The organism is Streptomyces sp. NPDC047853 (assembly GCF_043204535.1).
Lineage (GTDB): Bacteria > Actinomycetota > Actinomycetes > Streptomycetales > Streptomycetaceae > Streptomyces.
The window spans coordinates 1-57,671 of record NZ_JBIDCI010000026.1; the positions used below are offsets into that span (position 1 = coordinate 1).

The 57,671-nt window shown below is 69.6% G+C and carries 41 protein-coding genes and 7 pseudogenes (1 of these 48 running past the window's edge); 25 read left to right on the top strand and 23 right to left on the bottom strand.

What is annotated here, in order from left to right:
* Positions 1-91: 91 nt before the first annotated feature.
* Positions 92-499 (bottom strand): STAS domain-containing protein, encoded by a 408-nt coding sequence (locus tag ACGF5T_RS32280; RefSeq protein WP_366767954.1) that lies wholly within the window; start codon positions 497-499, stop codon positions 92-94.
* 296 nt (positions 500-795) lie between these two features.
* The gene (locus ACGF5T_RS32285) at positions 796-1,326 is read right to left on the bottom strand and encodes a MarR family transcriptional regulator (protein WP_366767955.1); all 531 of its coding nucleotides are present in this window, start codon (positions 1,324-1,326) and stop codon (positions 796-798) included.
* A 216-nt stretch (positions 1,327-1,542) separates the two neighbouring features.
* On the opposite strand from ACGF5T_RS32285, the pseudogene ACGF5T_RS32290 reads away from it, so the two are divergent.
* Positions 1,543-2,074, top strand: a pseudogene (locus ACGF5T_RS32290) (helix-turn-helix domain-containing protein); the annotation flags it as partial.
* A 387-nt stretch (positions 2,075-2,461) separates the two neighbouring features.
* Positions 2,462-3,982 carry an alanine/glycine:cation symporter family protein gene (locus ACGF5T_RS32295; protein ID WP_366767956.1) on the top strand — a complete coding sequence of 507 codons (1,521 nt, stop codon included), beginning with the start codon at positions 2,462-2,464 and terminating at the stop codon, positions 3,980-3,982.
* A gap of 599 nt (positions 3,983-4,581) precedes the next feature.
* On the opposite strand, the gene ACGF5T_RS32300 is transcribed toward ACGF5T_RS32295, so the two are convergent.
* The 3 genes from ACGF5T_RS32300 to ACGF5T_RS32310 form a co-directional block, all read right to left on the bottom strand.
* Positions 4,582-5,829: a cation:proton antiporter gene (locus ACGF5T_RS32300; RefSeq protein WP_366767957.1), complete on the bottom strand. Its 1,248-nt coding sequence runs from the start codon at positions 5,827-5,829 to the stop codon at positions 4,582-4,584.
* Between the two features lie 175 nt (positions 5,830-6,004).
* A complete protein-coding gene (locus ACGF5T_RS32305; protein ID WP_366767958.1) occupies positions 6,005-10,882 on the bottom strand; it encodes a DNA repair ATPase in 4,878 nt (1,625 codons plus the stop codon).
* A 78-nt stretch (positions 10,883-10,960) separates the two neighbouring features.
* Positions 10,961-12,997: a flotillin family protein gene (locus ACGF5T_RS32310; RefSeq protein ID WP_366767959.1), complete on the bottom strand. Its 2,037-nt coding sequence runs from the start codon at positions 12,995-12,997 to the stop codon at positions 10,961-10,963.
* Between the two features lie 725 nt (positions 12,998-13,722).
* On the opposite strand from ACGF5T_RS32310, the gene ACGF5T_RS32315 reads away from it, so the two are divergent.
* A complete protein-coding gene (locus ACGF5T_RS32315; protein ID WP_366768008.1) occupies positions 13,723-14,736 on the top strand; it encodes a helix-turn-helix domain-containing protein in 1,014 nt (337 codons plus the stop codon).
* A 424-nt stretch (positions 14,737-15,160) separates the two neighbouring features.
* Here ACGF5T_RS32315 and ACGF5T_RS32320 read toward each other — a convergent pair whose 3' ends face one another.
* The 3 genes and pseudogenes from ACGF5T_RS32320 to ACGF5T_RS32330 form a co-directional block, all read right to left on the bottom strand.
* Positions 15,161-15,592 carry a hypothetical protein gene (locus tag ACGF5T_RS32320; RefSeq protein WP_366767960.1) on the bottom strand — a complete coding sequence of 144 codons (432 nt, stop codon included), beginning with the start codon at positions 15,590-15,592 and terminating at the stop codon, positions 15,161-15,163.
* Between the two features lie 32 nt (positions 15,593-15,624).
* A pseudogene (nhaA, locus tag ACGF5T_RS32325) lies at positions 15,625-16,943 on the bottom strand (Na+/H+ antiporter NhaA).
* A 1,521-nt stretch (positions 16,944-18,464) separates the two neighbouring features.
* Positions 18,465-18,842 (bottom strand): DUF1330 domain-containing protein, encoded by a 378-nt coding sequence (locus ACGF5T_RS32330; protein WP_366767961.1) that lies wholly within the window; start codon positions 18,840-18,842, stop codon positions 18,465-18,467.
* A gap of 251 nt (positions 18,843-19,093) precedes the next feature.
* On the opposite strand from ACGF5T_RS32330, the gene ACGF5T_RS32335 reads away from it, so the two are divergent.
* Positions 19,094-19,654 carry a DM13 domain-containing protein gene (locus ACGF5T_RS32335; protein WP_366767962.1) on the top strand — a complete coding sequence of 187 codons (561 nt, stop codon included), beginning with the start codon at positions 19,094-19,096 and terminating at the stop codon, positions 19,652-19,654.
* A 269-nt stretch (positions 19,655-19,923) separates the two neighbouring features.
* Here the strand turns inward: ACGF5T_RS32335 and ACGF5T_RS32340 are convergent, their stop codons facing one another.
* From ACGF5T_RS32340 to ACGF5T_RS32355, 4 genes are all read right to left on the bottom strand, one after another.
* Entirely contained in the window at positions 19,924-20,169 is a 246-nt protein-coding gene (locus tag ACGF5T_RS32340; protein ID WP_392890104.1) for a pentapeptide repeat-containing protein, read from the bottom strand.
* On the bottom strand, positions 20,138-20,314 hold the full coding sequence (locus ACGF5T_RS32345; RefSeq protein ID WP_392890106.1) for a hypothetical protein: 177 nt from the start codon (positions 20,312-20,314) through the stop codon (positions 20,138-20,140). Before ACGF5T_RS32345 ends, ACGF5T_RS32340 begins: the two co-directional genes overlap by 32 nt.
* Positions 20,315-20,436: 122 nt before the next feature.
* Positions 20,437-21,465 carry a hemolysin family protein gene (locus ACGF5T_RS32350; protein ID WP_366767963.1) on the bottom strand — a complete coding sequence of 343 codons (1,029 nt, stop codon included), beginning with the start codon at positions 21,463-21,465 and terminating at the stop codon, positions 20,437-20,439.
* A complete protein-coding gene (locus ACGF5T_RS32355) occupies positions 21,462-22,799 on the bottom strand; it encodes a hemolysin family protein (RefSeq protein WP_366767964.1) in 1,338 nt (445 codons plus the stop codon). The genes ACGF5T_RS32350 and ACGF5T_RS32355 overlap by 4 nt, the downstream gene beginning before the upstream one ends.
* Before the next feature lie 369 nt (positions 22,800-23,168).
* Between ACGF5T_RS32355 and ACGF5T_RS32360 the strand changes: the two genes are divergently transcribed.
* Positions 23,169-23,567 carry a BlaI/MecI/CopY family transcriptional regulator gene (locus ACGF5T_RS32360; protein ID WP_392890107.1) on the top strand — a complete coding sequence of 133 codons (399 nt, stop codon included), beginning with the start codon at positions 23,169-23,171 and terminating at the stop codon, positions 23,565-23,567.
* Positions 23,568-23,573: 6 nt separating this feature from the next.
* Positions 23,574-24,508 (top strand): annotated as a pseudogene (locus ACGF5T_RS32365) (M56 family metallopeptidase).
* 87 nt (positions 24,509-24,595) lie between these two features.
* Here the strand turns inward: ACGF5T_RS32365 and ACGF5T_RS32370 are convergent.
* The 3 genes from ACGF5T_RS32370 to ACGF5T_RS32380 form a co-directional block, all read right to left on the bottom strand.
* On the bottom strand, positions 24,596-25,051 hold the full coding sequence (locus ACGF5T_RS32370; protein WP_366767966.1) for a TerB family tellurite resistance protein: 456 nt from the start codon (positions 25,049-25,051) through the stop codon (positions 24,596-24,598).
* Between the two features lie 132 nt (positions 25,052-25,183).
* Positions 25,184-26,191, bottom strand: a complete 1,008-nt coding sequence (locus tag ACGF5T_RS32375) for a sporulation protein (RefSeq protein WP_366767967.1) — start codon at positions 26,189-26,191, stop codon at positions 25,184-25,186.
* Positions 26,192-26,774: 583 nt separating this feature from the next.
* On the bottom strand, positions 26,775-30,392 hold the full coding sequence (locus tag ACGF5T_RS32380; RefSeq protein ID WP_392890110.1) for a LamG-like jellyroll fold domain-containing protein: 3,618 nt from the start codon (positions 30,390-30,392) through the stop codon (positions 26,775-26,777).
* A gap of 458 nt (positions 30,393-30,850) precedes the next feature.
* Between ACGF5T_RS32380 and ACGF5T_RS32385 the strand changes: the two genes are divergently transcribed.
* The 5 genes from ACGF5T_RS32385 to ACGF5T_RS32405 all read left to right on the top strand — a co-directional run bounded on the left by ACGF5T_RS32385 (position 30,851) and on the right by ACGF5T_RS32405 (position 36,974).
* A complete protein-coding gene (locus ACGF5T_RS32385; protein ID WP_361017397.1) occupies positions 30,851-31,894 on the top strand; it encodes a LacI family DNA-binding transcriptional regulator in 1,044 nt (347 codons plus the stop codon).
* A gap of 123 nt (positions 31,895-32,017) precedes the next feature.
* Positions 32,018-33,259, top strand: a complete 1,242-nt coding sequence (locus ACGF5T_RS32390) for an extracellular solute-binding protein (protein ID WP_366767969.1) — start codon at positions 32,018-32,020, stop codon at positions 33,257-33,259.
* Between the two features lie 20 nt (positions 33,260-33,279).
* Positions 33,280-34,245: a carbohydrate ABC transporter permease gene (locus ACGF5T_RS32395; protein ID WP_392890112.1), complete on the top strand. Its 966-nt coding sequence runs from the start codon at positions 33,280-33,282 to the stop codon at positions 34,243-34,245.
* Between the two features lie 2 nt (positions 34,246-34,247).
* Positions 34,248-35,114, top strand: a complete 867-nt coding sequence (locus ACGF5T_RS32400) for a carbohydrate ABC transporter permease (RefSeq protein ID WP_392890114.1) — start codon at positions 34,248-34,250, stop codon at positions 35,112-35,114.
* 87 nt (positions 35,115-35,201) lie between these two features.
* Positions 35,202-36,974: a trehalase family glycosidase gene (locus ACGF5T_RS32405; RefSeq protein WP_366767970.1), complete on the top strand. Its 1,773-nt coding sequence runs from the start codon at positions 35,202-35,204 to the stop codon at positions 36,972-36,974.
* 771 nt (positions 36,975-37,745) lie between these two features.
* On the opposite strand, the gene ACGF5T_RS32410 is transcribed toward ACGF5T_RS32405, so the two are convergent.
* From ACGF5T_RS32410 to ACGF5T_RS32425, 4 genes are all read right to left on the bottom strand, one after another.
* Positions 37,746-37,889 carry a hypothetical protein gene (locus tag ACGF5T_RS32410; protein ID WP_366768013.1) on the bottom strand — a complete coding sequence of 48 codons (144 nt, stop codon included), beginning with the start codon at positions 37,887-37,889 and terminating at the stop codon, positions 37,746-37,748.
* Positions 37,890-37,980: 91 nt separating this feature from the next.
* A complete protein-coding gene (locus ACGF5T_RS32415; RefSeq protein ID WP_366768014.1) occupies positions 37,981-38,181 on the bottom strand; it encodes a hypothetical protein in 201 nt (66 codons plus the stop codon).
* A gap of 405 nt (positions 38,182-38,586) precedes the next feature.
* A complete protein-coding gene (locus tag ACGF5T_RS32420; protein ID WP_366767971.1) occupies positions 38,587-38,964 on the bottom strand; it encodes a fic family toxin-antitoxin system, toxin component in 378 nt (125 codons plus the stop codon).
* Positions 38,964-39,203, bottom strand: coding sequence for a hypothetical protein (locus tag ACGF5T_RS32425; protein ID WP_336542613.1), 240 nt, complete (start codon positions 39,201-39,203; stop codon positions 38,964-38,966). The genes ACGF5T_RS32420 and ACGF5T_RS32425 overlap by 1 nt, the downstream gene beginning before the upstream one ends.
* Positions 39,204-40,141: 938 nt before the next feature.
* Here ACGF5T_RS32425 and ACGF5T_RS32430 point away from each other — a divergent pair.
* The 6 genes and pseudogenes from ACGF5T_RS32430 to ACGF5T_RS32455 all read left to right on the top strand — a co-directional run.
* Positions 40,142-40,474 (top strand): hypothetical protein, encoded by a 333-nt coding sequence (locus tag ACGF5T_RS32430; RefSeq protein ID WP_366767972.1) that lies wholly within the window; start codon positions 40,142-40,144, stop codon positions 40,472-40,474.
* 46 nt (positions 40,475-40,520) lie between these two features.
* Positions 40,521-40,982 (top strand): annotated as a pseudogene (locus tag ACGF5T_RS32435) (NACHT domain-containing protein); the annotation flags it as partial.
* 556 nt (positions 40,983-41,538) lie between these two features.
* The gene (locus tag ACGF5T_RS32440; RefSeq protein ID WP_366767973.1) at positions 41,539-42,546 is read left to right on the top strand and encodes a hypothetical protein; all 1,008 of its coding nucleotides are present in this window, start codon (positions 41,539-41,541) and stop codon (positions 42,544-42,546) included.
* 245 nt (positions 42,547-42,791) lie between these two features.
* Positions 42,792-43,565 carry an SDR family oxidoreductase gene (locus tag ACGF5T_RS32445; protein ID WP_366767974.1) on the top strand — a complete coding sequence of 258 codons (774 nt, stop codon included), beginning with the start codon at positions 42,792-42,794 and terminating at the stop codon, positions 43,563-43,565.
* A 32-nt stretch (positions 43,566-43,597) separates the two neighbouring features.
* The gene (locus ACGF5T_RS32450; protein WP_366767975.1) at positions 43,598-43,966 is read left to right on the top strand and encodes a VOC family protein; all 369 of its coding nucleotides are present in this window, start codon (positions 43,598-43,600) and stop codon (positions 43,964-43,966) included.
* A 611-nt stretch (positions 43,967-44,577) separates the two neighbouring features.
* Positions 44,578-45,339: pseudogene (locus tag ACGF5T_RS32455) on the top strand (transposase); the annotation flags it as partial.
* Here the strand turns inward: ACGF5T_RS32455 and ACGF5T_RS32460 are convergent.
* The gene (locus ACGF5T_RS32460; protein WP_366767976.1) at positions 45,332-45,817 is read right to left on the bottom strand and encodes a hypothetical protein; all 486 of its coding nucleotides are present in this window, start codon (positions 45,815-45,817) and stop codon (positions 45,332-45,334) included. The pseudogene ACGF5T_RS32455 and the gene ACGF5T_RS32460 sit on opposite strands and share 8 nt — an antisense overlap.
* 285 nt (positions 45,818-46,102) lie before the next feature.
* Positions 46,103-46,933, bottom strand: coding sequence for a class I SAM-dependent methyltransferase (locus ACGF5T_RS32465; RefSeq protein ID WP_366767977.1), 831 nt, complete (start codon positions 46,931-46,933; stop codon positions 46,103-46,105).
* A 73-nt stretch (positions 46,934-47,006) separates the two neighbouring features.
* Here ACGF5T_RS32465 and ACGF5T_RS32470 point away from each other — a divergent pair, with 73 nt between their 5' ends.
* From ACGF5T_RS32470 to ACGF5T_RS32500, 7 genes and pseudogenes are all read left to right on the top strand, one after another.
* Complete coding sequence (locus tag ACGF5T_RS32470; protein WP_366767978.1) at positions 47,007-47,594, top strand: TetR/AcrR family transcriptional regulator; 588 nt, start codon at positions 47,007-47,009, stop codon at positions 47,592-47,594.
* A 264-nt stretch (positions 47,595-47,858) separates the two neighbouring features.
* Complete coding sequence (locus ACGF5T_RS32475; RefSeq protein WP_366767979.1) at positions 47,859-48,752, top strand: hypothetical protein; 894 nt, start codon at positions 47,859-47,861, stop codon at positions 48,750-48,752.
* Between the two features lie 109 nt (positions 48,753-48,861).
* Positions 48,862-49,962: pseudogene (locus tag ACGF5T_RS32480) on the top strand (transposase); the annotation flags it as partial.
* Between the two features lie 405 nt (positions 49,963-50,367).
* Positions 50,368-51,027: pseudogene (locus ACGF5T_RS32485) on the top strand (ABC transporter ATP-binding protein); the annotation flags it as partial.
* Between the two features lie 438 nt (positions 51,028-51,465).
* Entirely contained in the window at positions 51,466-52,419 is a 954-nt protein-coding gene (locus tag ACGF5T_RS32490; protein ID WP_366767980.1) for a M15 family metallopeptidase, read from the top strand.
* 29 nt (positions 52,420-52,448) lie between these two features.
* Positions 52,449-54,767 carry a methyltransferase, FxLD system gene (fxlM, locus tag ACGF5T_RS32495; RefSeq protein WP_366767981.1) on the top strand — a complete coding sequence of 773 codons (2,319 nt, stop codon included), beginning with the start codon at positions 52,449-52,451 and terminating at the stop codon, positions 54,765-54,767.
* Complete coding sequence (locus ACGF5T_RS32500) at positions 54,760-55,566, top strand: PIG-L deacetylase family protein (RefSeq protein ID WP_366767982.1); 807 nt, start codon at positions 54,760-54,762, stop codon at positions 55,564-55,566. The genes fxlM and ACGF5T_RS32500 overlap by 8 nt, the downstream gene beginning before the upstream one ends.
* A 254-nt stretch (positions 55,567-55,820) precedes the next feature.
* On the opposite strand, the gene ACGF5T_RS32505 is transcribed toward ACGF5T_RS32500, so the two are convergent.
* Together ACGF5T_RS32505 and ACGF5T_RS32510 are read right to left on the bottom strand one after the other, a co-directional pair.
* Entirely contained in the window at positions 55,821-56,207 is a 387-nt protein-coding gene (locus ACGF5T_RS32505; RefSeq protein WP_366767983.1) for a hypothetical protein, read from the bottom strand.
* Entirely contained in the window at positions 56,204-56,476 is a 273-nt protein-coding gene (locus ACGF5T_RS32510; RefSeq protein ID WP_366767984.1) for a hypothetical protein, read from the bottom strand. The genes ACGF5T_RS32505 and ACGF5T_RS32510 overlap by 4 nt, the downstream gene beginning before the upstream one ends.
* A gap of 908 nt (positions 56,477-57,384) precedes the next feature.
* Here ACGF5T_RS32510 and ACGF5T_RS32515 point away from each other — a divergent pair.
* Positions 57,385-57,671 carry the 5' end (the start) of a hypothetical protein gene (locus ACGF5T_RS32515; RefSeq protein ID WP_366767985.1) on the top strand. Its footprint extends 490 nt past the window's final position, so the window shows 287 of its 777 coding nt (coding positions 1-287); it begins with the start codon at positions 57,385-57,387; its stop codon lies off the right edge, out of view.

The window sequence follows — 57,671 nt, forward strand, 5'->3', positions numbered from 1 at the left end:
ATCAACACCCGGCAGCAGCGGTGCTATCCGCTCCCACGCCGCATCCGTCAGCTCACCACGACCCACCACAAGATCAATTATCAGACAGGTCCTAGTCCAGGCCCAGGTCAGCGGTCGCTCCCGCCCTTCGCGCGGCGGTCCGGACGGCAGCGCTGGGCTCGACGAGCCGCACGTCGACGCCGACCAGCGGCAAGGTCTGGCAAATGCCTCGGAGGGTGTACAGACTCGCCAAATCGCAGAAGGTGACACCGGACAGGTTGAGCACTAGCGAAGCAGCGCTCGAACGCGCGGCAAGGACAGCCAGGTCATCCCGCAGTGCGGCAGCGGTGTCCACGTCGAGCTCCCCGTCGAGAAGCAGGTGCCGCACGCGTGAAGGGCCGCGACCGGTCTCGAAACGGACACGGAGTCTCGTCGCACACCTCGTTCGGGACAACGCTTCCCGAGGGGGCGGGACACCGTCGGCTGCCTCGTCGCGCGGCACGGGATGGGACGGTGGCATAGCTGGTCCTCCGGACGGGTCGCCTCAGCAGACGCCGACCAGACTTCCCGGCACTCCAGGCAAGGTCGCCAGCCCCTGCCATCCCCATAGTCTTGCATAGAGCAAGAAATATTTCATCGGGGCCCTGACGGCGGGAGCTCTCAGGACGACGGCGATGGCCTGGGGGCCAGCTCAATCTCGGAAGCGTGCCGCGCCGTTGTTAGCTCAGCAGTCCCGGACCGCGTGGGCGCGCACCGGGAATGGCCAGCACGGGGATACGTGCCTCCCTGCTTCAAATGTCAGGCTTTTCGCCCGCTTCACAGGGCGCCGGGCATTTCACCGGTCCACCCCAGCGGATGCGCCTGCGTGCCCTGGGGGGTCGACGCCAGGGGCTCCGCCCCGGCCTTGTTGAAGGCGTTGAGCGCCTCGACCAAGGCCAGCCGCTGCACCGGAGTGAGCCTTTCAACGATGGCGGCGATCTCGGTCCGCCGACGAGCCGTGACGCTCTCGACCGTGCGCCGCCCCTCGGCGGTGAGCTGCAGCAGCGTCTCCCGACGACTGTGAGGATTGGCGTGCCGGTCCGCCAGACCGGCCGCGATCAAGCGATCGATCATGCGCATGGCGGTGGACGGCGCCACCTGGAGCTGCTCAGCCAGCGTGACGAGCTTGGTGGCTCCCCTCGTGGCCAGCACCACCAGCATCCGGAACTGCGGCAACGTCACCCGCTCCTCGACCTCGGCGAGGGAACGCGCGGACACCGCAACCAGCAGGCGTGAGGCGGTCAGCACCGCTTGGGTCACGGCATCCACATCATCCATCGCCCTCGCAGGGCTCTCACTCTCGCGCATGACTCCTTTCTACCGCCCCACGATCGCCGGGAGCCCAACGGCCAAGACCTGGCCTGGCCCACCACCGCGGTCACGACTCGATCCCCGAGGGCCGCCTCCATGTTCGGGACCGTATAGCTGACCCTCGTCGACGGGCGCCGCTATCCCGTCAGAGCCGCCCCACCGACGCCCCCCTCACCGCCGCCCACCTCCACAAAGGCGCCGTCCTCACCTCCCGAGGACGGCCGACTCCCGTGCATCTCGCCGACAACGAGGACGAGGTGCTGCCCTACTTCGCCAAGCTGACGCACGCCTCCACCGACGGCGGCCAAGCGGCCATCGGCCGCTCGCGTCCTGGTCCCGGCGCAGTCATCCAGTCCTACGAAGAAGCGCTCAATGCATGGGACCTGGCCAAGCGGCTGGGACTCATGGACCCGGCGCTGCGCGCCGCCGTCTGCTCGTCTACCCCCTTCAGGCCCACGGCCGCCAGGTCACGGCCGACTTGGTCCACGACACGCTCGGTCCGCTGATCACCGCCCGCGGCGGCGCCCGCCCACTCCTGGGCACCAGGACCGCGTACTTTCGACTCGGGCTGCGTCGCTGCAGCGGCGGCGCGCCGCCTCTCGCTGAGCGTGCGGGTTCTCAGATACCGGCTGGAGCGCATCCACCAACTCACCGATGCGGACCCCACGGACTTGTCTCACCGCTACATGTGCAGACCGCCACCATCGGGGCAAGACTCCTGGACTGGCCCGCAGAAGAAGGCTGAGTGCCCTCCAGAACGCGCTTGTCGACTCGGCAGGCGCCCCCGTCCGCCCCCACCCAGGCGACGCGTAGGTGCAGACAGCACGCTTCCGGTAGCCGGGTTACGGTCTGGTCTCACCAACTGGGACTTTCCTCGGTCACCAGCCGTAATGTGATCTACATCACTAAATATTTGGCAAAGACATGGTAGAACTGCGCAACTCCGCAGGTGGATCGACTGATGGCCGTGCTGCGGAGGGTCAGCCTGTACGCGCACCACAGCCCGGGACGATCACGGTCCGAGATCGGTCCGTGCGCACGGGTTCGATCACCGGACAACGACGTTCGCTCACAGACCGCTCACCCGGCGAGAATCCCCAGCCCGCCAGCCCCGCGTCATCGAGGTAACCAAGTGTCACTCGAATCCGTCACCGAGTCCGTCGACGAAGCCGTCAGCGGCTTCTTCGAACCCATAGCCAAGTGGCTGGGAGAGGTCGTCTTCTACGCCGTGCCTGTCGGCGGCACCGACCTTCCTCTCATCGTCGCCTGGCTCGTCGTCGCCGGCCTGGTCTTCACCGGTTGGTTCGGGTTCGTCCAGCTCCGCAAGTTCCGGCTCGCCGTCGACGTGGTGCGGGGGAAGTACGACGAGAAGGGCTCGACCGGCGAGGTCAACCACTTCCAGGCCCTGACCGCCGCCGTCTCCGGCACGGTCGGCCTCGGCAACATCGCTGGTGTGGCCGTCGCCGTCTCCATCGGCGGCCCGGGCGCCACGTTTTGGATGATCCTGTGCGGCCTGCTTGGCATGGCCACCAAGTTCGTCGAGGTCACCCTTGGCGTGAAGTACCGCGAGGTGCACCCCGACGGCACCGTCTCCGGCGGCCCGATGCACTACCTGCCCAAGGGTCTCGCCGAGCGCTTCGGCAAGAACGGCAGGACCCTCGGCAAGGTCCTCGCGGTCCTCGCTTCCTTCATGATCCTGTTCTTCGGCCTCTTCGGCGGCAACCTCTTCCAGGTCAACCAGTCCTACGCGCAGCTGGTCTCCGTCACCGGCGGCGAGGACGGTACCGTCGGCTCCTCCGCCGGCGCGCTGCTCTTTGGCATCCTGGTCGCCGCGATCGTCGGCATCGTCCTCCTCGGCGGCATCCGCTCCATCGCCAACGTCACCAGCAGGCTCGTGCCCGCCATGGCCGGCATCTACATCGTGGCCTGCCTGGTCGTAATCCTGGTCAACGTGACCGCCGTCCCGGACGCCGTCGCGTCGATCGTCGAGGGCGCCTTCAACCCCGAGGGTGTCGCCGGCGGTGTGCTCGGTGCACTGATCATCGGTTTCAAGCGGGCCGCCTTCTCCAACGAGGCGGGCCTGGGTTCTGCCCCGATCGCCCACTCCGCGGTGAAGACCAAGCACCCCGCGAGCGAGGGCCTGGTCGCCCTGCTGGAGCCGTTCATCGACACCGTCGTCATCTGCACCATGACCGCGCTGACCATCGTCATCGCCAACCCGGCCAGTCTCGGCGAGGACATCGGCGGCGTCACCATCACTTCCGACGCCTTCGAGACGGTGCTGCCCTGGTTCCCGTACATCCTGACCGTCGCGGTGATGCTCTTCGCCATCTCCACCGTGCTGACCTGGGGCTACTACGGCCTCAAGGCGTGGACGTACCTCTTCGGCCGCAGCCGGACCAGCGAGATCATCTACAAGGTTCTCTACACCGTCTTCGCCATCGCCGGATCGCTGCTGACACTGCAGACCCTGATCGACCTGGCCGACGCGGTCCTCTTCTCGCTGGCCGTCATCAACATCATCGGCCTCTACCTCCTCGCCCCGGTCGTCAAGCGCGAACTCAACTCGTTCCTCGAGTACGTCCGCGCCCGCAACGCCGGACACGGCACCGGGGGCGACGAAGACCAGGAGTCGGTGAGGACCACCGTCTGACCGCCTCACGCGGACCGGCTCCTGAACGGGCCCGTACTCACCTCGCGCCTTGGTGAGCACGGGCCCGTTCGCCCTACCCACCCTGGTGGTACGCCTGACCAACGTCCCGGGGATCACAGGTGATCGGGCAACTGACCCATGTCATGCGCATCCCCTACGCGAAGCCGCTCATGCCTTCACTGCGTAGCTGACGAGCAGAACGCCGCAGAGCTCAGTCACCGCCATCGCCGCGTATGCGGCACATGCCGGGCTCGATGTCCGCGCCGCGAAGAACACTGCGCCAGGCTGCGGGTCGGCCGGCGCTCCTCCGGCGAGACGCTCGACGAACGCCGGGAACCACAGGCATGGTCCCGCGGCGGCCACGCGGGCCGGCCATCCCGCCCGCCACACCTGCGGCTCCGCGTGCCCCGCGGCGTCATCTCCACCTCCGTCCGAGGATCCACAAAGCCGCCCCGCCGAGGAAGAGCAACCCTCCCGTGGCCAACAAGGGCAGGCCGGGGCCCGGCAGCACGTACATCGCGCTACCGGCCACCGCAGCCAGGGCGCCCACGCCGGTCAGCCATCCCGCAGGCCCTCGACCCGGTCGGCGCCCGCCGTGCTCATGGCCGGCGGCCATGTCCGTCCTCCTCGCGCGCGACCGGCGTCTGCGCATCGCTCGCCGGCTCGGGAATGCCGGCCAGGTCCTCGACAGCGAAGATCCTCGCGATAGGCACGTCGGTGCTGCTGTGGGCGACGATCGAGAAGGCGATGCAGACAGCGATGAGCGTGTACGCCTGCTCCCCCTGCGGAATGCCGGCCTGCAGCACAAGGAGCCCGTAGACCACCGACGCGAACCCCTTGGGGCCGAACCACGCGGCCACCAGCTTCTCCCGTCGGTCGAACTGCGTACCGACGAGAGAGATCATCACCGAGGCCGGGCGCACCAGCATGATCGCCAGGAAGACGGCCACGTAACCGGTCCAGGTCAGGTCGGCGAAGAGCTGGGGCGTCAGCAGGGCACCGAAGACCAGCAGCGCGGCGAACTTCGCCAGTTCCGCGAGCGCCTCACCGAGCGGTTCGAAGGCCGTCTTCGCCTCGGACGACACGGAGGTGAGAACGGCGCCCGCGGAGAAGGCGGCCAGGTAAGGATTCGCATGAGTCAGGTGGCACGCGGCGTACAGGATGATCCCGGTGGCCAGTGGCAGCAACGGCTGCAGCTTGGGCTCTGCGCCCAACAGCCGGAACCGAACAAGACCGTTGACCAGGAGCGGCAGCACCACGCCGAAGGCAAGTCCCAGCCCGAGCTCCAGAGCAATCATCCCCAGGGATGACTCCGCGTGGCCACTGGTCGGCCCGGCGGCGGCGATGAGCACAAGCACCACCGGCAGGGCCAGCCCGTCGTTGATGCCACTCTCCACGTTGAGCAACTGCCTCAGTTTGGGCGGAACTTCCTTGCGCCCCACGATCGCCGAGGCGAAGACCGGGTCGGTGGGGGCCAGGACGGCGCCCACGAGGAAAGAGGTCGTCCAGTCCAGCCCGACCAGGTAGTGGGTGATCAGCGCCATGCCGACGAAGGCCAAGGGCATACCGAGACCGAGAGCGCGGGCCGGGTTCTTCCAGTTCTCCCTGAGCTTCGGGAAGGACACGTGCATGCCGTCGGTGAACAGCACCGCGAACAGTGCCAGATCGGCGGTGACGGCGACGATGTCGCTGTCCGGGGTGATGTGGATCAGCCCGAGGAAGCCGTCGCTGACGAGTGCGCCGCCGACCAGGAAGAGGAAGGAGGTGGACAGCACGGTCCGGGCCGCGAGTCCGGAAAGAAGAACCGCAATGAGCAGAGCGGCGCCGAAGACGGCGACGAGCACCACGAAGACCAACCCCGATCGACGAAGACAGCTGTTCCCTGTCGCCGACCAGACTTCCCGGCACTCCGCGACGGACTTTACACGCTCCTTACGCGTCCCTGACAGGTGCCTGACGGGCAGCGCCGCCCACCGGACGCTGCCGTGTTCCGGCAAGACGCCATGCGCTGGGTGGTCCTTCTCATTCCTCCCCAGGCCCGGACGCCGGGCGGGCGGCGTGCCGGGCTGTCGGGCTGGCGATGAGGGGGCGCGGGTCGACGGCGCGGTTGATGGCCGACTCGACGGCCGCGACCCGGTCGGCCAGCAGTCCGAGGGCGGCGACAGCTCGGGTGAGGGGATCGCTCTCAGGCCCGCCGAGGGTCTGGGTGCGGACGTACACGGCCTTCAGCTTCGCCCAGCGCCCGACCTGAGCGGCAGTCAGCGTGCCCCGTAGCTCGGCCAGCTTCAGCAGGTTGACCTCGGCCCCGGTGGTCAGGGTCTGGGCTTCGGCCGTGTAGTGGTCGTCGACCAGGGCGGACAGCTCAGCGTCGTTCATGACCGGCTGGATACGCTGGACGATCTTGTTCATGTTGCGATAGGAACCCTGGAGCCGGAAGGGCGGCTCGGTCCGGGTGGCGTCGGTCTGGGCGGCCGAGGCGATGTACGCGGCGTTGACCGCGAGGACGGTCTCGCGGGCCGTGAGCAGATGGCGCAGAACGGCGGTGATCCGGTCCAGTTCGGCGGGTGCGTACGGGTGGGTCAACCGGTCGGCGCGCGCGGCCGGGTCGCCCCCGGCCAGCCGGAGCAGCAGCTCCAGGTCGTCGCGGTCGCGGCCGGCGAGCGGGGCGAGGACCGGGTGCGCGGTAAGTGCGTTCTCGACGAAACTGAGGGCGAAGGCGTCCTGCTTGCCGGTGAGGACCTCGCCGAGGTTCCATACGTCGGCGCGGTTGGCGAGCATGTCGGGGACCTGGAAGCGGCTGCCGGTCTCGGTGTACGGGTTGCCCGCCATGCACACCGCGAAGCGCTTGCCGCGCAGGTCGTAGGTACGCGGCTCTCCCTCGCGTACGCCCTCGATGCGGCGGGTGGCGTCGCACAGCGGGATGAACTTCTGCAGCAGCTCGGGCGAGGTGTGCTGGATGTCGTCGAGGTAGAGGAGGGTGTTGTTGCCCGCCTCCAGGGCGAAGTTGATCTTTTCGATCTCCTGCCGGGCCGTGGCGTTCGGGGCCTCGGCGGGGTCGAGCGAGGTCACCGTGTGGCCCAGTGCCGGGCCGTTGACCTTCACCAGCAGCAGGCCGAGCCGGTCGGCGACGTACTCCACGAGGGTCGTCTTGCCGTAGCCCGGCGGGGAGATGAGCAGCAGCAGGCCGCCGGTGTCGGTGCGCTTGGTGTCGCCCGTGGTGCCGAGCTGCTTGGCGAGGCTGTCGCCGATCAGGGGGAGGTAGACCTCGTCGATGAGCCTGCTGCGCACGAACGCGGACATCACGCGCGGCCGGTACTCGTCCAGGCGCAGACGGCTGCGCTCGGCGGAGACCAGTGCCGCGCGTCGGCGCTGGTAGGCCCGGTGGGCGGGAACCTCACGGGCGCGGAACTCCCGCGCGCGGGCCATGAGCTCGTCGACCCGGACGGTCAGGGTCCGGTCGTGGACGCGCGGGTGGGTGCCGAGCAGCCCTTCGACGGTCTCGGTCACGGGGGCGTCCGACTCGTAACGGGGCAGGTCGGGGCACAGCTCCGCGGCCACGGCCTCGGCCAGATCGCCCGGGGAGAGGTCGGCGCCGGTCGCCGTGGTGTACGAGGTCAGCCATGCCTCGACGAGTTGCCTGCGGGCGGCCGGGTCGGTGAGGGCGGTGAGGTCGTCGTCGTAGGCGCAGGCGCCGACGGTGCGGCGGAACTTGTCGAGCAGAGTCCGGGTGCCCGCGCCGAGGACGAAGCCGTCGGGGCCGGTCGTCAGCTCTTCGAAGAGGTAGGCGGCCGCCGCTCGCGTGCCGATCACGCCGGCGAGTTCGGCTTCCAGGTCGGAGATCGCGGGCGTGAGTCCGAAGGTGTCACGGGCCCGTGCCAGGGAGGCGGCGCGGCGGGTCCAGGCGTCGCGTTCCTCGGCCGTCGTGCCGTGTGCCCAGAAGAGCTGGGCGGCGGCGCGGGCGGCCGGCTCGTGGCGCAGGAGGCCCGCGCCCTCGTGCAGGCGCAGGAGGGCGGCGAGGACCAAGGCGGCGTCGTGGTCGTGGACACCGCGCTCGTAGCCCTCGTCGTAGGCCGCCTCCGCTGCCTGGCGGACCAGGGCGGGCAGGTCGTCGGCGGCTGCGAGGGCGGCCGGACCGCGCTCGTCGAGCAGGCGGGCGGCGAGGTGTTCGGCGCGGTAGGTCTCGGGCGACTCCGAGGACAGCGGGCGGTCCCAGTACGGGCGGGTCGCGGCGAATTCGGGGTCGGTGACCGGGGCGCGGTAGTCCGTGCCCGTCAGCGCGAAGACCAGGTTCTCGCCCTGGGGGACGAGGGTGAGGTCCAGCGGCTGGGTGTTGACCGCGAAGCGGTGGCCGCCCAGGCGGACGGTGCGGCCGTTGTCGGCGTACAGGTCGGTGCGGTCGCGCAGTGCGCGCAGGGCCTGCTGCCGGGCGGTCTTCAGGCGGCCGTCGAGTTCTTCCGCTCTGACCTGGTCGCCGAGTGAGCGCAACTCGTCGGCCGTGCGGCGCACCTTGGTGGGCATCGGGTCGGAGGTGAAGTACGTGGTGACGGCGTTCGCTTCGGCGAGCGAGGACGCCCGGCGGACGATCGTGGTCAGGACCCGGTCGGCCGACTCGGCCAGGCGCTCGGCCCTGCGGGCACGGGCGTCGGCGAGCGTCTGCTTGCGGGCGGAAAGGGCCTCGTGGATGTCGTCGCGCTTGTCCGCCAGTTCGGCGAGGAAGTCGTCGGACTCGGCGAACCGGGACTCCAGGTCCTCCACCCGCACGAGCAGGCGGGTGAGTTGTTCGTCGCAGTCCTCGGGGGTGCCGGCCGCCGCGAGGGCACCGGTGACCGCCTGGCCGAGCAGCGCGAACTCCGCGGTGAACTCGGCCCGGCTCTCGCGGTCCCGCAGGGCACGGCGGCGGCCGTCCAGCGTGGCGCGGGCGCGGTTGACACCTCCGAGGACCTCGGCGATCCGCTCCAGGACGGACGTGCGGACGGTGATGTCACCGACGTCCAGGCCGGAGACGACGTCGGTCACCGTGCGCAGGTTCTCGGCGTGCTCGTCGAGACGGGCCGCGACGGGCTCCGCCTCGGCCACGGTGGTGATCGCCTCGGCGTCGGCGACGAGATGCTCGATGTCGGCGCGGTGGTCGGCGAAGGCGTCCTCGTGCGCCAGGTGGGTCACGGCCCGCTGCCCGAACGAGGCGAGGTCTCGCTCGACGTCCGCGGCGAGTTCGTCGATGCGGACGGTGTCCGCGTACCGCATTTCCTTGAGAGTGAGCAGACGGCCCTGGGCCTGCCGCAGCTCGGTGAGCCCGGTCACCCAAGCCTCGGCGCCGCGCGGTGCCTCGCCGCGCAGGCGCCGTACGACGGTGGCGACGCGTGTTGTCGCCCCGGCAAGCGCGTCGGCCGCCTGGCGGGTCAGCGTCTGCACCGTCTCGAACTCGGCCAGCACCTGTCCGGCGGTGGCCCGCACCTGTGCGAGCGGCTCGTGCAGGGCACCGAGGTCCGCCTCGGCCAGCCAGTGGTGGGAGTCCGCGAACCGTGCGCAGGCCGCCAGGAGCGCCTCGTAGACCTCACCGGTCGGGGCGGTCTCGGTGACCGCGCGCGTGATGGACAGGCAGTCGGAGATGCCGCGCACGAGGTCGGCGTTGCCGATGCGGGCGAGTGGACCGGTACCGGCCGGCTGGGCGGCGGCGTGGGTGTCGGAGACGTACGGAGAGGTCCACCGCCGCACGGAGTGCACGCGCTGCGGCTCGGCGCCGGCGGCCCGCAGGGCCAGGAGGCAGCCGTCGTCGAACAGGGCCCAGCCGTGGCAGGACAGCGGGGCGGTGACCACTTTGCGGATGACGTTGTAGGACAGAAGCAGACTGCGCCCCGCGACGCGGGCGTGGAAGGCGAAGAGGACGTCCTCGCCGTTCGGGGAGCGGACCGCCCGCTCGAACTCCAGGCCTTCGGTGTCGACGCCGTCGAACGTCCGGTGGGTGCCGGTGGCCAGGCAGTAGCCGCCGGGGAAGACGATGCCCTGGTCCTCGGGCAGTCGGCGGCACGCCTGCCCGATGCCGTCGAGGCGGACGACAGTCCTGGTGAGGGTGTTGAACACCAGGTAGCGGTGGGTGTCCTCCTTGTACGGGAGGACGTCCACCAGGATCAGGGCGCCCACACGCGCGTACGCGATGTGCGCGTCGGCGAGTGACTGCAGCGGCTCGGCGACCGGCTCGGTGTACACGCCCTCGTCCGTCTCGGTGTCGTCCTCGGTCTTGACGGTGAGCGTCCCGCCCAGCGTCTCGACGAACACCTCGCCCTCGATGGAGACGTGTGGGTGCCGGCCCAGGACGTGGTCTTCGCGGGTCGTCACCGTCCACGCGAAGTCGTGCGCGGGCGGCAGGACGTGGTCCCGGTCACCGCGCGCGTCCAGGAAGGACGCCCGGCCGTCGCCGGACAGCGCCCAGCGCAGGACCCGGATGTCATCCGCCTTCTCGCCCGTTCGGAAGACGGCGAGCACCTTGTCCTCGACCCGCCGGAGCTGGAGAAGCCTGGCCTGGTGGAAGTACCGGTGGAGGGCGGCGAACTCCCGGACGAACGCGGGGTCGTCGAGCAGGCCGGGCACGGCGTCGTCGGGCAGCCTGTTCAGGGCGCGGTCGTGCAGCGCGAGCACGTCGTCCACGGCGGTTTCGGCCCCGCGGCCGGGAACGGTGTTGTACCCGAAGAGCAGGACGTCGCCGACGGACACGAGGTCACGCGGCACGCACGCCGACTCGGTGCGCAGTTGTTCGGTGCCGGCCAGCTCCAGGCGCAGAGAACCGAACTCCTCGACGCGGCGGGCGTTCAGCGCCTCGGCGCGGCGGGACAGCTCGGCCGCCTGCGCGGTGAGGCGGTCGTGCAGCACCTCGTACGTACCCGTGTCCAGGGCGGTGGTCATGAGGTCCCTCTCAGGAAGTCGAAAAGAACGGTCGTGGAGCTGCCGCCCCCCGCGCGGCAGCTCCACGTCCGCGGTCCGTCAGCCCTTGGCGGTGCCGTTCAGAGCCATCAGCCGGGTGTCGGCGAGGCCCAGCTCGCCGGCCTTGTTCAGCAACTGCTCCAGAGCCCCGGAGTCGGCGTCGCCCGTCTTCATGAGCTTCATCAGCAGCGTGGACACGGTCAGGTTCTGCACGTCGGCGGTGGAGACCGAGCCGAGGACGCGGCTGAGGTCGTCGGTGAAGCTCGACGTGCCGTCCAGCCAGGGCTTCGCCAGCGCCTGGGCGGTCTCGGAGTGCTGGACGAAGCCGTCGACGCTCTTGCCGAGCGCGATGGAGGACATCAGGCGGTCGAAGAAGACCGACTCGCCACCGACGATGTTGATGTCGGCATTCTCCAGTCCGGTCGCCAGGACGGTCGCCTGCGCCTCGGCCACCTGCCGCTGCACGTCCAGCCCGGCGAGCCGGATGTCCTTCTCGGCCTCCAGCCGCAGCCGGTACTCCTCGTGGCCCCGGGACGCCTCGTCCAGCGCGGCCATCGCCGCGGCCTTCTCGGTGAGGCCGGCCGCCTCCGCCTTCAGCTTCTCGCCGACGGCCGCGGCCTCCGCGAGTGCCTTGGCCTTGGCGCCCTCGGCCTCCGCCCGCAGCCGGGCCTCGGTGGCCTGGGCCTCCGCGCGGCCGGCCTTCTCGATGACCTCGGCCTCCTTGTCGCGGACCTGCACGGCGGCCAGCCCTTCGGCCGCGCTCTCCGCCTGGACGCCCTCGGCGAGCCGCAGCTTGGCCCGTGCGTCCAGGTCGGCGCTCTTCAGCCGCGCCTCGGCAAGCGTGAGTTCCTCGGCGGCGCGGTGGGTGGCGGCCTGCTCGGCGGCCTCGGCGGCCTTGATGTCCTTGACCAGCTTCTCCTGCGCCTCGGCTTCGGCAGCGATGATCACGGCCTGCCGCTGCCGCTCCGCCTCCTCCACGGCACGTAGCTTCTTGATGGCCTCCTCCTGCTCGGCGACCGTACGGTCCACGGCCACCCGCTCCCGGATGACGTCGGCGATCTCCCGCTTCTCCGCCTCGACCTCCTTCTCGGCGGCGATCCGCGTCAGCTGCGTCTCGCGCTCCCGGGCGATGACCTCCAGCAGGCGGTCCTTCTCGATGCGCTCGTTCTCGACGGCGATGACCCGCTCGCGGTTCTTCTGCGCGACGGCGACCTCGCGGCCCTGGTTCTCGCGCTGGATGCCGAGCTGCTCCTCGGTCTTGAGGAAGGCGGACTGCGCCCGCAGCCGCTCCTCCTCCACCACCCTCGCGGTCTCGGCCTCTTCCCTCGCGCGGACGGTCTCGATCTCCCGCCGCTGCTTGGTCTCGGCGTCGACCTGTCGGCGCTCCAGCTCCAGGATCGCCTCCCGGGCGTCGACGTTCTGGCGGGTGATCTCCTTCTCCTCGGTGCGCTGCGCCTCGTTGGTGCGTACGTGTTCCACGGCCGTCAGCTCGGTGATCTTGCGGATGCCCTGCGCGTCGAGGACGTTGGCGGGGTCGAGCTGGGTCAGCGGCGTCTGCTCCAGGTAGTCGATCGCCGCGTCCTCCAGGTGGTAGCCGCTGAGGTCGACGCCGATGACCTCGATGATTCGGTACCGAAGTTCCTCGCGCTTGGTGTAGAGGTCGGTGAAGTCCAGCTGCTTGCCGACGGTCTTCAGCGCCTCGGAGAACTTTGCGTGGAACAGCTCCTGGAGGGTGTCCCGGTCACTGGCCCGTGCGGTGCCGACCGCCTGGGCGACCTTGACGACGTCCTCGGCGGTCTTGTTCACCTTGACGAAGAACGAGATGCGGATGTCCGCGCGGATGTTGTCCCGGCAGATCAGCCCTTCCTTGCCGGCCCGGGTGATCTCGATGGTCTTCACCGAGATGTCCATCACCTCGGCCTTGTGCAGCACCGGCAGCACCACCTGCCCGGTGAAGGTCACGTCGACCTTGCGCATCTTGGAGACGATCAGAGCCTTGCCCTGCTCCACCTTGCGGAACAGCCGGGCCACGACGAACAGCACGACGGCGGCGAGCAGGAGGCAAACGAGCACGCCGATGCCCAGGGTGTAATCCATAGGAAGTCCTCGAGGTCTGCGAAGAGTTGGCGCCTCCGCGAAGAGGCGGGACGGCCGCTCGGCTTGGTGGTGGGGCACGTCCGATGTGGCGCGCGACAGCTACGGCTCAGCCGTGGATGTGGCGACTGCCGGGGTCGTACGGAGAACTGCTCGCCGCGCCCGGTCGTCGCCGCCCGCAGTATGTGTGGCCCGGCCTGGCAGGAAGGGCACCCGGCCGTGCCTCGCCCCGGGCCGACAGAAATGCCGGCGCTGCGCGGAGCCCGGCCGGCGAGGGTGTGATGCCGGGCCAGGCGAGGGGCTTTACGGCGGCGACGCCAACCCGTGCCATGTCCTCACCCCCGAACCGGACCGCTGGGCCCCCGTGCCGACGCCCGTTGCCGGGCCCTGGCATCGAGGCCACCCCCCTGTTTCTGCCACACCCATCTTGGCCCGGGCGGGCTTCGCGCCGCATTGCCGTAATACGGCAACCTTTACGTCTTGTTAATGCCGGACGGCGACGCAAGCGCGGTGCCCTTGCTCGATGGCGGTACCGCTCACCTCGGCAGGCTGATCGCCGTCGGCACCACCGGCATCGGATCGGTGCCTCCGCACATGACCTCACACAGCCGCGGTCTGGCAGTCTTGTCCGGCGGGCGTCAGGAGAACGTTCACAACGCGTCAAAATACCTGGAGGACGGGTGGCAGGGCGGGATATACCCGAGGAGTATCTGGAGGGGTACGCCCAGATGCTGGCCGAGGTGTGCGCGACTGGGCGCCGCCTCACCCGTGAGGAGTTGGAGTCCCTGCGGGCCCGTGGCGAACGCGCCGCGGAAGCGGGCTTCGGGCTGCGGGCTCTCGTACGCCGGCACGTGTCCGTGGCCCGCGACGCGTGGCCCACGCTGTCCCCCGCGTCGGGCAGCCACATACTCGCCGCCGTCGAGCAGGCGATCGACGCCTTCGCCGAGGGACACGAGCGTGCACAACTGCTCGCCGTACGGCAGGAGGAGGCGGTACGCCGCGAGTTCATCGACGATCTGCTCTACGGCCGCAGCGACCTCGGCCGCCTTTCCGAGCGGGCCGAGCGTTTCGGGCTGTTGCTCTCCCGAGCCCATGCCGTCGCCGTCGCTCAAGGCATAAGGCCGGTCGAGGACACCCACCCTGCCGCCCGGCAGGTGGAGAGCGCCGTGGTCGCCCGCTTCGGCGAGCGACGCATCCTGCTTACGACCAAGGACGGCCGACTGGTCTGCATCGCGCCCGGGGAACAGGACGACGTGCTGTCGTTCTTCGCCAAACAGGCATACGCGGCCACCGACGGGGGACAGGTCGCCATCGGGCGCCCTCACCCGGGCGCCGGCGGGGTCGTCCACTCCTACGAAGAGGCCCTCAACGCCCTCGATCTCGCCGAGCGGCTCGACATCAAGGAGCCGGTACTGCGTGCGGCCGATCTTCTCGTCTACCCGGTCCTGACGCGGGACCGCCAGGCGATGGCGGACCTCGTGGAAAGCGCCCTCGGGCCGCTGCAGGACGCGCGCGGTGGCGCTCGGCCGCTGGTTGAGACACTGACGGCGTACTTCGACGCGGGCTGCGTCGCCGCGGAGGCGGCACGGCGCCTCAGCCTGAGCGTGCGGGCCCTCACCTACCGACTGGAACGCATCCACAAACTGACCGGGGCGGACCCTGCCGACTCCGTCCACCGGTACACCCTGCAAACAGCGGTGATCGGCGCCCGTCTGCTCGGGTGGCCCGACGACGCCGTGTGAACAGGGCTGAGACCCTCTCTGACATGCGCGGAACGGTGTGAGCGCCCATCAATTGCGTGCCCCCACACCATACCGAGCACGCCGCCAGACAGATGGCTCGCAGGCATCCACGCTCCGTCGTCCCTGCGGGACGAGAAGTACAGTTCTTCAGCCATCTGGCCGTCGCCAGGTCAGTGGAGCAGCAGGACGAAGCCGAGATCATCGCGTACGCAGGTGCCGACCACGGCTACTTCTCCCCGACTTACCGGCCGGATTGGCGCATGTCGGTCCGCAGGGAGAGGCGATGTCTTGCACGTGTGAAGTGGGCAGGAACGGGTGGCCCACCATCCCACCCGGGCGCGCCGCGCACTCAGGGAGAGGACGGCCGTCACGAAGCCGTTCCACCCCAGGACTACACCGTTGCCGTGGGTCACGGGTGAGGGCTTTATCGTGGGGCGGCAAGAGTCATGACGAGGCCGATGAAGAGCAGGGTCAGGCCGGTGAGGAGTACGGGGACGCCGGGTCCGGGCAGGATGTACATCGCCACACCGGCCACGGTGAGGGGGGTGCCGATGGCTGCCAGCACCTTTCCGATCCGTCGTCCCGACATGGGCTGTTCCTTGCTCTGGCGGCTTGCGGGGGCCGGCGGGGTGTCGAGGCCGGCGAGGAAGGCGGTGAGTACTCCGATGAGCAAGGCCCAGGCGGCAGCCGTCCAGCCGTAGCGGGCTCCGCCGATCATGACGGTGGCTGCGGCGGCCGTCGCGCCCGCTGCCATCGGCCCGGGGCGGGTGGTGAACACCCACTGGCGCCGGGCGATGCCAGGGTGCCTGAGCTCAGTGAGGGCGGTGCGGATGATCAGGGCAGCGATGACAATCACGGGTGCCAGCGGTGAAGCGTCGCCACTGTCCATCACGTGTGCTTCCCGTCCGCACCTGCTGTGTCCTCGGACGACACCGCGCCGTGCTGATAGATGTCGGGGATTCCGTCGTTGTCGGCGTCGAGGTTCTCCGCCTCGTACAGGCGCCGGTACACGGTGTTACGCCGACGCAGCAGGACTGCGGCGAAAACCGCCGCGAGCAGCGAGGCCACCAGCACAGCGGCCTTGACATGCTCACCGGTCCCGGTGCCGGGGAAGGCCAGCTCACCGATCAACAGGGCGACGGTGAACCCGATCCCGGCCAGCACCGATAGACCCAGGACATCGGACCAGGCGAGGTCAGGGTTGAGCTGGGCGCGGGTGAAGCGGGCGCCAGGTAGGTTCCGGCCAAGATCCCCAGCGTCTTGCCGACCACCAAGCCGAGCACCACGCCCAGAGGCTCTGGGTCAGTGAATACCGCCCCCAGAGCCGGCCCGGAGACGGACACCCCGGCCGCGAAGAGCGCAAACAGGGGAACGGCGACCCCCGCGGAGAACGGGTGCACCATGTGCGCGACCCGCGACGCCGGCGACACCTCTTCGCCCTCGTCGCGGGTAGTGCGCAAGATAAGGCCCATGGTGACCCCGGCAATGGTGGCATGGACGCCGCCGTTGTACATCAGCGCCCAGACTGCCACACCGAGCGGCACATACCACCACCAACCGCGCACCCGCAGCCGCTGCAGCAGGTAGAAGAGCACCAGCCCCGCGACGGCTCCGCCGAGCGCCCACAGGTTGAGGTCGGACGTGAAGAACACCGCAATGATCAGAATTGCGCCCAGGTCGTCGACGACGGCGAGGGTGAGCAGGAAGGCGCGCAGCGCGGCCGGCAGATGCGTGGAAAGCACCGCCAGGATCGCGAGGGCGAACGCGATGTCGGTGGCCATCGGCACGGCCCACCCCGCACGGCTGCCGCCGCCGACCGCGGTGACGGCCAAGTAGAGGGCGGCGGGAACCACCATTCCGCACACCGCTGCGACGACGGGCAGCGCGGCGGTGGCCGGGGTGCGCAGCTCCCCGACGACCAGCTCACGCTTCAGCTCGATCCCGGCCACGAGGAAGAACACGGCCAACAGCGCATCGGCCGTCCAGTGCCCCACGGACAAATCCAGGCCCAGAGCCGGTATCCCGAAGTGGAAATCCCGTACCGCCGTATAGGCCCCGCTCCACGGGCTGTTCGCCCAGACCAACGCGAGGACCGCCGCGCCGAGAAGAACCAGGCCGCCTACCGTCTCGGTACGCAGGGCCCGGGCGATCGCCCGGCGTTCGGGAAGCGGCAGCAGACCGAGAAACGGGGAGCGGGTGGCGGCCATGGCAGTGAGCCTCCGGGAGCGTCGAGGAAGGAGGGCACACTGCCCCCAGGACGCCGACCAGACTTCCCGGCACACCGCGCGCCACTCTTGGCGCGTTCCTTACACCGTATCCACCAGGTGGCGAGCTGTCTGCCCCGTCCCCGCTATGGGTGATCACATCGGTGCCCGGTTGTGATCATCGCTGTCGGCAAGCGCGCCTCCTGAGCAGGCTCCGCCCCATGGCTAGGGAGGCCATCCGGGCGGCGATCCCGTTCTTGGCCAAGCTCGGCGCAGGTAGGTGGCGCGCAAGAGTTCGCGGGCGGCGCCGTCCAGGGCGGGGCCGTTGCCGTCCGGGCCAGGGCGGGTGGTGACCGAGTCCGGTTCCGGACCGGGGCCATCCGCTGCGCCATATATGTCACACCAAGCAAGACGGCACCGCTGCGGTCGCGGATGCGCAACAGCAGGAAGACCGCCTGGTCCTCGGTCGACAGGTCGGTCAACCCGCACACGACGGTGAAGGTCTCTGCCCGCCTGTCCTTCCCGAGATCGAAGTCGTCCTGGGAGGCCCGGTAGTAGTCCGTCGCCGTAGTCTGCAGGCACATCCGGAGCGCGTCGATGATCGCCGCGGGTGCGTTGCGCTGCTGCCCCGCGTCTACACATCACGACCACGATCGGCGGCGCCCGCGCACGGGTCACACCACGCGGAGACATCGACTACGGCACCCTGCCCCCGCTGCGCGCCGCCAGCAACGCGCTCCCGGACGAGGTGACCGACCTGCTGTGGGACCTGACCCACACGCCCTTCATGGACGTCGTCGACCTAGGAAGTGCAATAAGGCGTCCCCCGACCCGGCCCGACACGAGGGGCGCCTTGTAGTTGCGGGGCTCGCGGCGGGGGGAATGCATGCGTATGGACTTCTGGCGTCGGCGGGAACGGCGTAGAGGGCGTCGACATCGGGGAGGCTTCAGCGCCGTGGTCGGTCGGGGAAGCTTGGAGACATGGTCAGCCGTCGGCGCTCGGGCCGCTGGCGCGGGCGATGCCGTCCAACCCGCCGCGCGCCGCTTCCGACAGCGCCGGCTTCCCTCGGCCTGGGGTCGGCCGGCCGCCGGGTGCCGAACGCCAGCTACCTGGTCCGGCTGCTCGGCTGAGATCAGGTCGGAGCGGTAGTCCTCCAGGTCCTGCCGCATCACCTCGGCCAGCGTGCGGTGCTTCCGCCGCTCCAGCCAGGTGAACAGGCGCTTGAGGTCGGTGCAGACGGTGCGGATGCTGGCGATCGACAGCGGCGTCTCGCCCAGTGGCAGGCCGACAGCCGCCAGCAGGACTTGGTACGGCGTTTAGCTGCGGGCCGGAACGCCGCAGGCAGGGCCGTGAGGCCGAGCACGAAAGGCTGGGCGTCCGCGCGCGGCAGCGCGGGGCGAAGCGGCCACACGTCGTCGGTGAACACCGCGGTCTGCTCCAGGTTGGCCCCGGGGTGCAGCGGCCGACCCGCCAGCACGGTATGCCGGTCCGCAGCCCTCCCGGCGGGCGCTGTTGGGAGGGCGTCATCCGCCGGTGCGAACCGGCCAGGGGACGGTCGGCTGGAGCACGGCTTCGGCCAGCGAGCGGGACCGCAGGCCGGTAATCTCCTGATACTCCGGGTCCGCCACCATGCGGCTGAACGCTTCCCTGCTGGGGTAGCGCACGAGGAGCACTGCGTCCCACGCCTGTCCGTCCTCTGCGACCAGGGGGGAGCCGCCGTCGCCGGCGTAGAGCAACTCGGCTCCGTACCGCTTCAGGAAGCGGCCCGCCCGGCGTGAGTACTCCTCGTAAGAGGGACGACCGTCGGGAGTGAAACGCAGCAGGTTGAGCATGACGACGGGCCCTTGTAGACCCCCCTCCACCAGGCGTGCGAGATCAGCTCCTGAGGGGTCGACAGCCATGTGGCTCTCCTTCCGGTCGAGAGGCGGGGTGGAGCGGCCGGCCTGGACGGGGGCGCGGGGGAAGCAGCTTAGACGGGCACGACTCCCCATGCATACCGTCTGGTTGGTCTGGCCCGGGGTACAGATTCGCCGGGTTGCCTTGGCGGTGGCGAGGCGGCGTAAGGGTTTTGTCATTGTCCCGGGCTTCCCGCACGCGCCGTCCCTCGGGTTGAATGGGGGCCGGTGGCAGACGCTGGGGGGGAAGGGCGGACATGACGCGCGGACGCAGGGCAGCGGGCAGAGCGCTGGTCGTCGGGGTGCTGGCGTCGGCCGTCGCCGGTGCCGCCTTCGGCCTGTACTGGTTCCAGCCGTGGAAGCTGTGGCAAGACGAAACCGTGGACGAGGCCCTGCCGGGCGCGGTGGCGGCTGCACCCCCGTCTGCCGCTGCTCCCGTACCGTCGCCGGACCGGGGTGCCGGGCCGCGGACGCTGGCGGGCGGGGATCTGGTCAGCCACGAGCACACCACCTCCGGCACGGCCGAGCTGGTACGGCTCGCCGACGGCTCACACGTCATACGGCTGGCCGACCTCGACACCAGCAGCGGCCCCGATCTGCGGGTGTGGCTGACCGACGCGCCGGTGAAGGAGGGGAAGGTCGGCTGGCACGTCTTCGACGACGGCGAGTACGTCGACCTCGGCGGACTCAAGGGCAACAAGGGCAACCAGAACTACCTCGTGCCCTCCAGCGTCGATCCCACCCGATACACCAGCGTCAGCGTCTGGTGCGACCGCTTCGACGTCTCCTTCGGCGCGGCGGAACTCGTCCGTGCCTGATGCTCCCGCCGGAACCTCCTGGCCGGTGGCGGCGATGCAGCGTGCCACCCGAGGCCATAACCGCCAGCATGGGCGCACGACCAGGGATGTCAAGAAGTCATTGCGCTGAAGCCCACCGTGATACGGACACCTCCAACCGAAGCCCCGTCCAATGCGGGCCGTCGACTGGAGTCAGGCGTGTTCCCGCCTCGCACCCCCGGCTCCCGCAAGCCGCAACGTTCTGAATCACTGCACCTCTCGTGCGCTGGCCGTCGCAGACCAAGACAAGCTCAGTCGGAGGCCGTTCGTGTGTCTGTGCGCGGATAGAACCAGGACGGCAGTTCTGTCGTGCCGGCCGTGACCGCGGAACGGATGCGCTGCACGTTCAGGTGCTCCACTCCGGTGAGGGACGCTCCGCGCAGGTTCGCTTCCGTCAGGATCGTGCCGTCCAGCTCCGTCCCGTGGGGGTCGCTCCGTGCAGGAGGGCTTTTTGGACCACGGCCATCATGATCTCCAGTCCGTGCTGACCGCCGCATCGGCGGCTCGTGCCATGGGCAGGACCGAGTTCGAGTCCCACACCACCACCTCGACTGCGTCGCCGGCGATCCGCAGGTCCATCAGCACCGGACCCGGCGCGTACTTGAGGCCGTGGGTGATGAGTTTGCTGACCACCAGCTTCAAGAGTGAGGCGAAGGCGCTGAAGGAGCAGGACTCGGGGCCGTCGACGGGTGCCGGAGGTCGTGTCGTCTCCGGCACCGTCGTCGACGGCGATGTGTGGTCCTCGCGGTCCTGAATGAGGCTTGCTACGCGGTCTGCGGCTGCAGGAAGCGCGCCAGCAGATCGTCCAGGCTGACCATGCCGGTCAGCCGGCCCGAGTCGTCGCGGACCACGGCGAGCGAGGCCCTGCGTCTGCGCAGCAGCTCGATCGCGTCGGCGACCGTGTCGTCCTCGGTCAGCTCCGGTACCGGTCGGGCCAGCTCGCGGGCGCTCGTGGCACGTCGCCGGGTACGGGCGACCAACGCGTCGCGGGCGTGCACCGAGCCGAGCACGGCGCCGTCCTCGCCCTCTTCACGGACCAGCAGGCGCGTACGATCGCCGTCGGCCGCGAGACGCAGGATGTCGTCGAGCCCCGCGTCACCGTGGACCGAGGCTATCTCGTGGACCGGCACCTGGAGCTCGCTCACGGGCAGCTGGGGCTCGGTCAGCGACCGGGTGATCAGCTCCGAGTCGGTCTCGCTGATCAGGCCGAGCCGCTGCGACTCCTCGACGAGGTGTGTGAGCTGTTCCCGGTTGTGGACGGAGGCGAGTTCGTCGCGCGGGGTGACGCGGCACAGGCGTACCAGCACGTTGCTCATCTTGTTCAGGACGGTAATGAGCGGTCTTACGACCTTCACCACCCCGCGGAAGGCCGGAGAGAGCAGCATCGCCGAGCGCTCGGGGTGGGCGATGGCCCAGGACTTGGGGGCCATCTCGCCGACCACCATGTGTAGAAACACCACGACGATCATCGCGACGGCGAACGCGATGCCGTAGCTGAGACCGCTCGGCAGGCCCAGCTTGTGCAGCAGCGGATCGAGTTCGTGCGAGATCGCGGGCTTGGAGACCGACCCCAGACCCAGGGTGCACACGGTGATGCCCAGCTGGGCCCCGGCGAGCATCAGTGACAGTTCGCGCATACCGGTCAGCGCGGCCTTGGCACCGCGCTGCCCCTCGGCCACGGCCTTCTCCATCCGGTGCCGCTTGGCGGCGACCAGGGCGAACTCGGCGGCCACGAAGAACCCGCTGCCGATCAGCAGCAGCACGGTGACGAACAGCGCCATCGGGAAACTCATGTCTGCTCCACCGCCTTCTCCGTCACCCGTTGCATACGCACCCGCTCGGGCACGTGGCGGTCGAGGGCGCGGACGTCCATGACGGCGTGGTCTCCGTCGGCCAGCCTTACGGTGATCCGGTCGCCGATCGTCGGGAAGCGGCCGAGCCGGTCCACGATGAGGCCGGCCACCGTGTCGTAGTCGTCCTCCTCGGGAAGCTCGATGCCGGTGGCCTCGGCCACCTCGTCGAGACGGCGCCCGGCGTCCACAAGCCAGCCTTCCCGGTCGGCCACCGCGATCTCGGTGACGGTGTCGGTCTCGTCGGCGATGTCGCCGACCAGTTCCTCGGCGACGTCCTCGTACGTCACGATGCCCGCGACGCCGCCGTGCTCGTCGAGGACGACGGCGAACTCGTCGTCCTGCTCACGCATCTGCGTCACGGCATCGGGCAGCGGCAGTGTGTCGGGCAGCAGCAGGGGGCGCCGGGCGGCGGCACCGGCGGTCGTCATGGCGAGTCGCTCGACGGACAGGCCCATCAGCTCGCGTACGCCCAGTACGCCGGTGATGTCATCAGGGTGGTCACCGAAGACGGGGTAGTTCGAGTGGCCGTGCTTGGCGATCAGCTCGACGGCCTCGGCGGCGCTCGCGTCCTCGCGGACGAAAACGGCGTCCGCGCGCGGCACCATCACCTCGTCGAGGGTGCGCTCGGAGAACTCCAGGGCGTGATCGAGGAGGGCGGCGGTGTCCTTGGGCAGCTCACCCTGTTCGTGGGACTCGCCGATCAGCTGGCTGAGCTCCTCCAGGGTCGCGCCGTGGTGCAGCTCCTCGACCGGCTCGATGCCGACCCTGCGCAGCAGCCGGTTCGCGGCACCGTCGAAGACGCGCACGACCGGGCCGACGACCTTGAGGTACGCCAGCGTGGAGGAGGCGAGGGACTTCGCCAGGCGCTCCGGCACGGCGATCGCGAGGTTCTTCGGGGCCAGCTCGCCCAGCACCATCTGCACGACCGTGGCACCCACGAAGGCGAGTGCGACGGAGATGCCGCTGACGGCGCCGTCAGGGATGCCGGTGCCGGACAGTGCTGGCCTGAGCAGCGCGGACACGGACGGCTCGGCGATGAAACCGACGACCAGGCCCGTGACCGTGATGCCCAGCTGCGCGCCCGACAGCATGAAGGACAGCCGCTCCAGCACCTTCAGGGCGCGCGCGGCCTTCTTGTTCCCGGCCTCGGCCTCCCGTGCAAGGGCTAGCCGGTCGGCGGAGACGTAGGCGAATTCCTGGGCGACGAAATAGCCGGTGCCCGCGGTCAACACCAAGACCGCCAGCAGGCCCAGTACGGCATTCGCGGCACTCATCGAACACCACCCCGCCGCGTGCCGGGCTCAGTGAAAACCTGGCGGGATGGTCGGGGACTGTGCGCCGGGGGGTCCGTCGGTCTGGCGGACAAAGCGTGACTCCTTGTTTCGTTCTGTGAGCGGTGCAACGAGTGGGGCTGTGTCCGTGTTCCCGATCACTGTCCGCTGCGGGTCGGCGCGGTGCCAGGCGGGTTGCGGCGGTCAGGCGAACGAACGGACGGGTCTGCCCGTCTGCGGACCTGGACATAGAAATCTACAGCACTGTAGAAACTTCGTGGGGCGGGTCTGGGCCGCAGACTCGCTCGTCGCGGCGGTGGCGAAGCCTCGACCGTCTATACGATGGGCCGCTCGTGATGGCACGTCAACGGAATGCGGGCGGGCGTGTCAGACCAGTGGCAGCGCCCCCGGCGGGGGCAAGGTGAGCTGGGGGTGCTCGTCCTGTCGGCGCTGGGTGAGGCGAAGGACCCGGTGAGCGCGGGTTGGGTGCAGGAGCGCCTCGGTGGTGACCTCGCGTATACGACCGTGATCACCATCCTGACCCGGCTGCTGACCAAGAGGGCGGTCACCCGGGAGCGCGCCGGCCGCTCCTTCGCGTGGACGCCGGCGTCGGATCAGGCCGGACTGGCGGCGCACAAGATGCGCAAGGTGCTGGAGGGCGAGAGCGACCGGCAGGCGGTGCTGGCCAGCTTCGTCACGTCCCTGGATCCGGACGACGAGCGTCTCCTGCGTGAGCTGCTGGGTCGAATGGAAGCCGAAGGGGAACACTGAAGTCTCATGGGGGTGTTCGCCTTTCTGCCATGGTGCTGCCGCTGACGGCCTGGCCGATCGCCCGGCTGGCCGAGCTGCACCTACACCCGCGGACGGCCACCCGGCTGCTGACCGGGGTGGCCACGGTCATGGCCGTCTGCAGTTCCCTGTGTCTGGGGCTGCTGATGGTGGTGGGGACTGCCCAGCCGCCGGGCAACCCGCTGCCCGACGGCTGGTCGGATCCGGAGGTACGGGCGGCCGTTCCCTACGACGAGGCGGCCGGGAAGGCGGCCACCCCCGCCTTGCTCCTGGTGGTCGCGGCATGCGGGCGGGTGCTGTGGCGACACCGTCGGGTGCGCCGCCGTGCGCACCGAGCGCCGGCGGGTCTTCCGGGTACGGAGGTGGCGGTACTGCCCGACGAGGCGCCGTACGCGTATGCGCTGCCGGGTGGCGGCGCCCGTGGCAGGGTCGTCGTCACCACGGCCCTGCTGGCCGCCCTCCAACCCGCCGAGCGCCGCTCCCTGTTCGCGCACGAGCGGGCGCATCTCGCCGCCCGGCATCACCGTTTCCTGCTCGCCGCGCAGCTGGCGGCGTGCGCCAATCCGTTTCTGCTTCGGCTGCGTACGGCGGTTTCCTACACGACCGAGCGATGGGCGGACGAGGAAGCGGCGCGGATCGTCGGCAGCCGCAGGGTCGTGGCCCGCGCGATCGGCATGGCTGACCTTGTGTCCCGGGGCACGCCCGGGCTGAGGCTCGCCGGCTTCGCCGCGCCGGGTCCGGTGCCGCGCCGGGTGGCGGCCCTGCTGCGGCCGGCGCCCGCCGCGCGCAGTTGGCCGTCGGCATTCACCGCGGTGAGGATAGCGGCCTGGGCTGCCGCCGCAGGGACGACGGCGTCGGCGATGTCGTCGGCGAACTCCGCCGTGACCATGGTCCTCATCCTGCACGCGGCGACGCCGCTCTGAGCAGGGGGCGGACATCCGAGTGGATGCCCGCGTCGCCTCGGGACGGGCAGCACAGATATCTTCCGTCCGCCCGGCTCGGCGCGTGGCTCAGAGGTCGAACTCGTGCGGCGGCAGGTCCAGGGTGTAGCACGCCTCGCGGACGATGGCCTGCTCGGTCTTGTCGAAGTCGCCGTCCGCCCCGCCGATGACGATGCCGATCTGGATGACGGCTCGGGCCTCGGCGGGCTTCTTCTTCGCCTTGGCGATCTCCTGCAGCACGCTGACCTTGCCGAAGGCGGAGTCGGTGGTCAGCTTGTGCAGGTTCTCTTCGAAGCGGCGATGCAGGTCGTCGGCGTCGAAGTTCTGCAGCACCTCGTTCGTGGCGATGAGCTGGGCGACGCGCTGCCGCTCGGACGGGTCGATCGTGCCGTCGGCGGCGGCGACCAGGGCGCACATCGCCATGCTGGCATCACGGAAAGCGCCGCTCTTCAGGTCGTTCTTCCTCGCCACGAGCTGGGTCTGCATCGTCGATGCGGACTCCTTGATGCGGTCCCACAGGGCCATGAAAACTCCGTACGTCGGTCGAGGGCCCGGCCCACCTTGGTGGTGGACCGGCGCTGCATTTATTTCTACTGTATTTCTACAGCAGTGTAGAAACTAGCGGCGGAGTGGGCAGGTCCGGCTCCCCCGGCCCGTTCAGCCCTCGTCTCCCCCGTCCCCCTCGTCACCCTCGAAGAAGTCCCCAACCTCGTCGACGATTTCGGCGGCCACCATGCCGCCGACGACCCCGACCGCGAGCCCGGCCGCGCCCGCGGCGACGGCGGTGCCCATGCCGGGGCCGGAACGATGGCCGTTGTGGTGGTGCTCGCCGTGGCCGTGTCCACCGGCGTACGGGTCGCCGTGCGCGTACGCGGCCTGCGAGCCGTAGGACGTCCGGCGCTCGACCAGCTGTCGGATCCAGCTGTCCACGATCGCGTCCCAGTCCTGGTGCTCGATCCCGTCGTGGGAGACGGTGACGCGGGTGAGTGCGTCCTGGCCGGAGGAGAAGAGGCCGCCGCGCTTGTCCGCCTCAAGAATCACCTCCATGCCGTTCGGCGCGGCGAGGAAGGTCACCTCCATCTCGTTCATGGCTTGGGCGTACTGCGGGGCCGGGGTGAGTTCGAGCTCCTGATAGAAGGGGAGCTGCTGGCCGGTCCCACCGATACGGCCCAGCTCCAGGTCGGCGGACCGGAAGCCGAAGCCGAGCTGTCCGAGGGCTTCCAGGATCGCCTCCTGTACGGGCAGGGGGTGCACGGCGAGCTGGTCGAGGTCACCCTTGTCCTTCGCGCCGGCCACCGACAGCTCGGTGTGCACGCCGAGGGCGATGCCCAGGGGCTGTCCGTGGAGCTCGGTGATCGGCGTTTCCCACGCCAGTGGGACCTGGAACGGGAGGCTGCGTTCCTCTCCCTCGGCGAGCCGGAACCCGCCGCCGACGATGAACCGGTCGAAAACGACCCTGCCCTCGCTCTCTCCGTCCTCGTGCTCGGCCTCGACCCGTGCCACCAGCTCCAGGGCGATCTGCTCGATGTCGAAGTGGGCGGTGCCGCCCCTGAGGTGGACCTGGCCGGTGAGCGCGCCGCCGGGCAGGGCCGCGCCGGGGTTCAGGACCGTGTCGACCGTGGGTCCGCCCACGCCGAGCGAGCCGAGTAGCCGTTTGAACACCATCGTGGCGTCCACTCCTTCACGTGCGGGTGATTCGATCTTCTACGTGCGTGTAGAAGATTAGGGCCGGTGCGGCGGGTGGTGGCCGCGGCACTGGCCCGGTGGCGCCTGAATGTCCGAAAGCGTGCGGTTCAAGGCCGACGGATGTAGACCGACGGATGTCCGTACTCCCGTCGTCGTACGCGCACCGCGAGCCGCTGCCAGAACTTCTCGCTGCCTCGAAACGTGGAAGCGAATCACCGACGGCAGTGGTCCTGCCACCTGCCCCCTCCGTCCGCTGTAGAGCAAAGAGCCTATGGCCTGCTGTTTCTTTGGTTCTTCGAGTTTCGAGCGGGTCTGGCGGACCTGTTTCCACGAGTGCACGACGTGGAGAGCCCCACACGCCCGATGCCCAGCTCTGACCTTGGTCACCGGCACGGACACGACATCGACCAGGCCGGCGCCCGGGAGCGCCGACCGTGGCGGTCCCGGGCGCCTGCTTGCGCATCGCTGGTCGAGCGGGTGCGCCCTGCCGGACAGGGTGAGGGCATGGCGCCCCCGCTACCCGAGCACCGTGCGTGTCACCGTGCCGCAGGTGGTGACGACCTCATCGCACCTTCCGCGCGTACGGCGCGACCGTGATCCGGTCGATCAGCGGCGCGTAGCGGGAGCGAAGCAGTACGCCGGGGAAGGTGTCCGAGGCGTAGGTGGTGCCGTCGAAGTTCGGCAACTCCTCGGAGCTGAAGGAGACCGTGTTCTGTCCCTTCTTGAGGTGGACCGGGACGGTCAGCTCCCAGAAATTGTTGCGGTGGAAGCTGTGCGGAAAGCCGACGCGGCGTATCTCGTCGCCGTTGACGGTGATGTCGGCGTGGCGGGCGAGCGGGTCCGGGTTGTAGTGGGTGGCTTCGGACTGTTCGGGGTTGGAGTAGCGGACGCGCAGCGCGTACAGGCCGGCCCGGTCGGCGCCGACCGTGAACGTCGCGGTGTTGCCGTTGCCGGGCTCGCCGCCGATGCCGGTGACGGCAGTGCCGCCGGTGGCCAGGGAGAGCGGGGCGAGCGTGGCCGAGCCCGCGAGTTCGGCGTCGCCCGCCTCGTACGTACGCGTCGGAAGCGCGCCCTGGGTGGGCGTGACCGTGAGCCGGTCCACGAGCGTGCTGGACGAACCTCCGGTCACAGTTACCTTGTTGACGCCTCCCGAGAGGGAGACCGCCACGCTGTTCCTGCCCCGGGACAGGCGCAGGACATCGTGGCCGTTGACGCTGAGCCGGGCGTTCGCGCTGCGGAGAGTGTCGACCTCGAGGGTGGCCTCGCGGTCGGCGGGTGAGTGGACCCAGAACGTTGCGGTCTGGCCCCTCTTGAGCTGGACCGCGCCCGAGCCGGTGGCGGGGGCTTTGGCCTGCTTCGGCACCGTGTACGTGGGCCGTGCCCCGCCGTCCAGCCAGGCCAGCTCGCCCTCGTACACCTGGGCGGTGGCCGAAGCCCCGGGGAGGGAGAGGACGAGGCGGTCGACGATGGCATCGCCCTGGGTGGCGCGCTTGCCGTCGGCGCTCTTCGCGGCGAGCGTCAGGGTGTGCTTGCCCTTGGTGAGCTTCACCTTGGTGTCGGCGTGGTCCCACACCACCCATTTGTAGCCGAGCGGAAGGTGCAGCTCTTGCTCGCTGGCCGCCTTGCCGTCGACGCGCAGGAAGACGTTGGTGGGGCCCTGTTCCTTCACCCTGTCGAAGGTGTTGAGGGAGTTGGCGAAGACACTCAGGTCGTACGTGCCGTCCTCGGGCACGTCCACGGTGAAGTCGAGCGTGAGGTCCGAGCCGGTGCGCAGGCCCCCCACGTCGTAGCCGCCGGAGGTGTAGAACTTCGACACGTCTCGGGGTGAACCCTCCGGGCCGTTCTTCGAGTAACCGGAACCGGTGTGGGCGGCGTCCTCCGCCTCGTACGACGACTTCCAGCGCGTGGACGGTGACTGTGTGCCGGCGGCCTTCCCGGCCGGGCTGAGGATGACCTCGTACGACGAGGACTCCTTCAGCTTCGGCAGTCCGCCGTCGCCGAAGCCGACGACGACCGTGCCGTCGTCACCGACCCGCACGTCCCGCTCCGCGAGCAGCTGCGGCCCGGGGGAGTCTCCCAGCTGGCCACTCCACTCGATCTCCCGCACCCAGGCGTGCACCCGGTCGCCGAAGATCTTCTCCGGTACGTTGTCGAAGGTGATGTGGCCCTTGTCGCTGGACCCGCCGAAGAGCAGCCGGGCCTGCTTCTTCTTCTCGTCGAGCGTGGCGACGCCCTGCATGGTGTAGTTCTCGCCCGGGAACGGCGGGGTCACCTTCACCGTGTGCCCGCTCATCGAAGCGTACGAGTTGAGCAGCCACCACTGGCCGTTGCCGCGGTTGGACTGCACCGCGGAGTCGGAGAGATTGCCGTCGATGTTCCAGTACGCGATGTCGGCGTCGACCTTGGACTCCTCGATCGCGGACACCCACTGGATCATCTGGCCGGGCACGGAGGTGTGGTAGTTGAACGCGTACTCATTGATGTTGATGGGGAGTTGGGTGCCCTCCTTGGCGGTTCCCTTGAAGAGGTCCTTCTCCCACTCCCGGTACTTGGCGACGCTCTCGCGCACCGCCTCCGGGTGGCTCAGCTCGTGCCAGGTGATGACGTCGGGAAGAGTACCGGCGGCCTGGGCGTGCGTGAGGAAACCCTTCACCTGGTCGAAGAGGATGCTGGTGTTGGGACCCGCGATGCGGGCCTCGGGCATCTTGCTCCTGATGAGCTGGTGGAAGTCGTCCCAGGCGGCGAAGTAGTCGTCCGGGTCGTTCAGCCAGCTGACCTTGTTGTAGCTCCACTCGCCGGTGCCGAACATGTTGCCCTCGGGCTCGTTGAACGGCACGAAGACGACGTTGTCCTGGTACTCCTTCGGCAGCTTCAGGACCTGGTCGACCTGCTTGACGATCTTCTCCCGGTAGAGCTTGAGCTTCTGCTCGGGGGTGTCGCCCGGCCACTGGTACGGGAAGCCGCGGTGGATGTCGGTCATGTAGATGTACACGTCACCGTCGGTGGCGTCGGCCAGCGGCTTGACCACCTCCAGGGCGTCGGCGCCGGGGTGCTGCGGGCCGTCCTGCGCCTTCGTGGAGACCGTGCGCAGGCCCATGCCCTCCATGAGGTTGTTGGTGGGGACGTCCGGTCCGTACACGCCGTAGAGGGTGCCGGAGGCGCCGCCGTGGAACGCGCCGGTGTCCGATCCGAGGTCGACGGTGAGCTGACCCTCGCGGACCACGGTGACGGTCGCCCGCACCGTGCGCCCGGCTGCCGTTCCCGCCACAGTGAACGTTCCCGGCCGGGCGTACTTGTCGGCCGGTACGTCGTTCCAGGTGACCGGTGTGTCGCGGTCGTAGCCGTCGGAGAAGGAGGAGCGGATGGCGGCGGGGAGGGATGGAGCGGTCCCGGACGTCGTACGGACCTCGAAGGACGTCTTCGAGAGCTCCTTGAGGGTGGGCAGGGTTCCGACCGTGCCGGCCACCTGCTCGGCACTGAGCGCCGCGTGCCACACGGTGAAGTCGTCGATGGCCCCCTTGAACAGGGGGTCCGGATAGAAGGACTTGCCGATGTAGCCGGCTGTCGTGGCCGAAGCGCCCAGCAGGTCCTTGGCCTTGATGCTGGTCGCGGCGGAGGAGACCACCACACCATCGAGATAGGTGGTGATCCGGCCCTCCGTGGAGTCGAGGGCGACGGTGACCGTCCGCCACTCGTTCGCGGGCAGCATCGCGTACCCGCGGGTCTGCGCCTCCGCGCCTCCTCCGCCGGTGGTCACCGAGGTCTGCAGCAGGCCGCTGTTGTTGGACGGGGTGGCGAAGAGGTACTTGGTGTCGTTGCTGCCCAGATCGAAGATCCGCTGCCAGGCCGACTTGTCGCCGCCCCACTTCACGCGGGCGGACACCGTCAGGTCGTCTGCTCCGCCGACCACTTCGCGAGGAAGGCGGACGTACGCACCGTCGGAGGTGGGCGCCCCGCCCGGCAGAGCCAGCGCCTTGCCTCCGCCGGTGCCGGTGACGGACTGCGCGGTGGATCCGTTGAGCAGGCTCGCGGTCAGACCGTGGCCGGAACTGTCGCTGATCTTTCCGGAGGCGAGGTCGTCCTGGTCGAAGGTGTAGTGAGCGGCGGGCCGGGGCGCGTCGGCCGCCTGCGCCGGCGCGGCGGGTGTGGCCAGCAGGCCCGCGCCGAGAGCCAGGGCCACGGCGGCCGAGCTTCGGCGCCGGGCGGATCTGTCAGCGGATGGCATGGATTGCGTCCTCAATCCTTCAGTCAAGGGGTTCCGGGATCCGGTCGGCCCTCCCGGCCGGCAGCTCGTCCAAGTGCCGTTCCGTGCGGAGAGCCTGGGGAGGAGTACGCCGAACCCGTTCGGTCAGCTGCGCTCCAACGAGCGGAAAGGCAGTTCCAGGCTCCGGGTTCGGGTTCCGGGGTGGAGGCGGACCGGGCCCAGGGGGCTTCTTGCCCCGTCGGTTCGGCGGAGGGATCGCTTCATCGAACCGGTTCGGCGAAGCTAGCACCGGGCAAAGCGGCCAGCAATCCCCCCGACGGAGAGAATTTTCCGTTGCGCTGACGGGATCTGGTGAAGCGCGTCCCGAGTATTGACAGCCGCTCCGTTGGTTCCTACCTTCGCTCCATGCGAACCGGTTCGATGAAGGAGTCGCCGTGAACATCGGTGAGATCGCCCGCCGGGCCGGTGTCTCGCGGAGCACCGTGTCCTACGCGCTGAGCGGCAAGCGCCCAGTCTCGGAGGACACCCGAAGGAGAATCCAGCAGGTCGTGGACGAGCTGGGCTACCGACCCAGCGCCAGCGCCCGCGCCCTGGCCAACGGGCGTACCAGCACGCTCGGGCTGGTCTTCCCGCCGGCCGGAAACCATTACACGGGCATGCAACTGGACTTCATCGGCAGCGTGGTGGAGGCCGCCGCGGCCTGTGACTACGACGTACTGCTGTCCCCCAGCGGCGTGGACAGCGACCGCTCCTTCCAGCGGCTGCTGGGGGAGCGACGGGTTGACGGCGCCATTCTGATGGAAATCCGCCTCGAGGACGACCGAGTGGACCATCTGGCCGCTGTGGACTTCCCGTTCGTCGCCATCGGCCGTACCGCGCGTCCCGAGGGCGGCTGGTGGGCGGGCCTCGACCACACCGCGCTGGTGGAGGCGTGCGTGCACCATCTGGCGGATCTCGGGCACCGCCGAGTCGCCTTCGTCAACCGCCCCGAGCAACTGCTGCGCAGTGGGTACGAGTCCGCGCACCGCGGCCTGGACGGCTTCACGAAAGCCGCGGCCGAACGCGGGCTGACGGTACGGACGTACTGCTGCGGTGACGACCCCGCTTCGGGCCAGACATGTCTGGAACAGATCCTGCACGACGATCCGGCCACCACAGCCCTGGTAACCCTGAACGAGGCCGCGCTCGGCGGCCTCTACCGAGGACTGGTCGAGGCCGGCCGCCATGTGCCGCGTGACTTCTCCGTCACCGGCGTCGTGGCCAGCCGCTGGGCCCAGACGGTGACCCCGCAGCTCACCGCTGCGGACGTACCGGCAGCGGAGCTGGGCCGTCTCGCCGTCGACCTCCTGGTCGAGCGGCTCGACAACCCCGGCGCACCGCCCCGGCACCACCTCCTCGCACCACCGGTGTCCCTGCGGGCCAGCACCGGGCCGGCCGGCGCCACACCCCCGGCGGACACTGGGCCCCGTACGCCCTGATCACCCCCCTACGCATCAGACCACCGGACACCCGAACCGGTCACCCGCGCCGTTCGGCATGCCCGCGTTCTCCACCTGCTCACCGCCCTCGGCACCCGCATGCTCAAGACAAAGGAACCCGCGATGAACAGCTCCGCCAGAAAGCGCCGTCTGACGACCTCGGCAGCGACCGCCCTGGTCGTCGCCCTCAGCGCCACTGCCTGCGGTTCAGGAGGCACCGGGGCGAAGAAAGCCGACGACGGCACGTACACCGTCTGGGATCCCTACCCGCAGTTCGCCAAAGGCTCGGCCTGGGACAAGCTCCTTGATTCCTGCGGTGCCGAGGCAGACGTGCAGATCAAGCGCACCGGCTTCGACACCAGCGACCTGGCGAACAAGGCACTCCTTGCCGCGCAGCAGGACAACTCCCCGGACGTCCTCATCGTCGACAACCCGGTGGTGTCGACCCTGGCCGAGGCCGGCGTCCTCACGACCACCGACGAGAACAAGCTCGACACCTCGGGCGTGGACCCCAACCTGCTCGAAGCCGGCCAGCTGAAAGGCAAGACCTACGGCACTCCGATCGGCGCCAACACCCTCGCCCTGTACTACAACAAGGAGGTCCTGAAGGAGGCCGGGGTAGACATCGCCTCGGTCAAGGACTGGCCGACCATGACGGCGGCGCTGGCGAAGGTCAAGAAGGCGGGCAAGAAGGGCATCACCTTCTCCGCGATCGGCACGGAGGAGGGCAGCTTCCAGTTCCTTCCGTGGTTCTGGGGCTCGGGCGCGGAACTGACCGACATCGACTCCTCCGCGGCCGTCTCCGCCCTGTCCCTGTGGACGGGCTGGCTGGGCAAGGGCTACGCCCCCAACTCCGTACTCAACAACACCCAGACCACCAGCTGGCAGGAGTTCGCGACCGGCGACTACGCATTCGCCGAGAACGGCACCTGGCAGCTCGCCAACGCCAAGAAGGCGGGATTCGACTACGGCGTCCTGCCCATACCGGGCTCCGGCGGCGGCAACGCCGCTGCCCCGACCGGTGGAGAATTCGTCACCCTCCCGGTGCAGGGCGACACCGGTCGCTACACCACCGCGCAGAAGCTCGCGGCCTGCCTGACCAGCACTCAGAACCTGTACGACACCGACACCACCCTCTCCTACGTCGCCCCCACCACCGAGGTGCAGGGCAAGCAGATGGCAGCCGACCCCGAGCTCAAGCCGTGGGTGGATGCGGTCAAGGCGGCCAAGGGCCGCACCAGCGGTGATCTGGGCACCAAGTACCCGAAGGTCTCCGAGCAGTTGTGGAAGGCCGTCCAGTCCGCCCTCAGTGGCTCGAAGTCCCCGAAGGACGCGCTGGCCGCCGCTCAGTCTGCCGTCAAGTAGCCAGACGTCAGGGACTGTCGATGAGACTCATGACACAATTGCCGCTCTCAGGGCCCGAGACCGACGCCGGCGAGGCGGCCCCTGCCGCACCGTCCCAGACCCGGCGCCGCCCCAGATCCCAGCAGTGGGCCGCCTGGGCCTTCCTCACCCCGGTGACCCTTTACCTCATTCTCTTCTACGCCTACCCCCTGTACCGCAACATCGACCTGAGCCTGCGCAACTACACCGTCCGTTCCTTCGTCCAGGGTGATGCCCCGTTCACGGGCCTGGAGAACTACAGGACCGTCCTCGCCGATGCGACCTTCCTCCCCGCGCTGCTCCACACCGTCCTCTTCACCGTTGTGTGCCTGGCCTTCCAGTACGTCATCGGGCTGGCGCTCGCGGTCTTCTTCCACCAGCACTTCCGGCTCTCCGCCACGCTGCGGGCCCTGTTCCTGGTGCCCTGGCTGCTGCCACTGATCGTGTCGGCCTCCACCTGGTCGTGGATGCTCAACAGCGACTCCGGCATCGTCAACGCCGCCCTGCACGGGATGGGCATCGCCCCGGTGAACTGGCTGACCTCGCCGAGCTGGTCGCTGATCTCGGTGATCATCGCGAACATCTGGATCGGCGTACCGTTCAACCTCGTTGTGCTCTACAGCGGCCTGCAATCCATTCCGGCAGGGCTGTACGAGGCCGCCGCCCTGGACGGGGCAGGTGCCTGGCGGCGGTTCTGGAGCATCACCTTCCCGCTGCTGCGCCCGGTGTCCGCGATCACCCTGCTCCTGGGCCTGGTCTACACGCTCAAGGTCTTCGACATCATCTGGATCATGACCAAGGGCGGTCCTGCGGAGTCCTCCACCACCTTCGCCACCTGGTCCTACCAACTCGGATTCGGCAACCTGCTTCCCGCCTTCGGCCCAGGTGCCGCCGTCGGCAACCTACTGGTGGTGGCCGCCCTGGTCTTCGGACTGGTGTACATCCGGGTGCAGCGAAAGCAGGCATGATCATGAACCGAATCACCACGCACACGCGGGGAAACACCAAGCCCACCCGGGGGAAAAGCAGGCGCACCTGGGGAAAGACGGCCGTCGGCCTGCTGCTGACCGGGATCATGCTCTTCCCAGTCTACTGGATGCTGAACGTGTCCTTGACACGCGACCAGAACATGCGCAAGAGCCCACCGGACCTGTTCCCCGTCGACGGCACCCTGGACGGCTACCGCACCGTCCTCGCCGAGCAGTTGCCCTACCTGGGCACCAGCCTCGTCATCGGCCTGGGCACCGTCGTCCTGACCGTGGCCCTGTCCGCTCCGGCCGGTTACGCCCTGGCCAAGCTACGCCCGCGCGGCGGCGGCGTCCTCGGCTTCGTCCTGCTGGTCGCCCAGATGATCCCCGGCATCATCATGGCGATGGGCTTCTACGCCATCTACCTCAGCCTCGGTCTGCTCCAGTCCGTCCCCGGCCTGATCGTCGCCGACTCCACCCTGGCCGTTCCCTTCGCGGTGCTGATCTTCACCGCGTTCATGTCCGGCATCCCCGGCGAGCTGATGCAGGCGGCGAAGACGGACGGCGCCGGGCCCCTGCGTACCTTCTGGTCGATCGTCGTGCCGATGAGCCGCAACGCCGTCGTCACGGTGTCCCTGTTCGCGTTCCTGTGGTCCTGGTCGGATTTCGTCTTCGCCGGAACCCTGGTCAACGGCGGTCCCCACGAGCCGATCACCCTCGGCATCTACCACTACATCGGCAACAACAATCAGGAGTGGAACGCCATCATGGCCACCGCGGTCGTGGCCTCGCTGCCGGCCGCGGTCATCCTCGTCCTTGCCCAGCGCTACGTCGCCGCCGGTGTGACCGCCGGTGCCGTCAAGGACTGACCTTTCTACCACTCCTCCCCCCTCGCCACGGCCGTGCCCGTCCGCCGGACGGCCGGCGCCCCCTGCCCGAGAAACGAGTGACATCTCATGACCGCCGCCCCATCCGGTCCGGCCTTCTCCGTCCAGGACATCCCGTTCAGCACGTACGGTTCCTGGTTCGACATCTCCCCGGTGCTGGCGGAGAAGTTCTGGGCCGAGGACCTCCACCTCGTCTCGCACCAGAACGGCATGCACGCCGTGTTGAGCCTCACGCCGCTGGACACCGCGACGGGAGAGCGGGCCGAGACCCGTGTGGCGGCGACTCCGAGCCTGCTGAGCTGGATTGGTGACGCCGACCGTGTCGATCTCGCCTACGAGTCGCCGGACACGGTGCGCCTGCGCGGTGCGGGGCTGCCATTGCGCGTCTCCGCGGCGGCCCGGACGCTGACCCCGTTCAGCGGCACCTACTTCTTCCACGACGCGTCCGCCGACGCGTACGTGTTCACCTCGTACGAGACCGGTCGCCGCTACCGGGTCACCGTGCTCTCCGGCACGGTCACCGACACTTTCGGCAGTCAGGCCCTGGGCAGCGGTGACCGCGGCCTGACCGTCGCCGCCGACGGGGACGGCCCATGGGAGATCGCGATCGAGGAACTCGACACCGCCCGCCCCGCGTACGCCCGGGCGGCAGCCTTCGACGAGATCGTCGAAGCCGCGCAGAGATCCTTCACGAACTTCGTCGACACGGTGGCCCCCTGGCGGTCGTCCGCCACCCCGGCCGCCGAACTCGCCGCGTACGTCGTGTGGTCCGCGACCGTCCATCCGGCGGGACTGGTCACCCGGCCCGGCGTCCTCATGTCCAAGCACTGGATGGACAAGGTCTGGAGCTGGGACCACTGCTTCAACGCACTGGCTCTGGCACCCGGACAGCCCGAACTGGCGTGGGACCAGTATCACCTGCCCTTCGACCACCAGGACGCGGCCGGGGCGCTGCCCGACTCGGTCACCCACTCCGAGGTCCTCCGCAACTTCGTCAAACCGCCCATCCACGGTTGGGCGCTCGGCCACCTGCGGCGTCGGCTGACCATGCCGCCCGGCCCGGCGGAGCTGGCTGAGACGTACGACAGGCTGACACGCTGGACAAACTTCTGGCTCACCGGACGACGTGCACCCGGGGCCGCACTGCCCCACTACGAGCACGGCAACGACAGCGGCTGGGACAACGCCACCGCCTTCGACCCCGAACGCGTGATCGTCACCGCGGACCTGGCCGCCTTCCTCGTCCTGCAGCTTCTCGAACTCGCCGATTTGGCAACGGTCTTGGACATACCGGAGGACGTCCATCGGTGGACACGAGCCGCCGAGGCGACGCAGGCGGCGATGCTCGACCAGCTCTGGAGCCGCGACCGGTTCGTCGCCCGAGGAGTTGCCAGCGGTGACACCTGGCACAGTTCCAGCCTCCTCGACCTGATGCCCATCGTGCTGGGTGAGCATCTGCCGGACGACGTCAGCGGCATGCTGGCCGCCCGCATCGAGGCCCACCTGACCCCGTACGGACTGGCCACCGAACTGCCGACCTCCCCGCACTACCTCTCCGACGGCTACTGGCGCGGCCCGATCTGGGCCCCCGCCACGGTCCTCATCGAGGACGGGCTGCGCCGCGCCGGACGGCACCGGCTGGCGGACGAGATCAGCGCCTGCTTCCGCGCCCTGTGCGAGAACCATGGCTTCGCCGAGAACTTCGACGCCCTGACCGGAACGGGCCTGCGGGACCGTGCCTACACCTGGACCGCCAGTAGCTACCTCCTGCTCGCCGAAGCACACGTGAGGCGCGGCGGTGTTTCGCCGGTGCCCGTGTCGAGCACGTCTTCGCCCGGATGAGGCACTGCAAGAACCTCCGCGACTGACGACAGAGCGGCGACGGCCTCACCAAGCGGTCCAGGCCGCGACCCTCATGCACCACCTCGCCCTCACCGCGTGACGCACCAGTCTCATAGTCGGCTCCGACCTGCCTCGGACAAACCTTCTGCAACACGCCTCGGGCCGGCCCGCCTCAGTGGCGGGCCGGCCCGAAGCGCTGACTCCGCACAGCCCGAGACCGTCCGCAGCGCGCTCCTCGCCTTCCAACGGCTCACGGACTCCCGCGACACCGCCCCGGAACGCGTACACGCCCGCATGTGCGACATCGCCGCAGACCGCGTCGCCGCCCCGGCCGGCTCACCGTCGCCGCCACCCATCTCCTGTCTGCTCTGATCAGCCACGAGTACCAGCGTGATCAGTGGATCGGCGAAGCCCGCGAACGACCTCGGTCACGTCCTGTCGCCCGACCCGGCCACTGGCCAGGTCTCCCACCCGGGCGGCTACCTCGTCCTCAATGCCCTTTTGCCACACCGCGGCACACCTTGGCGCTGGCGACGCTTGTTTGACGCACAAGAAGTCCCAGAGCCGCCTACGAGTTCCCTCCTGCCCTGCATTTGCGCAAGTCAGCAGGGACCTCGCGCTGTTTGTCCTTGAAGCCTTCAAATGTCACGATATGACTGTCATTCGTAGCGTCGAGTGCGTGATCGAAGCACGGGAACTCACCAAGAAGTACGGCGTCAGGACCGCCGTCGACGATCTGTCATTCACTGTCCGCCCGGGCGGCCGATCCGATCAGGAGGGGCCGAAGGCCGTCGCCCGGGGCCCGGCGCGGGCGGCGACGATGGCGAGCACCGCGGCCAGCAGCCACGGATGCTCGCAGGTGTCACCGCGGGCCAGGCGGGCGAGCGCGAAGGCCAGCAGTGCGACCTGCGCCAAGTGGGTAAGGGTGACGGCGCCCTGCAGGACGGTGGCCGCCAGCAGGGGCGCCGGGCGTGCCCGGCGGCGCGGCGCAGCTCGGGGTGGAAGATCACGTGGTGATCTCCTCGTCGGCGTGGCGGGTGCCGAGGGCCGGTCCGTGGACGACCCAGTCCCCCGCGTCCGCGAGCCACGCCTGGCCCGCGGCCCGGGCTGCGAGCTTCGGGCGGGCCTCTCCCGCCGCGTACCGCCGCAGGGTCGTACCGCGGGAGGTGGTGTTGCGGATCGCCCTGCCGGGGATTCCGGCATGCACCGCAGTACTCGGCCCCGGCAGCGTCGGCGCGGCCCTGCTCCACGGCACCCTCCCGGCAGCATCCCCGCTCGTGTGGCCGCTCGCGATCCTCGCCCTCGGCGCGATGGCGTACGACGTCGGGCTCCGTGCCGTGCGCCACCGCGACGGCTGACCACACTGCCGCACGGCAACAAGGTCCTCTCGGCGCCGGGCATGGGCCACGTTGTACTCGGCCGACTCCTACTTGTGCTGAGCCTTCGCGCCCGCCACCTCGGGGGGCTCGTCCCAGTGCTGCTGTGGCCGGCCGCATCATGCCTTTTCGATGCGCCCAGTCTCGGGGGCTGACCAGCTCAATGTCTGGGCAGGATGTGCGAGCGGCCTGCTCCCGCCGTCCGGCCACGAAGGGCGGTGGCGGTCCCTCGGGCGTCAGGTGGTGGTGGGCCAGGTCCGCAGCAGAGCGGCGATCTTCCCCGCGGTGCAGGCGGGGTCAAGGAGCAGGTCCTTCAGGGCGATGGCGTCCTCACGACCGGGTTTGACGGAGATCCCGGCGGCTTCGAGGTACATGACGCCAGACGCGGCGGCGACGGCCATGTTGGAGCGCTCCAGCCAGCGGCACCGGCCCAGTGTGTGCACCAGGGCGGCGGCTTTTGCGTAGGGGCCGCCGTACACGGGCTGTTCGAACAGTTCGGCGCGGTGGCGGGCGACCGCTGAGAGGGGAACGCCGTAGTCGTCGGGGGCTGGGTCGTGCGCCCCGGCGGCTTCGGCGACTTGCAGGATCCAGGGAACGTCGATGTGCAGGTCCATCAGGCCGCGCGTGCTCCCCTGGGTGCTTGCTGAGCTTGTTCGGCCTCGTCGAAGACCGCCTGGTGCTCGGCCAGGAAGCGGGCGGCCGCGTCGACCGCTCGGGCGCGCAGACCGCTGGCATCATCCTGTACCAGCCTGGCGAGGTAGTCCCCGATACTCAGTCCCAGGTCGGCGGCGCGCTTCTTCGCGAGTTCCGCAACGTCCTCATCCACACGTGCGCCAAGTTGTGTCTTCGCCATACCAGCATGGTAACAGCTGTTACCGGAAGGGGTGGCCACCGACCTGAGGCCCCCGTCCAGTCCCGTCGAAGAGGGCGGGTAACCAGGCGTTCATGACCAGCGCCCAGTTGGCTGGCCCGCCCCTCGGAGCGGGCCCCGGCACTATCCCGCCAGAGACGGCTTCGATCGAGCCGGTGCACCTGGGGCCCCCGGCCGGGTTGGGTCATGAGAGAGACTGAACCGCCCGGCGGCGCGCCCCTGTATCCGGCCGATGCTGCCGCCGCCGGGCACCGCCAGCGGTTGGCCGGGCCGGGCCGGCTCATCGGCGCACCACCGGCACGGAGCCGCGCATCCTCATCCGGTGTATCGCCGTCCCAGCGGGAGGGGATTCTGTCCTTCTCGGGGCACACGGACCGGGCTGATGGGGTACACCACCGTGCATGCGCCCTGGGGCCGGCTGGATACGCCGCTGGACGATCTCGGGTGTAACCGGTCCTGGGCGGACGTCCACCGCGTGAAAGGCTGGAGCTGGCATGTCCGGAATGCCGGGGAAGGGTGTTCGCGCGCATCTCTCCCCCCACCGCGCCAGGCACTTCATAATCAAGAGTTTCCCAACCGCGCCCCGCCCGCACAGGAGGTCCGCCAACCTCACCCGGCGGGCACCAGCTCCTCGGGCACGCCCTGCACGGAGCCCCACATGCGATGCGCGGCTCGACGTCCCCGAGATCGCCGCCCCCCTCCTTCCTGGCCGGGACGTCCGGCGCCGGTCCCGGGCCGTGCATGTGCACCGCGTGTCCCCGACCGGAGCATCGGTACTCAGCCGCGCCCGTCGGCCGTTCCGTAACGGACCCGCCCAGGCACCCCCCGGCAGCGTCCCGGCCCGCACTGGCGTTTCCGCGGCATCGTCCACTCGTTGGTTCCTGCGTCGGCGGCTGACAAGGGTTGCACGGAGGGCTGGAATGGGTCGGCGTTGGGGCGTGGTCTGGGCGTTGTGCGTGATCGTCGCGGTGGCCCTCGTGGTGATGTGGAACATAGGGGACGAGAGCACCGCCGCGACAGCCAGTTCGGTCCTGGCCGCGGTGATCGGGCTCTTCGGCGTGCTGGCGGTGTGGGTGTGGCGCCGTGATCCTCGGCAAGGGCATTCGAGCGCCGGGCAGTTGGTGGACGCGATGGGTGCCCTCGCGCGGCTGGTGGGCCGCCAGTGGCAGGAGGAGGCGACGCTGCGGCAACTCTTCGACCCGTTCCCGCTGCCCGTGCAGTGGACCGACCTGCCCGGACGTCGGCGTCGGTGACCATCGCCAGTTGATCGGTGCCCCCTTCTCCTGCGCCGCGGACCGGGTGGAGGAGCTTGCCTCCGCCTTCCGGGCCCTGCCCAGGGGCAGGCTCGTCGCCCTCGGCCCGGCCGGCTCGGGCAAGACCACGTTCGCCGTACTCCTTACTCTGGGTCTCTTGCGCACCCGGGAGGAGAGCCTTCCGGTTCCCGTGCTGCTGTCGCTCGCTTCCTTCGACCCCGCCCGTGAGAGCGCCCACGGCTGGCTGAGCCGCCAGCTTGCCGCCGACTACCCCGCGCTCGCCGACGCCGAGGTGTACGGCCCGACCGCGATCGGCGACCTCATCAGCGGGCACCGCGTCCTTCCCGTCCTGGACGGCCTGGACGAACTGCCGGACCCTGCCCGCACCGCCGTCCTGTCCGCCCTCAACGACACCTTGGACACCCGCACTCCGCTGGTGCTGACCTGCCGCACCTCCGACTACACGACAGCGGTAACTCACGCCGGTGTCCTCGCCGGGGCCGCCGTCGTAGAGCCCACGCCGGTACGCCCCGCTGACGCGCTGACACTCCTGCGCCTGGCCACGTCACCGGGTCCCCGTCACGCGCGATGGGACCGACTCGCCCGGCACGTGGATGAGAACCCCGACGGCCCTGCGGCCAGAGCACTCACCAGCCCATTGCTGGTCGGGCTCGCCCGAGTGGTGTACGCCGACGCCGTCGGCCACCTCTCCGAGATCGCCGACCCCTCCGAACTCGTCGACAGCGAACGCTTTCCGACCGCCTCCGCCATCGAACTGCACCTACTGGACGCCCTCGTCCCCGCCCTCTACGCACGCGCACGGCGTCTGCAACCCGCCGACCGCCGATGGAACCCGGCGCGCGCCCGTCATTACCTCACCCACCTCGCCGTCGGCCTGGTACGCCAGGGCACGCACGATCTGACCTGGTGGCGGCTCTACCGCTGGACCCCTCTGGTCCGCAACATGGTGCCGGGCCGCGCTGTCGGCCGCCACGGCCTTCGCTCTCGTCGGTGCGGGATACCTCTTCTACTGCCTCACCGACCCCGGCCATTCGGACATCCCGGTGGACCTCGTGCTGTCGTACGGCGGCGCGGTGGCACTGGCCATCGCCTGCATGTCCTTCGTCGCAGCGTGGACGGCGGCCAGACCCGGCACCCGCCGCGACTCGCTGCGGCCAGTGCTGCTGGTCGCCGCGTCCGGGTACTTGGCCCACTCGACCCCGAAGGGCGTGTGGCGCATGGCCGACCACGGCATCCGGGCCGGCGTGGAGTACATCGTGGTGGCCAGCACCCTCTACGGGCTCTCCTACCTGGCAGTTGTGTACACCGCGGGGAGTCCGGTGCCCCCGGAGATGCCCAGCCGCGGAAGGCTCGGCATGCGGCACTGGCGCCACCGACTGCCCCGGGCTGTGGCCACCGTCGTCGGTGCGGCGGTCCTCACCGGTGCGGCGCTGAACATTCACATCGCCACGGTGGCGCCGTGGCTCCCCGTCGGATTCGCACCGGGCTCCATTCCCCCACTGAACGCCTGGGCATACGGCCTCGTAGCGGGCCTGCTCTTCGGCTCGGTGCAGGCACTGCTTCGCTGGATGCGCCACACCGTATCCCCCGACGACCTCACCAACCCGACGTCTTCAGTACGGGACGACCGACGCATCTGCCTGCTCACGGGCGCAGCAGGAGCAGCGCTGATCACACTGCCCGACATTCCGCTCGTGCTGAGCGCCACGGAAGTCTTTGCCGAGGACATCAGCCTCTCTGTCCTCGTGGTCGGCTATTTGTGGAGCAAACTCCCCCTGGTGGGCCCCGTCGGCCTAATGCTCGCCCTGGCCGCATGCGCCTGGCCCCACTACACCGTCGCCCGCCTCCTCATCGCCGCCCGAGGCCAACTGCCCTGGCGGCTCCAGTCGTTTTTGGCCGAAGCCCATCGTCTCGGCATCCTGCGCCAGGTGGGACCGGTCTATCAGTTCCGGCACGCTCGCCTACGGGAGCGGCTCGCCCACCACGCGCAACTGCCGCGCCCGCGAACCACACTGCCGCTCACACGGTCGGATACCCGCGCACCCCGCTGACACGACCACGCCGTGTCGGCGCACCAGCCCGCTGTCAGGCGAACCAGCACCTGCGCTGCCGCCATCAACCCGGGCCACCTCTCCGGGGACGGTGCCTACGAATACGACAGGTACAGGCCCGGGTCACGACCCGTGGGATGCGAGTGGTCAGGACAGCGGGGAGGGCGGCTTCGGTGGTCCAGGCGCCGTCGGAAAGCGTGGCGATCAGGTGAGCGTGAGCTTCGGAGAGCTGGCCGGTGCGGTGCTTGGCGCGGTTGCCGTTGCCGCCAAAGAGCCTGCGGGTCCTGGTCACCGGCGGCAGCCGAGGACTGGGTGCGGCGACCGCGCGCCGCTTCGTTGCCGCAGGAGCAACCGTGCTGACGGCCTCCCGCGGCCGGCCCACGGAGGACAGCGGGGCCACCTTCGTACCAGCGGACCTCTCCACACCGCAGGGGGTGGCCGAACTCGGCCGCCGCGTCATCGACCACGTGGGCGGTGTGGACGTCCTCGTGAACAACGCCGGCGCGGCGAGCCCTCCGGCGCCGACTCTGAGCCGATCGGACGAGTCCTGGCAGGCGGATTTGGGCATGAACCTCCTGAGCGCCGTGCGCCTGGACCGGGCTCTGGTGCCAGGGATGGTCGAGCGGGGCTCCGGCGTGGTCGTGCACGTTTCCTCGATCGCCAGCCAGCTGCCCCAGCGCGCGGAAGCCTCCTACACCGCCGCCAAGGCCGCGCTGAACGCCTACAGCCGCGAACTGGCCACCGAGGTCGGCGAGCACGGCGTGCGTGTGGTCTGCGTGCTGCCCGGCTTCGTCGTCACCGACGGCGCCACCGCCCACCTGCGGCACATGGCCGAACAGCAGGGCCTGAGCGCCGACGAGATCACACGCCAGCTCGTGGACCATCTGAACGTCCCCATGGGCCGCCCCGGAGACCCCGAGGACGTCGCCGAAATGATCGCCTTCCTTGCCTCCAGCCGCGCGAAATGGCTCACCGGAGCCCAGTTCCGCGTCGACGGCGGCATCCTCCCCACCGTCTGAACACCGATCAGCGTAAAGAACAGGAACCCGCCATGCCCATCACCTTGACCTCCGTGATCATCGACGCCGCCGACATCGACACGGAGGGCGCCTTCTGGCACCGCCTGCTCGGCGGTTCGACCACCACCACACCCACTCACCACTTCATCCAGGCACCCGGCCTGCCCGTGATCGTCGTCCAGTCCGCCCCCGGCCACACCCGCCCGGGCTGGCCGGACGGCGCCCCCCAGCAGATGCACCTCGACTTCGGCGTCGAAGACCTCGCGACCGCCGACCGCGCCGCCACCGACGCCGGCGCCACCCGTCTGCGACCGACGCAGGAGATCACCTCCGACGCCACAACCGGCAGCCGCGTGTACGCCAGCCCCGCCGGGCATCCCTTCTGCCTCCGGGCCGCCTGAGACCGCCATCGCTCACCGCAGCGTCTGCCGTAAAACGGCGTCGACAGATGCTGCGAGCACTCTACGAACTCGAAAGACCTGCAGCGCCCTTCGAAGATTTTGCTCCCTCAAAGCTGACAGGCGACGTGTCATGAGGTCCCCTATGAGACAAGTTCAGGTGTCTGGAGAACCGTCCCACTTTGGCTCAGCGGCAGCGCCTGGCGGAAGGTCGGGCCCGGGCACAGGGACGGTGAGCATCGGCTCGGGCAGCGTCCACGTCATGCCTGACGCCTTCCACACCCCGGGCTCGCATGCGGCGGCTGGTCAGGCAGCACGGAGGTCGTGTGCCGCACCGCCGCGCCACTCCACCCATCGCCCGTCGTCCACGACGGCGTCCGGATCGTCGATGTCGACGCCTACTCAGGGGAGCTGGCCAGGACGGGGAGTGGTCCGGGACAGAGTCGCTGCGAGGATCGCCCCAGACGGCCGGCGCGGACCCAGTCCGCGGTGGTCGGCTCGTCTGGCGCCCAAGACAAGACGCCGTCGACGGGCTCGCCCAGGACAGAGTCCAGACGGTTCGCTTGAGCGTGTTCGATGAGGCGACTCTGGGCCGCACGAGAGCGGCTGGGCTTCAGGTGGGAGTTGCTGAGCGCCGGCGGCACGGCCTGCTGACCCAGATCCACCCGTCCCTGGAACGGGTCCTGGGGCCGCGGTTGCAGCACCCGGCCGTCCTCACCCTGCTGGGACGGTTCGGGTCACCGGCACAGATACGCAAGGCCGGACGGCGACGGCTGGTCACGCTGCTGCGGCCGATGGCGCCGAGGATGGCCGACCGTCTTGTCGAGGACATCTTTGCCGCCCTGGACGAGCAGACCGTGACCGTTCCAGGCACCGAGGCGGCCGCGTTGATCGTCCCGAGCCTGGCCGGATCGCTGGCCGCCGTGCTCGACCAGCGCAAGCTGCTGGCCGGGCGGATCGAGGAACTCCTGGAGGCCCACCCTCTTTCGAAAGTCCTGACGTCGATGCCGGGAGTCGGCGTCAGGACTGGAGCCAGGATCCTGATCGAGGTCGGTGACGGCAGCACCTTCCCCACCGCCGGCCACCTCGCCGCCTACGCCGGTCTCGCCCCGGCCACTCGCAGCTCGGGCTCCTCGATCCGCGGCGAACAACCGTCCAGGAGAGGGAACAAGTAGCTCAAACGGGCCTTCTTCCTCTCCGCCTTCGCCGCCTTGGGCGACCCCGCGTCTCGGGCCTACTACGGCAAGAAGATCGCCCAGGGCAAGCACCACACCCAGGCCCTGCTCTGCCTCGCCAGACGCCGGACCGACGTCCTGTTCGCGATGCTCCGCGACGGCACCTTCTACGAACCGCGGCGCTCGGCCGCAGTCACCTGACCTGCGGGTCTGCAAGGAGAACGACTCGATCAGCGTCGACATCGAAGCCGAGCACCGGATGGCCGTATTCGCCCTCCGGGTCCATCAGCACCGGTTTGCCCAGCCGCCGCCCGATCTCCCGGAGGAAGCCACAGAGCACATCGAGTCGATCCTGGCCCTGCAACTCCCGCAGGTCGACATCGAAGTCGACTTCGTCGTCGGCATGGAAACGGAAGATCGCCAGCACATCGGCGGTCGGCGAGACCCGCAGCTCCGGACACTCGGCATCCGCCGGGCGGGACAGCACGGCCTCCGCCCGAGGCACCGGGAGCGCCATATCTCCTTCGGAGTACTGGCACTTCCAGCCCTTCTCCGCGATCAAGTCGAGGACCGACTGCCAGTCCTCCACCGAGGCATCCGGGACACGCACGTCCGGCAGCGACCCCATCATGTCCAGGTCGAAGAAGCACTTCACGTCATCCCACAGCAGATCGGCCACGGCGCCATGCTGCCCCGGCGTGCCGACCCATCGCACCCCCGTTTCCCTTGACCAAAGACATAGGCGCACCCCCCCCCGCCAAGGGACTGATCGGTGTAGCGCTGGTACGCCATTGGCCTGCTGCCACGTAAGGCGATAGATCAGGGGGAGCCTACGCACTGCGTCAGGGCCCTGTCGTACGGTCTAACGGTTATCTCGCGGCCAACGGGCCAGGCTCCGGGACCCTGTGACGCCGCCTTCCTGCATCGGACTGCTCGCGCCCGGCGACACCGACATTTGCGGTGGTCAGGCCGTATGGGAGCGGGTGGAGGTGATCACGACGGATGTGTAGGGCATGATGGCGTGGCCGCCGAGCGTGTCGATCGCGGACCCGGCGCCGTCCAGGACCTTCGCCATTTTGTCTGCGGGGAGTTGGGTGAGGCCGCCGAAAGTGGGGAGCTGGTCGAGCCACTCCTCTCGGGAGTAGGTGCGCTCCCAGGCGAAGCGCCACTGTTCCGGCTCGCTGAAGCTGCCGGTCTGCCGGATTCCGTCGGCGATCTTCGCGAACAGCGGCTGGTAGGCGTCCACGGCCGCGCCTCTGAGCAGGCCCGGGTTGAACGGGGAATCGGGGGCGACCCGTTGGAGTGCTTCGGCGAGGGCCTCGATCACCTCGGCCGGGAATTGGGGGACGTGGTGGAAGGGGGCGAGTAGGCCGCCGGGCCTGAGCACCTGGGCCGCCTTGGCCGCGCCGGCGACGGGGTCCACCCAGTGCCAAGCGGTGCCCGCGATGACCATGTCGAACTGCCGCCCGGCCGGCTGCCAGTCCTCGAACCTGGCGACCTCGACCTCGATGCGGCTGCGCCGCGCGAAGGTGGCCATCCGCTCGTCGGGCTCAATGCCGAGCACCGTGCAGCCGGCCGCCCGGAATTGCCGGGCTTCAATGCCGGTCCCGGCTCCGACATCAAGGACGTGGCGACCGGGGCTTGCCGCGACGATCCTGTCCACCAAGGCCTGGGGGTAAGGCGGTCGGGCGCGGTCGTAGCGTTCGGCGTCCACTCCGAACGACTCGGCCGTCTGCCGGTGGCGGTGGGGCTCGGGGCCGGACGTGTCCGGCTGTCCCTGCGATAAAGTGGGCATGCGCCCACACTAATGGGCGGTTGCCCACTTGTTAAGGCGGGGCGGCGCGGAAAGGGAGACAATGCCGTCAGGGGTGCACATCCACAACGTGCGCGGCCAGCTGTTCGAAGCCGCCGAGCGCGTCCTGCTTCGGGACGGGCCCGACGCATTGACCAGCCGGGCGGTCACGGAGGAGGCGAACTGCTCCAAGGGTGTGCTGCACCGGCACTTCACCGACTTCGACGCTTTCCTGGCGGAACTCGTCCTCGACCGCGTCCGCGGCATCGAGGACCGCACCACGACTTTGCGCGCGGCCGCCGGCACCGGGAGCGTGGTGGACAACCTCACAGACGCGCTGCAGGACCTGTTCGGGCCGGTCACAGTGGCCATCGTCGCGCTCATCACCTTCCGCGACGGCCTCCGCGCCCGGCTGCGCGAGGCCGGTCTGACCGGCATCCCACTCGCCATGCAGGGCACTACCATGATTGCCATATACCTCACCGCCGAGCGGGAGTGGGGGCGCCTGGCCGGTGACGCCGACATCGACACACTCGCTCCCACCCTCGTCGGGGCCGGGCACCTGCTGTTCGCCGATCGGACAAGCGCCCCGCCGCAGCCCGACGCCGTCCGCAAGATGGTGACCACCGTCATCGCCGGCGCCTTGCGACCACCCCAGCCGTAGGTCGGCCCGTGGGTCAGGTGACGGAACATTACGCTGCGTCCGAGAGGCTGAGCAGACGCTCTGCTTCGTGGATGAGAGCGGTGCCCGTGCAATGTGCTGCGAGAGGGCTCGAGCAGGATGGGCCGGGCCGGGCCGGGCACCTAACCCACGGCGTCTGCCCCCGATCCCGCGTGAACCCACGTAGCAAGTCTCGAGCCCCGCAGACGGCATCGGGAGACTGCCCCCTCTCTCCACGGTCGTGTCCCCGGGCCCTAGGCTGCGGGCATGGGGCGAGGCAAGACGGATAAGACCAGCAGGCGTTGGCGGCTCACCTGGTCGAACAACGAGTGGAATCGGGCGGCTGCGCTGTGCACAGGGCAACTGCCGCTCGTGTGGTTGGCATGGTGGTTCACCATAGAGGCAGGCCGCGACGACTACGACCGAGCTGGCGGCGCCTTCCTCGGCCTCGTCTGCGTATTGCTGATCCTGCCCCTCCTCGGCCTCCTCCACGCGACCGTGCAGATCATGCCCGCCGCGACCCTGGCCCGCCTGCGGCCTCGTGCCGTCCGCGGCCCGGAGTGGACCTGGCATCTGGGCGGATCCGTGCTGATCGGCGCGTGGTGGTCGGCACTGGGGTACGCGTTGTGGGGTTGGCCGGTCACCGACACTCTCCCGTGGTTCGCCGGCGTCGGCGCCCTGCCGGTGCTGGTCCTCGCCCGCCTACGCGGACGCCCGTGGGGATCGGGGGGTGTCTGGCTCCGTTCGGCGGGCGCGAGTTTCGTCCTCTTCGTCGTGTGCGGCGTGTCGGTCGCCCCGCTGGCCGGCCACTACGAACCACCTGAACTGTCCGACGGGCAGCTCGTCGGGGACTGGCGCGACGCGGACGGGGGTGTGCTGTGGCTGGCCCCGGACGGCCAAGCAGAGCTGACCCGCGTGCCCGCCCACAACGACGTCGACGAGGACGGCGACTTCTCCCTGTGCGACGGGACCGGCACGTGGACCCGCCAAGGGGGGAGTGACTTTCGGGACACCGACCGCGACGGTGTCCTCGTACGCCTCGACGGCGAGTGTGGCCAGGAGACGTACTGGACGATCGGCGGCACCGACCTGAAGCCGGAGCTGTTTGTGCTGTTCGGCGACCCGGACGCTGGGGAGCTGCGCATCATGACCCGGCGTTGAACACGTCCAGGCCGCCTCAGTCGGGCAGCCGGGACGCTCGTCACCGCCCGGCCCACAGCGCCGCGCCCCGGGCCCGGTGGCTGCGTAGGTGAGAACGGGCTCTGGTCCACTCGCAGAGTACGGCGACACCGCCGAGAACCCGATCCCGGTCGCGATCGAGACCTCCCGCGGTCTGCTCGTCGCCGTCCTGCGGACCGGCACACGCAAGGTGTTCGCGATCAACCCGATGGCCGCCGCCCGCTACCGCGACCGGCACAGCGTCTCCCGCAAGAAGTCCGACCCCGGCGACGCCCTGGTCCTCGCCAACATCCTCCGCACCGACATGCACGCCCACCGGCCCCTGCCTGACGACTCCGACCTCGGTCGCGCGATCAGCGTCCTTGCCCGCGCCCAGCAGAACTCTCTGTGGAACGGCAGCAGCTCGCCCACCAGCTCCGGTTCGCTGCTGCGAGAGTATTACCCCGCCGCCCTGGCCGCCTTCGCCGCCTGGACCAACGGCCTGTGCCGTCCCGAGGCCCGCGAACTCCTCAAGACCGCCCCGACCCCGACGCGGGCCGGACGGCTGACCCGCGCCCAGATCCAGGCCGCGCTCAAGCGCGCCGGCCACCAGCGCGGCATCAAAGCCGAGGCCGAACGCCTCCGGGAAGTCTTCCGCGCCGAGTGGGCACAGCGGCCACCGCTGGTCGAGGACGCACTCAGCAAGCAAATGCTCGCCCTCCTGATCCAGCTGGACGCGGCCTGCACCGCAGCCGACCAGCTCTCGGAAGCGGTGGAAGAAGCGTTCCCACAGCACCCAAACGCCGAGATCCTGTTGAGCTTTCTCGGCCTCGGCCTCGGCATCCAGCTCGCCGCCCGCGTTCTAGCCGAGATCGGCGACGACCGCACCCGCTTCGCCGACGCCCGCGGACTGAAGCCCTATGCCGGCTCCTCACCCATCACCCGCGCCTCCGGCAAGAAGTCCGCCATCACCAGCGCCGAGCGGCTGGCAGCGGGCGAGGAGTCGGTGGTGCACGGCCGGGACGGCGGTGACGCGCAGGGTGTAGCCCTGGCCGCGCCATTCGGCCACGCCTTGGTCGAGCGCGGCCCGCTCGACGCCGTCCAGCTCCGTGGCGCGGACGAAGTCGGCGACCTTGCCCGGCATGTCGAGGGTGACCGGCAGCTCCGGAGCAGAGGAGTCCTCCTCGGTGACGGGCGTGGTCGGGCTCGCTGATGGGGAGCATCAGTTGGCCACATGCGGCGCGGTCCAAAATGATGTCGAGTCGTCCGGCTCAAGCCCCGAGCGGCAAAGTGCAGCGGCTTCAACGCCCCGACTGGCCTCCTTTCGGGCACACCGGTCACCGGGGCAGCTTGGCGTTCCGTTCTGGGCGGGCGGCGGTGCCGTAGTGCAGGGCGGTCTTCTCTCCCTGACGACTCGGCGACTGCGCACGACAGCATCGGCGTTTCGGCCAACCTCCCCGCTCGCACCACCCGTTACGGAAAAAGGGTCCGTGCACCCACCACCCGCCGACGCGCGCTCCACGTCGGGAATCCGGAGCGACTGAAACACACCAGTTCGATATCCCGGCGGGGTCGTTAAGCCTCACGACCACGCTGGACAACAGTCAGGGGGATCACGTTGACAACGGCTGCGACGAACGCACAACAGCCCACCAAGCCCTCTCCACCGCCGCCCGCGGAAATCAGATACAGCGGGCAGTACTCGGTCAACCCGCTCGCCGAGGTCTCCTTCCGGCGGATGTGCGCGCAGATCCCGGCCGTCCTGGGCCGGATCGCGCGGCTGTCGTGGCGAACCGACCGGCGGGCCGTCCAGCTCCTGCTCATCTGCCAGGTGGTCACAGGCGTCTCTGCCGCCGTACTGCTGGCCGCCACGGCCCGCGCGATGACACCGGTCCACGGGGATGACACGGCCGGTGAGCGGCTGCGCGGCGCCCTGCCGGCGCTGGTGGTGGTGGCGCTCGCCGCCGCGCTGACACGCGCGGCCGGAGCGGTCGCCGCGTACGCCGAGCGGCGGATCACTCCGCGGCTGACCACGGAGACGGACACCACCCTGATCGAGGCGGTGTGCCGGGTGGAGGCCTCGGCCTACGCAGAGGATGGCTTCTCGGACCGGCATGAGGCGGCCGAGATGGGAGTAATTCGCACGCACGTCATGGTGACCGACGCGCAGCGGTTCCTGCCCGCGCTGATCCGCATGGTCACCGCCGGCGGCGTGCTGTCAGTGCTGAACCCGTGGATGCTGCCGCCGCTCCTGCTCGCGGTGCTGCCGGCCGGTGTGCTGCGCGAGCCGGACAAGTGCACCCAGTGGAAGTTCTGGGGTCCCGCCGACCTTCCCGACGACCTCGTCCCCTATACCCGACTGGCTATCGCGAAGATCCAGAACGGCGAGCTGTACAGCGAGACGGGCTGGCCCACATGACCGGCGCATCCAGCCGCATGCTCTCTGCGACAGCGACCGGGCGTCCAGATACCCGCCTCGTGGTCATCCGCGGCAACTCAGCGTCCGGCAAGTCGAGCGTGGCCCAGGGCCTGCGAGATCACTACGGCCGCGGTATCGCGATCGTAGGCCAGGACGGGATCCGCCGGAACGTACTCAGGGAGGCCGACACCGCGAGGCGCCAACATCGCCCTGCTGGGCACGATCGCACGCGCAGCCCTCGACGCCGGCTTCCACGTCATACTCGAAGGGATCCTGTACGCCGACCGCTACGGCCACATGATCACGTCCCTGGTACGGGACCACCGCGGTATCTCCAGCTGCTCCTACCTGGACGTACCGCTGGAAGCGACGTTGGTACGGCACGCATCGAAGGCGGATGCCGCCTACCTGGCACACGTCACCGACGCCCATCTCACCTCCTGGTACCGCGAGCTGGACCTGCTGCCAGGCGGTCTAGAGAGCGTGATCCCAGCCGAAAGCACGCTGCAGGACACCGTCGCCCGGATCGTCCGCGAGACCGATCTGACCGCTGCCGCCCCCGCCTCGCCGCCTCAGCGCAACCCGTCACAGGGAGACTCGATGATTCCTCTCGTGCTGATGTCCGATCCGCAGGTCGCGGCGATCCCCGTGCGCGAGTGCGGAGAGCCGCTCGTCGACGTACGCGACCACGACTTCCGCATCGACCCCCGCAAGCACGACCCGCTGGGAGCTTTCGCCCACGTCCGTGAAGGCATCCTGGCCCAGCTGAAGCATGCCCGCTCGCTCCTGCCCGCAGGCACCGACCTGCTGTTCATCGAGGGCTACCGGCCCCTGGCCCTGCAGCGCCGGTACTTCGAGAAGTACTCCAACGAGCTCGCGTGCGCCCATCCGGACTGGAAGGCCGCCGAGCTTCGGGAGGCTGCCAGCCGCTTCGTGTCGCCTCCGGAGATCGCGCCGCACTGTGCCGGCGCGGCCGTCGACGTGACCCTGATCGACCACCAGGGCCGCGAGCTGGACATGGGCACGCGCGTCAACGCCTCCCCCGAGGAATCTTCCGGCGCCTGCTACACCGACGCCCCCAACCTGAGCGCCCGCGCCCGCACGAACCGGGCCACCCTGGGCAGCGCGCTGTCCACCGCAGGCCTGATCAACTACGGCACGGAGTGGTGGCACTGGTCATTCGGCGACCGGTACTGGGCGCTGCAGACCCAGCAGCCAGCCGCCCTCTACGGCCCCGTCGAACTGCCCTGACACCGCCTTTCACGAGCGAGGAGTGACCCGTGAGATACACCCGGATCGACTGGTCCGAGCACTACAACCAAGGGCGGGGCTTTCGGCGTCTCGGGGCCGAAGAGAAGGGCCTACTCGTCGAGCACGCCCCGGCACCCGAGGACGGCCGCGCGCTCGACATCGGCTGCGGTACGGGCGAGCTCGCCGTCTACCTCACCTCGCTCGGCTACACCGTCGACGGAGCGGACTTCGCACAGGGCGCGCTCGAGAGGGCCCGCGCGGAGCATGCCGAGGTGAAGGGGGTACGCTGGCTGAGCCTGGATGTGGAGCTCGACGACCTGACCGGCCTCGCCGAAGACGGCTATGACCTGATCGTCCTGCGGCTGGCCATCGCGTTCATCCGCGACCGAACCCGCGTCCTTCGCGCTCTGGCCGCGCGGCTGCGCGAGGGCGGGGTGCTCGTCATCATCACGCCGGTCGTGCGGCACACCCCGCAAGAGCGGCGTCACATCGCCCTGGACGAGAGCGAACTCAGTGCGCTCACTGCCGGGTTCGAGCACAGCGAGCAGTTCGACGCGGAGGGCCTGGCGGTGCTGGTCCTGCGCGGGCCGGCCGAGAAGTTCAGCGTGGAGGAGAAGGGACGGCCCGAGCCGCAGGCCGTCTTCGGTGCCGCAGTGGTGGTCACCGACGCCTGCGGCCGGGTCCTGCTGGGCCGCTGCACCCAGGGAATGTGGGAACTGCCCGGCGGCCGCGTCGAGACAGGCGAGGACGCACCCGCGGCCGCCGTGCGGAAGCTGACCGAGGAGACCGGGCTGTCGGCAGTCGTGGACGACGCTCACGTCATCACCGTGCTGCACGGCGACCGGCTGGACGTGCCCCGTGTCACCGCCGTGGTCCGCCTCTCCCGGTGGGACGGTGAGCTCTCTCTGCCCAAGCCGCACCGCTTCGTACGATGGGAGTTCCACGACCTGAACTCTCTGGCGTCCCTGGGGAAGATTTTCGCGCCCAGTGCCCAGGCCCTGACGGCGGTGTGGCCCGGCGTTCTGCCGCCACTCACGCCGGTCCACTCCTACCCGTGCTCCCCCGCCGCCCCGCCGGTGCCCGCAGAACCGGCCGAGGCGGTCCGGTTGCGCCAGCGGATGGCGGACATGGTCATCAGCAAAGGCTGGGCCCCCTCGCCGCGGGTCCAAGCCGCGTTGCGCGAGGTGCCCCGGCACCGGTTCCTCCCCGAGACCCGGCTGGAGACGGCCTACCACGACAACCTCGCCGTGGTGACGGTCCGGGAATCACCTCAGCGTGCGCTCAGTTCCGTCTCCGCAGCCTGGCTGCAGGCCGACATGATCGAGCAGCTCCGGCTGGAGCCGGGAAAGACCGTGCTGGAGGTCGGCTCCGGCGGATACAACGCGGAGCTCCTGGCGCACGTCCTGGGAAAGCGCGGCCGGGTGGTGAGCGTGGACATCGACCCCTACGTCGTACACCGCACACAACGACTGTGCGCGGAGGCCGGCAGCGGCCGGGTCACCGTCGTCCTCGGCGACGGGGCACTCGGCGCGCCGGGCCACGTCCCGGCCGGCGGGTTCGACGGGATTGTGATCACGCACAACGCGTCCGACCTCACACCCGCATGGCGAGAGCAACTTGCCGACGGGGCCAGGCTGGTCGTGCCGCTGGAGATGGGCGGCTACACCCGCTCCCTCACCCTGATCCGGCGCGGCGAGGTGCTGCACTGCGAGCACTGGACGTACTGCGGCTTCGTACGGGACCGCGGCGCCGGCGCCCGGACCGCCCCGGCCGTGCGGCTGGCCGACGGCGACGTCACGGTGCGGTGGGAGGACGGAACGCCGGGCGAGACCGCCGGTCTCGACGAGGCGCTGCGCGGTCCCCGGCACGAGCGCTCCACGGGCCTGGTCGTCCAGGGAGCCTTCAACTTCGAGACACTTCAGGTCTATGCCGCGACCACCATGGCGGGGTTCTGCCGCCTGTCCGTTCCACACCAGTCCACCCTCGTGGAGCAGCAGGACGCCGCCGCGATCCTGGCGGACAGCTCGCTCGCCTACCTGACCCACCACAAGGTCAGGGATGCCCCGGCGCCGGCCGACCGCATGACCGAGTTCTTCATCCACGCCTACGGCCCAGCTGCCGAAGAGCTGGCCGGGCGCTTCGCGCAGTGCGTGCGCGTCTGGGACCGCGAGGTACGCGAGAGCGGCTATCCACCCCTGACCGTCCACCCGGCCGCAACACGCGACGACCAGCTCCCGCCCGGCGACGTGCTCGACAAGCCCAGCGCACGGCTTGTCCTCCAGTGGCCGGGCCGGACCCCCGCCAAAACAGCACTGGGCCTCACGACCGCAGGAGGACAGCGTGCCTGACTCCGACGAGCTGACACCCGCAAAAGCGCCGTCCCCCGCCTGGCCGTCCCTGCTCGGCGTCTTCGCTCATCCCGACGACGAAAGCCTCCTCGCCGGCGGTGTCCTCGCCCAGCACACCGCCGCACACACGCGCACCGCCGTCGTCACCATGACCTGGGCACCCGGCAGCCCGCGGGCTGTCGAGCTCGCCAACGCCTTACGGGCGCTCGGCGCGGGGCCCCCTCGCATTCTCGGATACCGCGATGCCCGCAACGAACGTGCGGCCCCCAGCCGTCCCCGGCTCGTCGACGCACCACTCGACGAAGTGGTCGCCGCCCTGGTCCGGCAGATCCGCTCGCTCCGCCCCGACATCGTGCTCACGCACGACGCCCTGGGCCAGCTGACCGGCCACCCAGACCACCGCCGTACCCACCAGGCCACTCTCCTCGCCACCCAGGACGCGGGGCTCGCACATCTGCATTCCGAGGCCGGTGAGCCCTGGCAACCACGCGCCGTGTACTGCGCCACGCACCCCAAGTCCGGTGTCGGCAAGCTCGGACCGCTTCTGGAGGCCGTCGGCAAAACCGTACTCGCCGTGCCGGACACCTACGCCACCACCACCGTCGACGTCACCCCTTGGCTGCAACACAAGTGGGAGGCGGTCCTCGCGCACCGAACAGAGGTCGCCCGCGCACGGTCACTGCCCGGCATCCTCGCCCGCCTGCCCGAGGAAACCCGGCGCGAAATCATCGCGACCGAGTACTTCACCCGCTTCGCGACGGGACCCGCCGCGGACAACTCGCACCGGCTCACAATTTGATGGCGCCCACCCACCTTTCGTGAGGTGAGGGCCATCCCGACGGGTGCGGAGAGCAGCCGAGCGGGGCGGACGACAAGCACCGTGGCTCAGGACCATTCCCGCGGGTGCGGGAGCAGCGAAGGCCTGAGATGCCCGCCCGCCCCACGCTGAGATCACCCCGCGAGTCTGGGAAGCAGACGAACCCGTGGGCAGAGTACAGGGAGGCTGTGTGAATGATCCCGCCGAACGATTTACGCCGATGTGCTGCAGGCCGCCTACCGATTGAGGTCGAGGATCGGGGCTTCGAGCCCGTCGTAGTCGGCGGGCGCGACCGTGGCGACGACGGCACCGTCGGGGCGGTCCAGCGTGGGCTGGGTAGCGTGTACGGCGGCCCCTACGCCGAATGGGACGTTCCGGCGATACAGGCCGGCGACCGCGTGCGCCGTCGCATAGTCGGCGTCCAAGGTGTGCAGGACATCCAGGATGCCCAGGTAGTCGACGATCCCAGCCCGTTCACGCTCGGCCTCCAGCACACACACGACGGGGACCCACAAACGCACCGTGGGGTCCCCCGCAGCAACGTGGATGAGCCCGGAGACCTGCTTGTTTCCCCCCAGAGCAAGGAGTGTGCGACTGTCCAGGACGTAGTGCTCGACGATCACGCCGCCGTGCCCCGACTCCGAGCGTGCCCGGCGTTCTGCGCCTGCCGCATCCGCTCACGCAATACGCCGGCTTCGTCGTCGCTGACCCGGTGCCCGAACTCTGCGGCCAAGAACGCGTCTGTACGTTCGGCTCGCTCACGCAACTGCGCAGGAGTGAGCGCGGTCGCGGCGAACTCCTCGATCAACGCCCGCATCGACATGTTCCTGGCCTCGGCCAGAGCGGCGAGCTTGTCGCGGGTCTCCGCACCGATCTTGATCGTCGTATCCACATCGGAAAGTATACCGCCATGAATACCCACGGGGTCGGGCGTCAGGTCAGCGATCTTCAGGAGGCTCTGCCTCGAGCCATCAGCTGCGAAACGCGCCGGTTCGTAGCAGCCGATCCCTGCGAGCGCGGGAAGCAGTAGCCGTTGATCGGGCCGATGACGTTCGCGCCGGGACCATCCCCGTGGGTGCGGGGAGCAGAGAGCGCAGTTCAACGTGAAGCCCGGGGCCCTGGGACCATCCCCGCGGGTGCGGGGAGCAGACTGTTTGACCTGCGAGTCTATTGGCGCTGGGGACGGTCTCCGAGCACCTTCCTTGATTCGGGCAAATGGGACATGCGTCGGCTTCCAGGTTCGAGGGGCGTCAAAAGTTAGCAGATCATCCTACGTCTGAAGGGTCCCGCCGGTCGGCGGACCGTTCTCTTTTCTCGTTTCGGCGTGTGAAGCCGGGCGGCCGGACCATCAAGTACCGGGTGACGCCGCACATCGTCTCCAGCCTCTCCGGGCGGGACCGGCGTGGTGTTAGTCCGGGGTGCTACGCGGTGGGTCGGGGGCCGTCTGGCTGGGAGCGCCCTGCGGGCGGCCGGGAAGGCGCCGGCGTCCAACCGCCGAAGCCCGGTCTGACCAGAGCCGCCGTGCGCACCCTGCACTCCGCACACCGCAACCTCGTCCTGCAGGTCATCGGCGTCCCCCTGCGCCCTTACGCGCTCCTCCCCCGCCCCTGACGGCACCGTTCACTAACGGGCAGGGGCACGTAGCCTGCCGGGAGGATCTGATGGGTCCGGACTCGCCGTTTCCTACTGCCGCGCCCTGTCGTTGACCGATCGTATGAACCGACAGATCGACAGAAGGGGCTGGCGTGCGACAGGAGTGGCCCACCTCCGGCCAGGGGACTGATGATGCACCGTGAGCCGATGGGCTACGACCTGTTCGGGGACCCGTACTTCGAAGACGACGTTGCGGTACCGGAGCCCGAGCAGCTGCGCGAGTTCACCCCTCAGACGCTGCCCAAGCACTTTCGTACGTGGCAGCAGATCCGGGACGTTGGCCTGGAGCCGGTAGGACCGCCTGTCGGGCTGCTGTCCTGGACACCGTCGGGTGCCTGCGCTCCCAAGACCGCCAAGGTCTACGACATCTGCAAAGCCAGGGAGGCCGGCCCCCGCGAACCTGACCTGCTCGAGCTCTGCGAGGAAGCCGAAGA

What these genes read in the sequence shown, in the direction of transcription:
- ACGF5T_RS32490 (WP_366767980.1), top strand. Translation starts at nt 51,466, where the DNA reads ATGATCACGTCCCTGGTACGGGACCACCGCGGTATCTCCAGCTGCTCC.
- ACGF5T_RS32405 (WP_366767970.1), top strand. Translation starts at nt 35,202, where the DNA reads ATGACCGCCGCCCCATCCGGTCCGGCCTTCTCCGTCCAGGACATCCCG.
- ACGF5T_RS32305 (WP_366767958.1), bottom strand. Translation starts at nt 10,882, where the DNA reads ATGACCACCGCCCTGGACACGGGTACGTACGAGGTGCTGCACGACCGC.
- ACGF5T_RS32330 (WP_366767961.1), bottom strand. Translation starts at nt 18,842, where the DNA reads ATGGCTGTCGACCCCTCAGGAGCTGATCTCGCACGCCTGGTGGAGGGG.
- ACGF5T_RS32450 (WP_366767975.1), top strand. Translation starts at nt 43,598, where the DNA reads ATGCCCATCACCTTGACCTCCGTGATCATCGACGCCGCCGACATCGAC.
- ACGF5T_RS32390 (WP_366767969.1), top strand. Translation starts at nt 32,018, where the DNA reads ATGAACAGCTCCGCCAGAAAGCGCCGTCTGACGACCTCGGCAGCGACC.
- ACGF5T_RS32355 (WP_366767964.1), bottom strand. Translation starts at nt 22,799, where the DNA reads ATGAGTGCCGCGAATGCCGTACTGGGCCTGCTGGCGGTCTTGGTGTTG.
- ACGF5T_RS32400 (WP_392890114.1), top strand. Translation starts at nt 34,248, where the DNA reads ATGAACCGAATCACCACGCACACGCGGGGAAACACCAAGCCCACCCGG.
- ACGF5T_RS32350 (WP_366767963.1), bottom strand. Translation starts at nt 21,465, where the DNA reads ATGAGTTTCCCGATGGCGCTGTTCGTCACCGTGCTGCTGCTGATCGGC.
- ACGF5T_RS32285 (WP_366767955.1), bottom strand. Translation starts at nt 1,326, where the DNA reads ATGCGCGAGAGTGAGAGCCCTGCGAGGGCGATGGATGATGTGGATGCC.
- ACGF5T_RS32465 (WP_366767977.1), bottom strand. Translation starts at nt 46,933, where the DNA reads ATGCCCACTTTATCGCAGGGACAGCCGGACACGTCCGGCCCCGAGCCC.
- ACGF5T_RS32335 (WP_366767962.1), top strand. Translation starts at nt 19,094, where the DNA reads ATGACGCGCGGACGCAGGGCAGCGGGCAGAGCGCTGGTCGTCGGGGTG.
- ACGF5T_RS32280 (WP_366767954.1), bottom strand. Translation starts at nt 499, where the DNA reads ATGCCACCGTCCCATCCCGTGCCGCGCGACGAGGCAGCCGACGGTGTC.
- ACGF5T_RS32420 (WP_366767971.1), bottom strand. Translation starts at nt 38,964, where the DNA reads ATGGACCTGCACATCGACGTTCCCTGGATCCTGCAAGTCGCCGAAGCC.
- ACGF5T_RS32310 (WP_366767959.1), bottom strand. Translation starts at nt 12,997, where the DNA reads ATGGATTACACCCTGGGCATCGGCGTGCTCGTTTGCCTCCTGCTCGCC.
- ACGF5T_RS32370 (WP_366767966.1), bottom strand. Translation starts at nt 25,051, where the DNA reads ATGGCCCTGTGGGACCGCATCAAGGAGTCCGCATCGACGATGCAGACC.
- ACGF5T_RS32360 (WP_392890107.1), top strand. Translation starts at nt 23,169, where the DNA reads ATGCGGGCGGGCGTGTCAGACCAGTGGCAGCGCCCCCGGCGGGGGCAA.
- ACGF5T_RS32315 (WP_366768008.1), top strand. Translation starts at nt 13,723, where the DNA reads ATGCTGGCCGAGGTGTGCGCGACTGGGCGCCGCCTCACCCGTGAGGAG.
- ACGF5T_RS32425 (WP_336542613.1), bottom strand. Translation starts at nt 39,203, where the DNA reads ATGGCGAAGACACAACTTGGCGCACGTGTGGATGAGGACGTTGCGGAA.
- ACGF5T_RS32375 (WP_366767967.1), bottom strand. Translation starts at nt 26,191, where the DNA reads ATGGTGTTCAAACGGCTACTCGGCTCGCTCGGCGTGGGCGGACCCACG.
- ACGF5T_RS32475 (WP_366767979.1), top strand. Translation starts at nt 47,859, where the DNA reads ATGGGGCGAGGCAAGACGGATAAGACCAGCAGGCGTTGGCGGCTCACC.
- ACGF5T_RS32430 (WP_366767972.1), top strand. Translation starts at nt 40,142, where the DNA reads ATGGGTCGGCGTTGGGGCGTGGTCTGGGCGTTGTGCGTGATCGTCGCG.
- ACGF5T_RS32340 (WP_392890104.1), bottom strand. Translation starts at nt 20,169, where the DNA reads ATGCGGCGGTCAGCACGGACTGGAGATCATGATGGCCGTGGTCCAAAA.
- ACGF5T_RS32395 (WP_392890112.1), top strand. Translation starts at nt 33,280, where the DNA reads ATGAGACTCATGACACAATTGCCGCTCTCAGGGCCCGAGACCGACGCC.